Genomic DNA, 57,671 nt, shown 5'->3' with positions numbered 1-57,671 from the left:
GACGACTTCAGCCAGAACGGCCTGCACCCGCAAGTGCGCCCGTCAGAGCTGCCGTTCGAGGTCGAAGGCCAGCACCTGGTACTGATCGACGACGTACTGATGAGCGGCCGCACCATTCGCGCCGCGCTCAACGAACTGTTCGATTACGGGCGCCCGGCCAGCGTGACCCTGGTCTGCCTGCTTGACCTGGACGCCGGCGAACTGCCGATCCGCCCTAACGTGCTGGGTGCAACCCTGTCACTGGCCGCCCATGAACGGGTAAAATTGACCGGCCCCGCACCGCTCGCACTTGAGCGCCAGGACCTCGCCACCGCTTCCGCCCTTTAAGAGTCCACTCGCGATGACGCCAATCGACGCCAAGCGCCCGCTGCAGCTCAATGATCAGGGCCAGCTGCGCCACTTCCTCTCGCTCGACGGTTTGCCCCGCGAACTGCTCACCGAGATCCTCGACACCGCCGACTCGTTCCTCGAAGTCGGCGCACGGGCCGTCAAGAAAGTCCCGTTGCTGCGCGGCAAGACCGTGTGCAACGTGTTCTTCGAAAACTCGACCCGCACCCGCACCACCTTCGAACTGGCCGCCCAGCGCCTGTCGGCCGACGTTATCAGCCTGAATGTGTCGACCTCCTCGACCAGCAAGGGCGAAACCCTGTTCGACACCTTGCGCAACCTCGAAGCCATGGCCGCCGACATGTTCGTCGTGCGCCACTCCGACTCGGGTGCCGCGCACTTCATCGCCGAGCATGTATGCCCGGATGTCGCGGTGATCAACGGCGGTGACGGCCGCCATGCGCACCCTACCCAAGGCATGCTCGACATGCTGACCATCCGCCGCCACAAAGGCAGCTTCGAGAACCTGTCCGTGGCGATCGTTGGCGATATCCTGCACTCGCGTGTGGCACGCTCCGACATGCTCGCGCTCAAGGCGCTGGGCTGCCCGGACATCCGCGTGATCGGCCCGAAAACCCTGATCCCGATCGGTATCGAGCAATACGGCGTGAAGGTCTACACCGACCTCACCGAAGGCCTGAAGGACGTCGATGTGGTGATCATGCTGCGCCTGCAGCGTGAACGCATGGCCGGCGGCCTGCTGCCCAGCGAGGGTGAGTTCTACCGCCTGTTCGGCCTGACCACCGCGCGCCTTGCCGGCGCCAAGCCGGACGCCATCGTCATGCACCCTGGACCGATCAACCGCGGCGTGGAGATCGAGTCGGCGGTGGCTGACGGCAAACATTCGGTGATCCTCAACCAGGTCACCTACGGCATCGCCGTGCGCATGGCGGTGCTGTCCATGGCCATGAGCGGGCAGAACACGCAACGTCAACTCGACCAGGAGAACGCCCAGTGACCCTCAGCATTCTTGGCGCCCGGGTCATCGACCCCAAGAGTGGCCTGGACCAAGTCACCGACCTGCACCTGGACGGTGGCCGCATTGCCGCCATCGGCGCGGCCCCGGCCGGCTTCAGCGCCAGCCGTACAATCCAGGCAAATGGCCTGATCGCCGCACCCGGCCTGGTCGACCTCGGCGTATCGCTGCGCGAGCCGGGTTACAGCCGCAAGGGCACCATTGCCAGTGAAACCCGTGCCGCCGTGGCCGGTGGCGTCACCAGCCTGTGCTGCCCACCGCAGACCAAGCCGGTGCTCGATACCTCGGCAGTGGCCGAGCTGATCCTCGACCGCGCCCGCGAAGCCGGCAACAGCAAGGTCTACCCCATCGGCGCCCTGACCAAGGGCCTGGAAGGCGAGCAACTGGCCGAACTGGTCGCCCTGCGTGACACCGGTTGCGTAGCCTTCGGCAACGGCCTGAAAGAAATCCCCAACAACCGTACCCTGGCCCGTGCCCTGGAATACGCTGCCACCTTCGACCTGACCGTGGTCTTCCACTCCCAGGACCGCGACCTGGCCCTGGGCGGCCTGGCCCATGAAGGCGCGATGGCCAGTTTCCTCGGCCTGCCCGGCATCCCGGAAACCGCCGAGACCGTGGCCCTGGCGCGCAATCTGCTGCTTGTAGAACAGGCCGGCGTACGTGCGCACTTCACACAGATCACCAGCGCCCGTGGCGCGCGGCTGATCGCCCAAGCCCAACAACTCGGCCTGCCGGTGACCGCCGATGTGGCGTTGTACCAGCTGATCCTCACCGACGAGTCGCTGCGGGAGTTCTCAAGCCTCTACCACGTGCAGCCGCCACTGCGTAGCGCCGCCGACCGCGATGGCTTGCGCGAAGCAGTCAGATCAGGTGTGATCCAGGCGATCTCCAGCCATCACCAGCCGCACGAGCGCGATGCCAAGCTGGCCCCGTTCGGTGCCACCGAGCCAGGTATCAGCAGCGTCGAGCTGCTGCTGCCATTGGCCATGACGCTGGTCGATGATGGCCTGCTCGACCTGCAGACCCTGCTCGCCCGCCTGACCAGCGGCCCGGCCGCTGCCATGCGCCTGCCGGCGGGTGAACTGAAGTTGGGTGGTGCGGCAGACCTGGTGCTGTTCGATGCCACGGCCTCGACGGTTGCCGGCGAACAGTGGTACTCGCGCGGCGACAACTGCCCGTTCATCGGCCACTGCCTGCCCGGCGCGGTGCGTTACACCGTGGTCGACGGGCACGTCTGCCACGAGGGCTGAGTAAGCAAACCGCTCGCTGTAGGAGCGGCCTTATGTCGCGAAAGGGGTGCGAAGCAGCCCCGGGAATTTCCGAATAGTGCCGGGATCTTGGGGCCGCTTTGCGGCCCTTTCGCGACACAAGGCCGCTCCTACAGCAACCGCGCCCCGCACAGGCTGATAGCAACCATTCATCCCCCTCGGTTGAAATCCTTCCCCCCACCCCCATATGAGTCAGCATCAGGCAATTTTGCCCCGCTGCGTGGAGACTCTCCCCTTGACCACCATCGTTTCTGTCCGCCGTCACGGCAAAGTCGTCATGGGCGGCGACGGCCAGGTATCTCTCGGCAACACCGTCATGAAAGGCAACGCCAAAAAGGTGCGGCGCCTTTACAACGGTGAGGTCATCGCCGGTTTCGCAGGCGCCACCGCCGACGCGTTCACCCTGTTCGAGCGCTTCGAAGCCCAACTGCAGAAACACTCCGGGCATTTGGTACGTGCCGCCGTTGAGCTGGCCAAAGAATGGCGTACCGACCGTTCCCTGAGCCGCCTGGAGGCCATGCTGGCCGTGGCCAACAAGGACGCATCGCTGATCATCACCGGCAACGGTGACGTGGTCGAGCCAGAGGACGGCCTGATCGCCATGGGCTCCGGCGGCGCCTACGCCCAGGCCGCGGCACGCGCCCTGTTGAACAAGACTGATCTTTCGGCCCGCGAAATCGCCGAAACCGCCCTGAACATCGCCGGTGACATTTGCGTGTTCACCAACCACAACCTGACCATCGAGGAGCAGGACCTGGCCGAGTGATCAGCTGTTCTGGCGCCCCGTCCCGGTGATGGGGCTTTTCCACGCTGATTCACTCCGCTCGAGGACCATTTTCATCATGTCCATGACCCCCCGCGAGATTGTCCACGAACTCAACCGCCACATCATCGGCCAGGACGACGCCAAGCGCGCCGTGGCCATCGCCCTGCGCAACCGCTGGCGGCGGATGCAGCTGCCAGCCGAGCTGCGTGCCGAGGTGACCCCGAAGAACATCCTGATGATCGGCCCCACCGGCGTCGGCAAGACCGAAATTGCCCGCCGCCTGGCCAAGCTGGCAAACGCACCATTCCTCAAGGTCGAGGCAACCAAGTTCACCGAGGTGGGCTACGTTGGCCGCGATGTCGAGTCGATCATCCGCGACCTGGCCGACGCCGCCATGAAGATGCTGCGTGAGCAAGAGATCATCCGCGTGCGCCACCGCGCCGAAGATGCCGCCGAAGACCGTATTCTCGACGCACTGCTGCCGCAAGCCCGGGTCACCAGCTTCAGCGAGGAAGCCGCGCAGACCAGCAGCGACTCCAATACTCGCCAGCTGTTCCGCAAGCGCCTGCGTGAAGGCCAGCTGGACGACAAGGAAATCGAAATCGAGGTGGCCGATGCCGTCGGCGTCGAAATCGCCGCGCCGCCAGGCATGGAAGAGATGACCAACCAGCTGCAGAGCCTGTTCGCCAACATGGGCAAGGGCAAGCGCAAGGCGCGCAAGCTCAAGGTCAAGGAAGCGTTGAAGATGGTTCGCGACGAAGAAGCGAGCCGCCTGGTCAACGATGATGACTTGAAGGCAAAGGCCCTGGAAGCGGTCGAGCAACACGGCATCGTGTTCATCGACGAAATCGACAAGGTGGCCAAGCGTGGCAACGTCGGCGGCGCTGATGTGTCCCGTGAAGGCGTGCAGCGCGACCTGCTGCCGCTGATCGAAGGCTGCACCGTCAACACCAAGCTGGGCATGGTCAAGACCGACCACATCCTGTTCATCGCCTCCGGCGCGTTCCACCTGAGCAAACCGAGCGACCTGGTCCCTGAGCTGCAAGGCCGCCTGCCGATTCGCGTGGAACTCAAGGCGCTGACCCCGGAAGACTTCGAGCGAATCCTGCAGGAGCCGCACGCTTCGCTGACCGAACAGTACCGAGAGCTGCTCAAGACCGAAGGGCTGAACATCGAGTTTAAAGCCGACGGTATCAAGCGCCTGGCCGAGATCGCCTACCAGGTCAACGAGAAGACCGAAAACATCGGTGCCCGCCGCCTGCACACCCTGCTCGAGCGCCTGCTCGAAGAGGTGTCGTTCAGTGCCGGCGACCTGGCCAGCGCACATGATGAAGCGCCGATCCAGATCGACGCAGCTTACGTGAACGGCCATCTGGGTGAGCTGGCGCAGAACGAAGACCTGTCGCGCTACATTCTGTAAGCGGCAAGCTGCAAGCTGCAAGCGACAAGCTGTTTGGCGTCGCTTGCAGCACTGCGTTCACATGATCGCTCCATGGTGGCTCCAATATCACTTCTTGCAGCTTGAAGCTTGAAGCTTGAAGCTTGAAGCTTGAAGCTTGTCGCTCAGAAGAGATTTAGACCATGGCCCGCATGCCCACCGCCATCAACCTGCATAAAGCCTCCAAGACCCTCAGCCTTACCTATGGCCCCGACGAGGTCTACCACCTGCCCGCAGAATTTCTGCGCGTGCACTCCCCCTCCGCCGAGGTCCAGGGCCACGGCAACCCCATCCTGCAATTCGGCAAAATCAATGTCGGCCTCAGCGGCCTTGAGCCCGCTGGCCAATATGCACTGAAACTGACCTTCGACGACGGCCATGACAGCGGTTTGTTCACCTGGGAATACCTGGAGCAGCTGTGCCTGCGGCAGGAACAACTCTGGGCCGAGTACCTCGATGAGTTGCACAAGGCCGGCAAATCCCGCGATCCTGCCGAAACAGTGGTCAAACTGATGCTCTAGCTCAAGCCTTCCACGCTTTAGAGCGCATTTTCTAATCTCATCTGCTTGAATGCCCTACAGACAGCTCATTCAAGGGCTGTCTTGCGCATTACATGAAAGTCGGGTAACCAATGGAGCTGGCAAGTTCCCTGCATTGCTTTGAAGGCAGTCAGGGCATGGCTGGTATGTAGAGGTCGCGAGCGAAAGCAGGCTGTCTTCACACGCAGATTCCCCCGCAGCTCATCGCCGATTGCATCCGGCCCGCAGCACCGCTGTTCCTTATCACTGGTCACCCGAGTAGCAGTACCGGGCTGTCGACTGTGCATTTGCCACAGCAAACCGGTACTCGTCTCAGGACAACGGAGCGTCGTAGATGAGTAACAAGAACAACGATGAGTTGCAGCGGCAAGCCTCGGACAACACCCTGGGCCTGAACCCGGTCATCGGCATCCGCCGCAAGGACCTGCTGAGCTCTGCGCGTACCGTGCTGCGCCAGGCCATGCGCCAGCCGCTGCACAGCGCCAAACACGTGGCACATTTCGGCCTGGAGCTGAAAAACGTGCTGCTGGGCAAGTCCAGCCTCGCCCCCGAGGGCGACGACCGTCGCTTCCAGGACCCGGCCTGGAGCAAGAACCCGCTGTACCGCCGCTACCTGCAAACCTATCTGGCCTGGCGCAAGGAGCTGCAGGACTGGATCGGCAACAGCGACCTGTCGCCCCAGGACATCAGCCGCGGGCAATTCGTCATCAACCTGATGACCGAAGCCATGGCGCCGACCAATACCCTATCCAACCCGGCGGCGGTCAAACGCTTCTTCGAAACTGGCGGCAAGAGCCTGCTCGACGGCCTGTCCAACCTGGCCAAGGACATGGTCAACAACGGCGGCATGCCCAGCCAGGTCAATATGGACGCCTTCGAAGTGGGCAAGAACCTCGGCACCAGCGAAGGCGCCGTGGTGTACCGCAACGACGTGCTGGAGCTGATCCAGTACAGCCCAATAACCGAGCAGGTACACACCCGCCCGTTGCTCGTGGTGCCGCCACAGATCAACAAGTTCTACGTCTTCGACCTAAGCCCGGAAAAAAGCCTGGCGCGCTTCTGCCTGCGCTCGCATCAGCAGACCTTCATCATCAGCTGGCGCAACCCGACCAAAGCCCAGCGTGAGTGGGGCCTGTCGACTTACATCGACGCGCTCAAGGAAGCGGTCGACGCGGTCCTGGCGATTACCGGCAGCAAGGACCTGAACATGCTCGGTGCCTGCTCTGGCGGCATCACCTGCACCGCACTGGTTGGCCACTACGCCGCGCTGGGCGAGAAGAAGGTGAATGCCCTGACCCTGCTGGTCAGCGTGCTGGACACCACCCTGGATACCCAGGTCGCATTGTTCGTTGACGAGCAGACCCTCGAGTCGGCCAAGCGTCACTCCTACCAGGCAGGCGTGCTCGAAGGCAGCGACATGGCCAAAGTGTTCGCCTGGATGCGCCCCAACGACCTGATCTGGAACTACTGGGTCAACAACTACCTGCTCGGCAACGAGCCGCCGGTGTTCGACATCCTGTTCTGGAATAACGACACCACGCGCCTGCCGGCGGCCTTCCACGGCGACCTGATCGAGATGTTCAAGAACAATCCGTTGACCCGCGCCGATGCACTGGAAGTGTGCGGGACCGCCATCGACCTGAAAAAGGTCAAGTGCGACATCTTCAGTGTAGCCGGCACCGCAGACCATATTACCCCGTGGCAATCGTGCTACCGCTCGGCGCACCTGTTTGGCGGCAAGATCGAGTTTGTCCTGTCCAACAGCGGCCACATCCAGAGCATCCTCAACCCGCCCGGTAACCCAAAAGCGCGTTTCCTGACCGGTGCAGACCGCCCCGGCGACGCGTTGGCCTGGCAAGAGAACGCAGACAAGCATGCCGACTCCTGGTGGCTGTATTGGCAGACATGGCTGAGCGAGCGCGCCGGCGACCTGAAAAAGGCGCCGGCCCGTTTGGGCAACCGTGCCTATGCCGCAGGTGAAGCCGCACCGGGAACTTACGTTCACGAACGTTGAGTTGTAACGCCGTACCTGCCCAAGGGCAGGCCACGGCGCTTCATTCACCACAGAGTCATGCGCATGTCGTCACACTACATATTCCGGACCGTCGAGCTGGACGACCAGTCCATCCGCACTGCCGTGCGCCCAGGCAAGCCGCACCTGACGCCGCTGTTGATTTTCAATGGCATCGGCGCCAACCTGGAGCTGGTGTTCCCGTTCATCGAAGCGCTGGACCCGGACCTCGAAGTCATTGCCTTCGACGTGCCAGGCGTGGGTGGCTCCTCCACCCCCCGCCACCCCTATCGCTTCCCCGGCCTGGCCAAGCTGACCGCACGCATGCTCGACTACCTGGACTACGGCCAGGTCAACGTGATCGGGGTGTCCTGGGGCGGCGCCCTGGCCCAGCAGTTCGCCCATGACTACCCTGAGCGCTGCAAGAAGCTGGTACTGGCCGCCACCGCCGCCGGTGCATTCATGGTACCGGGCAAGCCACAGGTGTTGTGGAACATGGCCAGCCCCCGGCGTTACATCCAGCCCTCACATGTGATCCGTATCGCTCCGCTGATCTATGGCGGCGCCTTTCGCCGCGACCCTGACCTTGCCATGCACCATGCCTCCAAGGTGCGCTCCGGCGGCAAGCTGGGCTACTACTGGCAGTTGTTCGCCGGGCTGGGCTGGACCAGCATCCACTGGCTGCACAAGATCCAGCAGCCCACCCTGGTACTGGCCGGCGACGACGATCCGCTGATCCCACTGATCAACATGCGCTTGCTGGCCTGGCGAATTCCCAATGCCCAGCTACATATTATCGACGACGGTCATTTGTTCCTGATCACCCGGGCTGAGGCCGTCGCCCCTATCATCATGAAGTTCCTCGAGCAAGAACGTCAGCGCGCGGTCATGCACCCCCGCCCGGCCTCCGGCGGCTAGGGTGCTGTTTGCTGTTGTTCTGTCCCGACCGTGGCCTGACGAAGGAGTGCTGCCATGAAAGACAAACCGGCCAAAGGAACGACAACGCTCCCCGCCATGAGCATGAACGCACAGAACGCGATCGTCGGCCTGCGCGGCCGCGATCTGATTTCCACGCTGCGCAATGTTGGCCGCCATGGTTTGCTCAACCCGTTGCATACCGCACGCCACCTGCTCGCCCTGAGCGGCCAGCTGGGTCGCGTGATGCTCGGCGACACGCCCTACTCGCCAAGCCCGCGGGATGCGCGCTTCAGCGATCCTACATGGAGCCAGAACCCGTTTTACCGCCGTGGCCTGCAGGCCTATCTGGCCTGGCAGAAGCAGACCCGCCTGTGGATAGATGAAAGCCACCTGGACGACGATGACCGGGCCCGTGCGCATTTCCTGTTCAACCAGATCAACGACGCCCTGGCACCGAGCAACTCGTTGCTCAATCCGTTGGCGGTCAAGGAACTGCTCAATACCGGCGGGCAGAGCCTGGTGCGCGGCGTGGCACACCTGCTCGATGACCTGCGCCACAACGACGGCCTGCCGCGCCAGGTGGATGAGCGGGCCTTCGAAGTGGGCGGCAACTTGGCAGCAACTCCGGGCGCGGTGGTGTTTCGCAACGAGATGCTGGAGTTGATCCAGTACAAGCCGATGAGTGAAAAACAGCACGCTCGGCCTGTGCTGGTAGTGCCACCCCAGATCAACAAGTTCTATATCTTCGACATGCAGGCGAACAACAGCTTCGTCCAGTACATGCTCAAGAACGGTTTGCAAGTGTTCATGGTCAGCTGGCGCAACCCCGACCCACGCCACCGCGAATGGGGCCTGTCCAGCTACGTGGAGGCGCTTGAAGAGGCACTCAACGCCTGCCGCAGCATCAGCGGCAACCGCGACCCCAACCTGATGGGGGCCTGCGCCGGCGGCCTGACCATGGCCGCGCTGCAGGGCCACCTGCAAGCCAAGCACCAACTGCGCCGGGTGCGCAGCGCCACCTACCTGGTCAGCTTGCTCGACAGCAAGTTCGACAGCCCCGCCAGCCTGTTCGCCGACGAGCAGACCATCGAAGCGGCCAAGCGCCGCTCTTATCAGCGCGGGGTACTGGATGGCAGCGAAGTGGCGCGTATCTTCGCCTGGATGCGGCCCAATGACCTGATCTGGAACTACTGGGTCAACAATTACCTGCTGGGCAAAACGCCCCCTGCTTTCGACATCCTCTACTGGAACGCCGACAGTACGCGCCTACCGGCTGCCCTGCATGGCGAACTGCTGGACTTCTTCAAGCTCAACCCGCTCACCCACCCCGCCGGGCTGGAAGTCTGCGGCACGCCCATCGACCTCAAGCAGGTCAACCTCGACAGCTTTACCGTGGCCGGCAGCAATGACCACATCACTCCATGGGATGCCGTGTACCGTTCGGCCCTGCTGTTGGGCGGCGAGCGACGGTTCGTGCTGGCCAACAGCGGGCACATCCAGAGCATCATCAACCCGCCCGGAAACCCCAAGGCCTACTACCTGGACAACCCCAGGCTATCGAGCGACCCGCGGGCCTGGTTCCACGATGCCAAGCGCAACGACGGCAGCTGGTGGCCCCTGTGGCTGGAGTGGATAACGCCACGTTCCGGTCCGCTCAAGGCGCCGAGGGTGGAGCTGGGCAACGCAACCTACCCACCGCTGGGCCCCGCGCCAGGCACCTATGTCCTGACCCGATGAGCACAACGACTGGATGAAGACCCGCGACCGTATTCTCGAATGCGCCCTGCAGCTGTTCAACCAGCAGGGCGAGCCCAACGTTTCGACCCTTGAGATTGCCAACGAGCTGGGCATCAGCCCTGGCAACCTGTATTACCACTTCCACGGCAAGGAGCCTTTGATAATCGGCCTGTTCGAGCGCTTCGAAGAAGCGCTTATGCCGCTGCTGGACCCGCCGCTGGAAGTGCGCCTGGATGCCGAGGACTACTGGCTGTTTCTGCACCTGATTGTCGAACGCATGGCCCAGTACCGCTTCCTGTTCCAGGATCTGTCGAACCTGACCGGTCGCCTGCCCAAGCTGGCGCGGGGCATGCGCAGCCTGATCAATGCGCTCAAGCGCACACTGGCGGCATTGCTGGCCAGCCTCAAGGGCCAGGGCCAGGTAGTCAGTGAGACGCAGGCACTGGGGCAACTGGTGGAACAGATCACCCTGACGCTCATGTTTTCGCTGGATTACCAGCGCGTACTGGGCCGCGAAGGGGATGTAGGGATCGTGGTGTATCAGGTGATGATGCTGGTGGCGCCGCATCTGCAGGCGCCTGCGCGGGAGGCGGCGGAGCAGTTGGCGGTGCGGTATCTGGAGGGGTAGATAGCTTACAAGGTGCTGCAGCTGGCCCCATCGCCGGCAAGCCGGCTCCCATACCTACCCTGCTGACATTGAAACCAGCGGGGTACCTGTGGGAGCCGGCTTGCCGGCGATGAGGGCAACCCGGTGTCAGGCTTCAGCGCTCACCGGTGCCGACGGCGTGCTGCTTGCCGGTGCCGCGCTTGGCGACGGCGCTGCGGTAGCGGCCGGTGTGGCGCTGGCCGCTGGGGCTGCCGGTTTGCCGGCGGAGGGTTTGGCCGGCGCTTTTTTCACGGCGGGCTTCTTCGCTGCAGCGGGTTTGGCTGCAGGCTTGGCGGCAACGGGCTTGGCTGCAGGTTTCGCTGCTGGCTTGGCAGCAGCAGTCTTGGCCGCAGGTTTCGCTGCCGCGGTTTTCGCCGCAGGCTTCGCTGCTGCCTTGGCCAGCGGTTTGGCCGCAGTCTTGCTGGCTGCCGGCTTGGCTGCAGCAGCGCGCGACGAGACCGGCGTGACCGATGCGCCGGTCAGCTTCTCGATCTGCTTGGTCAGGCTATCGACCTGCTGGTGCAGGGCCTTGATCTCGTTCCGGCTTGGCACGCCAAGGCGTGAGATAGCGCTGTTCAGGCGTTTGTCGAAGGCTTCTTCGAGCTCGCTCCACTTGCCCAGTGCGCGATCTTTCACGCCGGAAACACGCGAAGTGGTCGAGGCCTTGGCGTTATCGGCGACATCCTCGGCGGTTTTCTTCGCCTGCTTCTCGGCCTTCTCGCCATCTTTCACCAGCGAGTCGAACAGCTTCGGGCCGTCCTGGTCGATCTTCGAATAGATACCCAGCCCTGCCAGCCAGATCTTGCGGGAGTACTTCTCGATCCCGCCGACCCAGGAGCTGCCGTCTTTGTCGGAATTCTTCTTGCCAGCCATCCTGCTCTCCTTATGGTTTGTGCGCGACGCGCTCGAGCAGCTCATGCAGCTGTTCAAGCTTGATGGACAACGCCTCAACGTCATGTTTAGACGGAATGCCGAGGCGATTCAAGGCGCGACCGACCCGTGCGTCGAAAGCCTTCTCGATCTTGTCGAGCTGAACTTCGACCTTGCCACGTACGCGGCTGACTTCCTCGGCCGCTTCGTCGATCTGGGTGTTGGCGGCATCGAGTTCTTTATCGATGCGCTTCTTGCCACGTTTCTCGACCCCTTCACCGGCTTTTACCAGCTCCTGAAAGTAATCCGAACCCTCCTGGCCAACACGGGCGTAAGCGCCGATGCCAGCCAGCCAGATCTTGCGCGCGTAGCCGCGCACCTCGCCCAGCGTGCTTTGGGCGTCATCCTTTTTCTTCACATTCACTTTGGCCATGCTCTGTACCTCATGCTCATGAGTGGAGGGAGAAACCGCCCATGGAGGTTGGGCTTGAGCATAAGGTAATGAGTGAAATTAGAATCTTCACCCTAAGAGGAGCTGCAAGCTTCAAGCCTAAAGCTGTCGGCAGTGTCGGCGCGATCACGCTTTTTCTTGCAGCTTGCAGCCTGGAGCTTTCAGACCAGAGCCTTGTCCAGCGCCCGCTCGATCTCACTCTTGATGGTGCCGCTCATCATCGACAGCATCATGCCCAGCTTCAATTCGACCCGGATGCTGTCCTCGCCAATGTGCACGCTGCCGTTGGCGCCGCTGCGGGCGACGTCCACACGGTCACCGTTCCAGGTGGCCTTGAGGTCGTACTCTTGGCTCAGTTTGTCCACCAGCGCTTGGGCCTTGGCACGGGCGGCCTCGCGACCGAGGGTGTGTTTGCGTTCGACGCTGATCTGGGTCATACGGGTGTTCCTGGATATGAAGACATAATCGGCATTATGCCCGCCCCTGCCGCACGGTACACCCTGCCAAGACAAATGCGCCCGTTCGCCCTAGAATGGCGATAATTTTTTCCGGTGAAGCGATATGAACGACCAGCGCAAAGGCGAACACGCCGAACCCACCACCCATTTCGGTTACCAGGATGTGCCCGAGAGCCAGAAGGCGAAGAAAGTCGCCGAAGTGTTTCACTCGGTGGCTGCCAAGTACGACCTGATGAACGATGTACTTTCCGGCGGCATGCACCGCCTATGGAAGCGCTTCACCATCGAGCTGTCAGGTGTGCGTAGCGGCAATCGGGTGCTGGACATCGCCGGCGGCACGGGTGATCTGGCAGCCAAGTTTTCGCGCCTGGTCGGCCCTACCGGCCAAGTGGTGCTCGCCGACATCAACGACTCGATGCTCAAGGTCGGCCGCGACCGCCTGCTCGACCGCGGTGTTGCCGGCAACATCGAGTTTGTCCAGGCCGATGCCGAGAAACTGCCATTCCCGGACAACCACTTCGACTGCGTTACCATCGCCTTCGGCCTGCGCAACGTCACCCACAAGGACGAAGCCATCCGCTCGATGCTGCGCGTGCTCAAGCCGGGCGGGCGTCTGTTGATCCTGGAGTTCTCCAAACCGACCAACAAGCTGATGTCCAAGGCCTACGACGCCTACTCGTTCGCCTTCATGCCGCTGGCTGGCAAGCTGATCACCAATGACTCCGAGAGCTACCGTTACCTCGCCGAGTCGATTCGCATGCACCCCGACCAGGAAACCCTAAAGGCCATGATGGTTGATGCCGGCTTCGACCGGGTCACCTACCACAACATGACCAGCGGCATTGTCGCCGTGCACCGGGGAATCAAGCCCTGATGCTGCTGGCAGGGCTGCTCGCCAGCGTCGAACATGGCCTGAACCGCATCCTGCGCATGGACAGCACGGCATTGCCGCGGCTGGGCGCGCTGGAAGGCAAGGTCATCGAAATCGATTGTCGCCAGCCGGCCCTGCAAGTGTTCATCCTGCCCGATGAAGAGGGCCTGATGCTTGCCGCCCACTGGCAAGGCGAGGTCGACTGCAGCCTGCGCGCGCCAGCCGGTAGCCTGCTGCAACTTGCCGTGGCCAAGGACAAGACGGCCGTGCTGCATAGCCCTCAGGTCGAGCTGCATGGCGACAGTGCGGTGCTGCTCGACCTGTTCGGCATACTGCAGGACCTGGAACTGGACTGGGAGCACGAACTGCAACGCTGGCTCGGCCCGGTCGCCACCTCGCTGCTCGCCGGCCACGTGCGCCTGCGTGCACGCTGGACCCGCCAAGGCCTGGCACGGTTCAGCCAGAACCTGTCCGAGTACCTGGCCGAAGAGTCGCGCACCCTGGTAGGCAAGCGCGAAGCCGAAGCCGCCTTCAGCGAACTAGACGCCCTGAAGGTCGATACAGAACGCCTCGAGGCGCGCCTGCAGCGCCTCTTCCGATCCCTTGATACCAGCGATAACGCATGAAGCTGCTCGCCGTCCGTCGTCTCTTTCGCATCCAGCGCGTGGTGATCCGCTACCGCCTCGATGACCTGCTCTTCGACCTGCCGCTGCCGTGGTGGCTGCGCAGCTTGCGCCTGCTGATGCCGTGGCGCTGGTTACCTCGCACACCCTCCGAACTCAGCCGGGGTGCCCGCCTGCGCCTGGCGCTACAGGACCTGGGGCCGATCTTCATCAAATTCGGCCAGTTGCTGTCCACCCGTCGCGACCTGCTGCCCACCGACATCGCCGACGAGCTGATGCTGCTGCAGGACCGCGTCCCCCCGTTCGACCCGAAACAGGCCGTGGCGCTGATCGAAAGCCAGCTTGGCGCCAAAGTGGGTGAAGTGTTCAGCCGCTTCGACGTCGAGCCACTGGCCTCGGCCTCGGTGGCCCAGGTGCATGCCGCGCGCCTGAAGACCGGCGAGGAAGTGGTGGTCAAGGTCGTGCGCCCGGGCCTCAAACCGGTGATCGCCCAGGACCTTGCCTGGCTGTTCCTGATCGCAAAAGGCGCCGAGCGGGCTTCGGCCGATGCCCGTCGCCTGCACCCGGTGGAAATCGTCGGCGACTACGAAAAAACCATCTACGACGAGCTCGACCTGCTCCGCGAAGCGGCCAACGCCAGCCAGCTGCGACGCAACTTCGAAGGCTCGGAGCTGATGTACGTGCCCCAGGTCTACTGGGACCTGTGCCGCCCCAAGGTGCTGGTAATGGAGCGCATCTACGGCGTGCCGGTGACCGACATGGCCACCTTGGCCGACCAGCGCACCGACATGAAACTGCTGGCCGAACGCGGTGTGGAGGTGTTTTTCACTCAGGTGTTCCGCCACAGTTTCTTCCATGCCGACATGCACCCCGGCAATATCTTCGTCAGCACAGTCAAGCCGTGGAGCCCTCAGTACATCGCCATCGACTGCGGCATCGTCGGCAGCCTCACCGCCGAAGACCAGGACTACCTGGCGCGCAACCTGATCGCCTTCTTCAAGCGCGACTATCGCCGAGTCGCCGAGCTGCACATCGACTCGGGGTGGGTACCGGCGCACACCAAGGTGAATGAATTCGAAGCGGCCATCCGTACCGTGTGCGAACCGATCTTCGAAAAACCGCTCAAGGACATTTCCTTCGGCCAAGTGCTGATGCGCCTGTTCCAGACAGCTCGGCGCTTCAACATGGAAGTCCAGCCGCAGTTGGTGCTGCTGCAGAAAACTCTGCTCAACATCGAGGGCCTGGGCCGCCAGCTGTACCCTGACCTTGACCTGTGGAGCACCGCCAAACCGTTCCTGGAACGCTGGATGCGCGAGCGCTACAGCCCCAAGGCCATGTTCGGCAACCTGTACAGCCAGGCCGAACAGCTGCCGCACCTGGCCGGCATGACCCGCGACCTGCTCGAACGTCTTTCCCAGCCGCACCTGCACGACCCACAGCTGCCAGAGCGGCGCCGCCAAGGCGACCGCTGGGCGCTGCGCCTGCTCGGTGCAGGCCTGCTGGGTGGCGGTGCGGTGCTCGCCGCAAGCGCCGCCGAGGCCGCCAGCCTGGCCGCCCCGGCTGCATGGCCGGCGTGGCTGATGCTGGCCGCAGGCCTGTACCTGATCGTGCGCCAATAGCCAGCCGCGCTGCTGGCTGGCACACTAGCGCAAAGGGCCCGGTACAGGAGCGGGCCCGGTTTTGGAGTCGACGATGAAAGAGTGGCTGGACGAGATCAAGTGGAACAGCGACGGCCTGGTACCGGCGATCGCCCAGGACCACAAGACCGGACGCGTGCTGATGATGGCCTGGATGAACCGCGAATCGCTGGCCCTCACTGCCGCCGAGCAACGCGCCATCTACTGGTCGCGCTCACGTGGCAAGCTGTGGCGCAAGGGCGAAGAATCGGGGCATGTGCAGAAGCTGCACGAAATGCGCCTGGACTGTGATGCCGACGTGATCATCCTGATGGTCGAGCAACTGGGCCATATCGCCTGCCATACCGGCCGTGAAAGCTGCTTCTACCGCGTCTTCGAAGACGGCCAGTGGAAAACCGTCGATCCGGTGTTGAAAGACCCGGATGCCATCTACAACGCAGGACACTGACATGAGCGACACCCTCAACCGTCTGGCCGAAGTGCTCGAAGAACGCAAACAAGCGGCCCCCGACAGCTCCTACGTGGCCAGCCTGTACCACAAGGGCCTGAACAAGATCCTCGAAAAGCTGGGCGAAGAGTCCGTCGAGACCATCATTGCTGCCAAGGACGCCGCGGTCAGCAAGGATTACAGTGATGTCATCTATGAAACCGCCGACCTGTGGTTTCATAGCCTGGTCATGCTCAGTGCACTGGGCCAGCATCCACAAGCCGTGCTCGATGAACTGGAGCGCCGCTTCGGCCTTTCCGGGCACGATGAAAAGGCCGCTCGCGAGCCCTCGGCCTGACCAAATTGCATTCTAGGAGAGCACCATGGGTATTTTTGACTGGAAACACTGGATCGTCCTGCTGGTCGTCGTCGTCCTGGTGTTCGGCACCAAGAAGCTGAAGAACTTCGGCAGTGACCTTGGCGAATCGATCAAGGGCTTCCGCAAAGCCATGAACGAAGAAGAAAGCAAACCCGCCGAGCAGACCCCACCGCCTGCCCAGCCGGTACCGCCCGTACAGAACACAGCACAACAGCCACAGGGCCACACCATCGAGGGCCAGGCCCAGCCGGTCCAAGAGCCGCAGCGGAAAGACTGAACCATGTTCGGCATGAGTTTCAGCGAGTTACTGCTCGTCGGCCTGGTCGCGCTGCTGGTGCTCGGCCCTGAGCGTCTGCCCGGTGCCGCGCGCACTGCAGGGCTGTGGATCGGCCGGCTCAAGCGCAGCTTCAATTCCATCAAGATGGAAGTCGAGCGCGAAATCGGTGCCGATGACATCCGCCGCCAATTGCATAACGAGCACATCCTGCAAATGGAACAGGAAGCCAAGCGCATCCTCAACCCGCTGACGCCGCCTGCCCCGACACCCGCTGCAGTGGCCACCGAGCAGCCCGCTGCCACGCCGACATCGGTAGCGCCGGCCCCTGCAGCTGAGCAGCCCGAACAGCCTCAACCGCCGCGAGCCCCATGAGCGAAAAACCGCAAGACGACCAGCCCATGCCGCTGGTCTCGCACCTGACCGAACTGCGCACCCGCCTGCTGCGCTGCGTGGCCGCCATCTTCCTTATTTTTGCCGGGCTGTTCTCCTTCGCCCAGCAGATCTACACCTTGGTCTCGGCCCCACTGCGCGAGCACTTGCCGGCAAACGCCACGATGATTGCCACCGACGTGGCCTCGCCGTTCCTCACGCCGTTCAAGCTGACCATGATCGTTTCGCTGTTCCTGGCGATCCCGTTCATCCTGCAGCAGATCTGGGGTTTTATCGCGCCTGGCCTGTATCGCCACGAAAAGCGCATCGCCATTCCGTTGCTGGTGTCGAGCATCTTCCTGTTCTATGCCGGCATGGCCTTCGCCTACTTCCTGGTGTTCCCGCTGATCTTCGGCTTCTTCGCCAGCGCCACGCCGGAAGGTGTGTCGATGATGACCGACATTTCCAGTTATCTGGACTTCGTCATGACATTGTTCTTCGCCTTCGGTGTTGCCTTCGAGATCCCGGTAGCGGTGGTGCTGCTGGTGTGGATCGGCGTAGTCGACGTGCAATACCTGAAGAAAATCCGTCCCTACGTGATCATCGGCTGCTTCGTGGTCGGCATGATCCTGACCCCGCCCGACATCTTCTCGCAGACCTTGCTCGCCGTGCCCATGTGGCTGCTGTTCGAGATCGGCGTGCTGTGTGGCAGCCTGATCCGCAAGCGCAGCCACGCCGAAGATGACACGGCAAACGACCCCAACGACCAGCCACCAGCGACCCAGCCGTGAATCTGTTGCTTCTTGAAGAGGCCGACTTCGTGTCGGCCGACCGCGTCGTCCTTGCCGATCGGCGCTTCACCCATATGCAGGAGATTCACCGCGTGGTGGTGGGCGACAGCCTGCGCGTGGGCCGCATCAATGGCCTGATGGGCACCGCCACCGTGGTACGCCTGGCACAGCACGAAGCCGAGCTTGAAGTCGGCTTCGACCAGCCTCCGCCGGCCAAGCTGCCGCTGACCCTCGTGCTTGCCGTGCCGCGGCCGAAAATGCTGCGCCGGCTGTTCCAGACCGTCGCCACGCTGGGCGTACAGCGGTTGATCCTGGTCAACAGCTACAAGGTCGAGAAAAGCTTCTGGCAGACGCCGTTCCTCAACCCCGAGTGCATCCGCGACAACCTGATACTGGGCCTGGAACAGGCTCGCGACACGGTGCTGCCCGAGGTGGTCATCGAAAAGCGCTTCAAACCGTTCGTCGAAGACCGCCTGCCCGCCATCGTCGACGGCACCCTGGGCCTGGTTGGCCACCCCGGCCCCTACCCCGCGTGCCCGCGCGCCGTCGAAGGCCCGGTAACACTGGCCATTGGCCCCGAGGGTGGCTGGATCCCCTACGAAGTCGAACTGCTGGGCAAAGCAGGGCTCGCGCCAGTTCAGTTGGGTGACCGCATCCTGCGTGTGGAAACCGCCGTAACAGCCTTGCTCTCAAGGATTTTCTGACAGGCGGGTCAGGTTTTTCCCATCAAGTTTCCCCGGCGCAGGCCGATGCCTAGGCAACACAACAATAATCTGTGCTGCCAAGTTTACCGGGGAGTCGAACATGTTCCGATGGGTTACCGAAACGCTGGGAAATGTGAGCGTCAATCGCAAACTGGGGCTGGGCTTTGGCCTGGTACTGCTACTGACCCTGGCCATCACCTTCACAGGCTGGCAAGGTATGGACAGCATCATCGACCGTGGTGACAAGCTGGGCAATATTTCGGTCATCAGTCAGGGCACCCAGGAACTGCGCATCGCGCGCCAGCATTACCAGCGCGATCGCAACGAAGCGGCGATCGGCGAACTGGAAAAAGCCCTCGCTGGCCTCGACCGCCAGATCAGCATCATGCTCGGCCAGATCGAGCAACCCGTCGATCATCAGCGCCTGCAGCAACAGCAGGAGGCCGTGCGCAAATATCAGCAAGCTTTCGCTGACCTCAAGCAGGCCGGGCAACGACGCGAAGCCAGCCGAAGCGTACTGGGTGACAGTGCCGACAAGGCAGCCGAGCTTACCAGCAGGGTCCAGGAGCGCCTGCTGCAAGCCGGCGATATCACGCCCTACCAGAGCACGGTAGAGGTAAGTGCCTTGATACAGCAAGCACGCTTCCAGGTGCGCGGCTACACCTACAGTGGTGATGCGAACTACCAGCAGACTGCGCTCAACGCCATCGACCAGGCCATGACCAACCTCAAGGCGCTACCGGCCAAGCTGCCCGCCGAATATGCCGCCAGCCTCGATGACTCGATGTCGGCCCTCGCCGCTTACCGCGATGCGGTCAACCAGTTCGGTAGCGCGCAATCGGCCAGCGATCAGGCCCTGCAAGTGATGACTGATCAAGGCACCGTGCTGATGGATAACAGCCAGAAGATGACGGTTTCACAGACAGAAGTCCGCGATGCAGGCTCGCGCAAGGCGAAGGCCCTGCTTGCCTCAGCCACGGCACTGGCGTTGGTGCTGGGCCTGCTCGCGGCCTGGGCCATCACTCGGCAGATCATCGTCCCGCTGCGCCAGACACTGGCCGCCGCCGAGCGCGTGGCCAACGGCGACCTGCGCCAGGACCTTGTGACAACCCGCCGCGACGAGTTGGGGCAGTTGCAAGCCAGCATGCAGCGCATGACCCAGGGCCTGCGCGAACTGATCGGTGGTATCGGTGACGGTGTCACGCAGATCGCCAGCGCCGCCGAAGAGCTTTCGGCGGTAACCGAACAGACCAGCGCCGGGGTCAACAATCAAAAGGTCGAAACCGACCAGGTTGCTACCGCCATGAACGAAATGGCTGCCACCGTGCATGAAGTGGCACGTAACGCTGAGCAAGCCTCTGAAGCGGCGCTCATGGCCGACCAACAGGCGCGTGAAGGTGATCGGGTTGTCAGCGAAGCCGTGGCACAAATCGAGCGCCTTGCCGGTGAAGTGGTCAACTCCAGCGAGGCGATGAACCAGCTCAAGGCCGAAAGCGACAAGATCGGCAGCGTGCTGGATGTGATCAAGTCGGTGGCCCAGCAGACCAACCTGCTGGCTCTCAATGCCGCTATCGAAGCGGCGCGGGCCGGTGAGGCCGGCCGTGGCTTCGCCGTAGTCGCCGACGAAGTGCGCAGCCTGGCGCAGCGTACCCAACAGTCCACCGAAGAGATCGAAGAGCTGATCGCCGGTTTGCAAAGCGGAACGCAGCGGGTGGCCAGCGTGATGGACGCCAGCCGCCAGCTCACCGACAGCAGCGTCGAGCTGACCCGCCGCGCGGGCACTTCACTGGAGACCATCACCCGAACCGTGTCGTCGATCCAGGCGATGAACCAGCAGATTGCCACGGCCGCCGAACAGCAGAGTGCTACCGCCGAGGAGATCAATCGCAGCGTGATCAATGTGCGGGATATCTCCGACCAGACTTCAGCGGCGAGTGAGGAGACGGCCAGCTCCAGTGTCGAGCTTGCGCGGCTGGGCACGCACCTGCAGGACCTGGTAAGGCGCTTCAGGCTGTAATCCCGTACTGGCCCCATCGCCGGCGAGCCAGCGGTGGGGCCAGTGTGGATTCCCACACGCGCTGCTGAAATTTCCTACCCAATTCTCAGGTCAAGTCCTACAAGCCTTCCGCCGATGGGCAGGGGTGTCATGCCAGCAAAACGCCGGCATGGCTCCCCTACTCAACTGGATGGAGACTTGCCATGTTCGGCTACCTCAACCGCAGGATTGGCAACATCAGCGTCGGCGCCAAGCTCGCTCTGGGTTTTGCCGTGGTACTGCTGCTCACCGTGGCCACTGCCGCCAGCGGCTGGCGCGCCCTGGACGATGCCATTACGCGCTCGGAGCAGCTCAGCGAAATTGGCCGGATCAATGATCTGGTCAAGGACCTGCGCGCCGAGCGCATCACCTACAGGGTGCTGGCCGATGATGCCAGCAAAGCGCAGATCACCCGCATCCTGCAACAACTCGACGCCATGCTGACCACGCTGCAGCAACGCAGCAGTGTCGATGAGTCGCGCCAGATGCTGGGCCAGAAGCTGCAACTGCTGCAGCGCCTGCACGAAAATTTCGCCACCTTGCAGCGCACCGTTGAAAGCCGACGTGGATTGCGCGAGGCCATGCAGGCGCAGGAGCAAAAGCTCAACGGCGTCATCGACGAACTGGAAACCCAGGCCCTGCTGAAGATGCCCGCCGACAGCCAGCAAAGCGGCCTGCTGGGCCTGATGGACAGCCTCACCCGGCATGTGGACGGCGCCAACCAGCAAAGCCTGGTGCCGGCGTACACCTTTGTGCCGCTGGAGGACTTCGCCAAGGTTGGCCAGGCAGCGCTGGACGCTGCCGACAAAAGCCTGGGGCAGCTGATCCAGGCCCTTGCCCCCTTGGGCCTTTCGCGTGCAGTGATGGAGCAACCCGGCGTGGAACTGGGGAAATACCGCGCCAGCCTCGAGCAGTACCGACGCGCCGCCCTGAGTGTCGAGCAGTTGCAGAACGACATGGAGCAGATGGGCAACGAACTGCGTGCTGTGAGCCTGGAGTTGAGTAAAAGGAAGGTCGAGCAGCGCGACAGCGAAGCACTGGCCGCCCGCTCGCTGTTGACCAGCGTTGCGGTGCTGGCCTTGCTGGTGGGCGTAGCGGCCGGCTGGCTGATCACCTTGCAGATCACCCAGCCGCTACGCCAGACCCTGGCGGTAGCAGCACGCATCGCCCGGGGTGACCTGAGCCAGGTGGAGCCTGTGGATCGTCGTGACGAAATGGGCCAGTTGCAGGCCAGCATGCAGGAAATGACCCTGAGCCTGCGCGAGCTGATCGGCGGTATCGATCAAGGCGTCGGCCATCTGTCACAGGCCGCCACGCAACTGGCAGCCAGCAGCGAGGACACCAAGCTGCGCATCAGCCAGCAACGCGACGAAACCGATCAGGTCGCCACTGCCATGAACCAGATGAGCGCCACGGTCCAGGAAGTAGCGCAGAACGCCGAACAAGCTTCATTGGCGGCAACCAACGCCGACCAGCAGGCCCAGCAGGGCGATCAGGTGGTGACCGAGGCCATAGGCCGTATCGAGCAACTGGCCAGGCAAATGGACGATTGCCTGGCGGCAATGCAGCATTTGGCGGGCGAAAGCCAGCGAATCGGCAGCATTCTCGATGTGATCAAATCGGTCTCCGAGCAAACCAACCTGTTGGCGTTAAACGCCGCCATCGAAGCCGCCAGAGCTGGTGAGGCCGGGCGTGGCTTTGCCGTGGTGGCTGACGAAGTTCGCGGCTTGGCCCAACGCACGCAGCAGTCCACGGAGGAGATCGAGCAATTGATCGAAAGCTTGCACAGCGGCACCGACGAGGTGACCAGCCTGCTCGACAACAGCAAACGCCTGACCGAGCAAAGTGTCGAGCTGAGCCGCAAGGCCGGGGATGCCTTGAGCCAGATCACCGATACGGTGTCGAGCATCCAGGGCATGAACCAGCAGATTGCCACGGCGAGCGAGGAACAGAGTGTGGTGGCCGAACAGATAAACCGCAGTGTAATCAGCGTGCGCGATGCGTCGGACCAGACCAGTGCGGCCAGTGAACAAACGGCAGCTTCAAGCGGCGAGCTGGAGCACCTGGGGCAGCAGCTGCGAGGGATGGTCGGGCGTTTCAGCCTCTGAAAGCTTCAAGCTTCAAGCTTCAAGCTTCAAGCTTCAAGCTTCAAGCCACAAGCTAAAGCCGAACGCCATGGACCGTCCATCACCGCTCGGCTTGTAGCTTGTAGCTTGCTGCTGCTTTCAGAGCACCTGGCGCAGGAACGCTTGCGCCCGTGGATCCTTCGGCGAGGCAAAGAACGCCGCAGGCGCCGAATCTTCCAGCAACTTGCCGTGATCGAAGAACAGCACGCGGTCGGCCACTTCGCGGGCAAAGCCCATTTCATGGGTCACGCAGACCATGGTCATGCCTTCCTGGGCCAAGGTCTTCATCACGTCCAATACTTCACCGACCATTTCCGGGTCGAGCGCCGAGGTCGGCTCGTCGAACAGCATCACCTTAGGCTCCATTGCCAGCGCACGGGCAATCGCCACCCGTTGTTGCTGACCACCGGAAAGCCGCGACGGGTACTCATTGGCCTTCTCCGAGATACCTACCTTTTCCAGCAACGCCCGCGCCTTGGCCTCACGCTCGGCCTTACCACGCTTGCGCACGACCTTTTGCGCCAGGCACAGGTTCTCCAGCACCGTCATGTGCGGGAACAGGTTGAAATGCTGGAACACCATGCCGACTTCGCGGCGGTAGGCATTGATGTCGGTTTTCGGGTCTTCCAACCGCAGCCCGTTGATGGCCACATGGCCCTCGTCGAAATGCTCCAGGCCGTTGAGGCAGCGCAGGAACGTAGACTTGCCGGACCCCGACGGGCCAAGCACCACGACCACTTCACCCTTGGCTACCTGGGTGGTGACGTTGTCCACCGCACGCACTACCTGGCCTCGGGTGTCGAACACTTTCAAAAGGTCACGGACTTCAATCACTTTGCGCAAGCCTCCGCTCGAGCCGGCTGGCCAAATGCGACAGCGGCAGGTTGATCAGCAGGTACAGGCCTGCCACGCAGAACCAGATCTCGAATGTCGAGAACGACGTGGTGATGGCCTCACGGCCGCTCTTGGTCAGTTCGGTGATGGCGATCACCGAGACCAGCGAGGTGTCCTTGACCAGGCTGATGAACTGCCCGGCCAGCGGAGGCAGTACGCGCTTGAAGGCCTGCGGCAGGATCACGTGGCGCATCGACTGGCTGGCGTTAAGGCCGAGCGAGCGGGCTGCCTCATTCTGCCCCTTGGCGATCGACTGCACGCCGGCACGCACGATCTCGGCCACGTAAGCACCGGTGAACAGCGCCAGCGCCGCCACCCCGGCGAACTCACGGGACAGGTTGAGCACGGTACCGATGAAGAAGTAGAAGATGAAAATCTGCACCAGCAGCGGAGTGCCGCGCACCAGTTCGACATAGACGGTTGAAAGGTCGCGCAGGGTCGGGTTGTTCGACAACCGGCACAACCCGGCAAACAGGCCGATCACCAGGCCCAACGCGCCGGACACCACCGAGATCCACAAGGTGGTCCACAGGCCCCAGGCCAGTGGGCCAGCAGCCCAGTGACGGGTGACGCCGACCTGATCACCTTCGGCCACATCGTCACCGCGGCTCAGTTGCAGGCTGTCCTTGGCCACATCGAGCACCTGCTCACCGCCGTTCTCATCCTTGAGCGTAACGCGGGCGTTATCGCCAGAGACGACGATGTCCTGCACCGTGCCGTAATCGCTGGCACGCTGCACGTCCTCGGCCTTGTAGGCAAAGTATTGTGGTACGCGGTTCCAGCGCCACTCGTAGGAAATCATCGAGGTAGCCAGGTACAGGCTGATCGCCAGGCCCACCAGAACCAGCGCCGTCAGCGCATGCCAGGGCCATTGGGCTTTCTTGTGTTTGATCACGGGGTTACTCCAGAAAGCGGCAAGCCGCAAGCTACAAGCTGCAAGGAAAACCAGACCGCGTATGGGCCCACCTCCCTTAGCAGCTTGCAGCTTGCGGCTTGAAGCTACTTCTTATTCCATTTCCTTCAGCCAGTCCTTGTTCTTGAACCACTTGTCGTGGATACGATCGTAGGTCCCGTCGTGCTTGATCTGGTGCAGGAAGTTGTTGATGAAGTTGATGCTGTCGTAATCGCCCTTCTTCAAGCCGAAAGCCAGCGGCTCGTAGGTGAAGGGTTCTTCGAGGAACAGCAGCTTGCCGGCACCGGCCTTATCGACCGCCACCACGTTGTACGGCGCATCGTAAACAAAGGCATCAGCCTTGCCGTTGACCACGTCCATCACCGCTTCCTGCTCGTTGTCGTAGCCGTGGTAAGTGGCCTTGGCGATCAGCTTTTTGGCGACCATTTCGCCGGTGGTACCGAGCTTGGAGGTGATGCGGTACTTCTCGTTGTTCAGGTCTTTGTACGACTTGATCTCGCCCGCCAGATCTTTGCGGATCAGCAGGGTCTGGCCAACCACGATGAAGGGTTCGCTGAAATTCAGGCGCAGGTTGCGTTCCTGGGTTAGGGTCATGCCGCTGCCGATCATGTCGAACTTGTCGGTCAGCAGTGCCGGGATGATGCCGTCATAGGCGGTGGAGACGGTCTCCAGCTTGACGCCCATGGATTTGGCCATGGCTTTGAGGATATCGACTTCGAAGCCGATGATCTCGCCGCGCTTGTTGGTCATCTGGAACGGCATGTAGGTCGGGTCCATGCCCACCCGCAAAGTACCGCGTTTGACCGCGTCGTCGATGGCACCGGCCTGGGCCGAGGCCACCGCGACCAGCGCCGTGACGCCGACCAGCAGTCGCGAAAGGTATTTCTTCATCATCACCAAGTCCCCTAGCAAGAAAAGTAGCGAATCTTATTGTTGGCACGGCCGTACCGGCCGGCGTGGCTTATCGGAGAGGGATGCTAACGCATGGCGGCCCTGGGACCTAGAGCCGGGGGGGACTTTGTTGGCCAAAATCCGAGGGGATGAGAAAGATTGGAAAACCCTGTCGCCGGCAAGCCGGCGAAAGGGCCGCATAGCGGCCCCAGAGTCGGTCAGGCGCCAACCAGGCTAGGTTGTGCCTCGTTCGCCGGGTGCAACGGCAACAACGGCGAATGTGGGTCGTTGTTGATCGATGCACGCCACACGTCGATCCAGGCGGCATTGTGCTCGGCCCATACCTGCGCATGCAGGCGCGCCAAGGCGACCGGGTCGCTCAGCAAGGCAAGGCGAGTACCCAGGTCCAGCCCCTTGGGCCCGACCTCGATCGCTTTGGCAAGGCGCTCGGCGCGCATCGCCTCGATCGGTGCTGCCTGGCCATGACGGGCAGTGGCCATGGCACAGGCCAGGGCGTTCTGCCGAGGGTCAACCACAGCGCGGACAAAGCCGTCGTGCAGGGCGTGCCAGCGGTTCTCGTGGGTGTACTGGTCGGTGGCGAGCAGCTCCTGGGGTGTTGCGTACTCCTCAGGGATCAGGAACAGCTTCTCGTCCTTGGCTGCCAAGCCCAGGCGTGTACGGCTGGATATCACCGAAACCGGGATCGACAGCACCAGCGAACCAACGATCGGCGCCAGCCACCACAGGAAGCTCGGGTTCAGCCACGCCACCAGCGCCGCCCAGGCAATACCCAACAGGGTTTGCGGGCCATGGCGACGTACCGCCTCGCTCCACGGGGTGGAGTCGTCGTCGCGCTGCGGCGAGTTCCAGGTCGCAGCCCAGCCGAGGAATGCGGCCAGCACGAACCGGGTGTGGAAGATCATCCGCACTGGCGCCAGCAGCATGGAGAACAGCATCTCCATCAGCATCGACAGGGTGACCTTGATCCGCCCGCCAAACTCGACCGCGCCCTTGGCCCAGATCAGGATGATACTGAGCAGCTTGGGCAGGAACAGCAGCACGATGGTGGTGGAGAACAGCGCCACAGCCTTCTCCGGGTGCCACTGCGGCCACAGCGGGTAGAGCTGGTACGGCTCGATGAAGTATTGCGGCTCCATCAGCGTGTTGGTTGCCAGCAGCGCGGTCGACAGCACCAGGAAGAAGAACCACAGCGGCGCCGACAGGTAAGACATCACGCCCGTGAGGAACACCGCACGGTGCACCGGGTGCATGCCCTTGACCAGGAACAGGCGGAAGTTCATCAGGTTGCCGTGGCACCAGCGGCGGTCGCGCTTGAGCTCGTCGAGCAGGTTCGGCGGCAGCTCTTCATAGCTGCCCGGCAGGTCATAGGCAATCCACACGCCCCAGCCGGCACGGCGCATCAGCGCCGCTTCGACGAAGTCGTGGGAAAGGATCGCGCCAGCGAAGGCGCCCTTGCCCGGCAACGGCGCCAAGGCGCAGTGCTCGATGAAAGGCTTCATGCGGATGATCGCGTTGTGCCCCCAGTAGTGCGACTCGCCCAGTTGCCAGAAGTGCAGGCCGGCGGTGAACAGCGGGCCGTACACGCGGGTGGCGAACTGCTGCATGCGTGCATACAGCGTGTCCATACCCGACGCTTTGGGCGCAGTCTGGATGATGCCTGCGTCCGGGTTGGCCTCCATCAGGCGTACCAGGCTGCTCAGGCACTCGCCACTCATGACGCTGTCGGCGTCGAGCACGACCATGTACTTGTATTCGCCACCCCAGCGACGGCAGAAGTCGTCGAGGTTGCCGCTCTTGCGCTTCACGCGACGGCGGCGGCGGCGGTAGAAGATGCGGCCGAAGCCTTTGGTCTCACGGCACACGTCCAGCCAGGCCTGTTGCTCGGCCACGGCAATGTCAGTGTCGTTGGTATCGCTGAGCACGAAGAAATCGAAACGGTCGAGGTTGCCGCTGGCTGCGACCGACTCGAATGTCGCCCGCAGCCCTGCGAACACGCGCGGCACGTCTTCGTTGCAAATAGGCATCACCAGCGCGGTACGTGCTTCAGGGGCGATCGGCTCGCTACCGGCACTGCTGCCGGAGATACGGTATTTGTCACGGCCGGTGAGCAGCTCGAGGAAGCCCATCAGCGCGGTCCAGAAACCCGCCGACACCCAGCAGAAAAGGATGCCGAAGAGTATCAGGATGGACGTCTGCAACGCATACGGCCATACCTGCACCACGGTGTCCCATAGCGGCTGATTGACCACTTCGTCGAGGTCGACGAACGACCAGCCCTGGTAAGGCAGGATACCTTTCATGTACCAGCCGGCGACGAGCGTCTGGCCGATCATGAGGGTCAGCAGGATATAGCGGCGGATCGAGCCGACCGTGCGCCAGCGCGCCGGAGGCAGCTCGCGCTTGGGCGGCTGCGGCGCGTTGGTACGGCCGGTCATGCGCCGCCACATGCGGATCAGCACATTGGTGCGCCATGGCTCGGGCACGACCCGGGTACGCTTGATCGGCGGTGCGATCTTCAGGCAAAGCCGGCCGCTGCCGTCGACGCCGAGCATCTCGGCATCTTCCAGTTCGGCCGCGCTACCTACAGTCAGGCGCGGGCCCACCGAGGCCTGCACGGCCTCGGTGGTGGTGGCGGTCGCATTGCCCGCCAGACGTTGGTGCAACTCACTGAACGAGGTGCAACTGGCGAGTTCCGCGCGCTGCTCATCGCTCAGTGGGAGGTGGGCCAGGTACTCGCCAAGCGATTCCGGCCTTGCGCTTGAGTTACTCATCGGCAGGCAACTGATAGCTCCAGGTCTCGGTCAGCACTTTTTCGGTGGTGGCCGGGGTCCCGTTGGTGGATGCCGCATCGGCGGCAGGTTGTTCGGCATTGGCAGATTGCTCGGCCTTGGCGGCTTTTTCAGCCTTGCCATGCTTGGCAGCGGTCTTGTCGTGCTTGGCTTCTTCGGCAGGCTTGGCCGCTTCGACCGGCACGTCGCGAACAAGTGCGGCACGCATCTCGGTAGCCTTGTTGGCCTCCTTGATCTTCATCCGCAGGGTCAGGCGCCAGCCCTTGGTCTCTGGGTTATAGCGCAGATTGTTCTCGACCACCTCTGCGTTGTCGCCGACGCTGATCTGGCTGCGTACTGCGGCGTCTTCCGGCAGGGCGGCCAAGGCCGGGCCGGCGAAGTCGACCAGGAACGCTACGCTACCGTCTGGTTGACGGATCAGGTTGGACTGCTTGACGTCACCGGTGGAACGCATGGTCTGGGTAACCGAACCCAGCTCCTGGGCCTGGAAACGCGACTCGTCGATGGTCCAGTGCATGCGGTAGTCGTACTCGAACGGTTTGCCCGGCTCCGGCAGGGTTTCCGGGCTCCAGAAGGCAACGATATTGTCGTTGGTTTCGTCGGCAGTCGGGATCTCGACCAGATCGACGGTGCCTTTGCCCCAGTCGCCCTTAGGCTCGATCCAGGCGCTCGGACGCTTCTGGTAGTTGTCGTCGAGGTCTTCGTAATCCTTGAAATCGCGATGACGCTGCATCAGGCCGAAACCGCGCGGGTTCTCGACGCTGAAGTTGCTCACCGACAGGTGTTTGGGGTTGTTCAGCGGGCGCCACAGCCACTCGCCGTTACCGGCGTGTATCGACAGGCCTTCGGAGTCATGCAGGGCCGGGCGATAGTTCATGACCTTGGAGGGCTGGTTAGGGCCGAACAGGTACATGCTGGTAAGCGGCGCGATGCCCAGACGGCTGACGTGATCACGCAGGAACACGCGGGACTGCACATCGACCACGGTATCGTTGCCGGGGCGCAGTATCAGCTTGTAGGCACCGGTTGAGCGCGGCGAATCCAGCAAGGCGTAGATCACCAGGTGCTTGTCGGCCGGCTTGGGTTTCTCGACCCAGAATTCGGTGAACCGCGGGAACTCTTCGCCCGACGGCAGCGCAGTGTCGATGGCCAGGCCACGGGCCGACAGGCCGTACACATGCCCTTTGCCGACCACACGGAAATAACTGGCCCCAAGCAGGGTCATGATTTCATCCTGCTTGTCGGCCTTGTTGATCGGGTAAAGCACGCGGAAACCGGCGTAGCCCAGGTTTTTGGTGGTTTCCGGATCGTGGGGCACGTCGCCGAACTCGAAACGGCTCGGGTCGTACTTGATTTCCTCGACGGTGGTGGCGGTGACTTCGTTGATTTTCACCGGCGTGTCGAAGTGCATGCCCTGGTGGTAGAAGGACAGCTTGAACGGCGTCTTGTCCTTGGCCCACTCGGCCTTTTCCTGCAGGAAGCGAATCTTCTGGTAGTCGGCGAACTTCATGTCGCGGAAGACTGCCGGCAGATTGCTTTTCGGTGCTTCGTACTTCTGGCCGGCGAGATCCTTTGCCTTGGCTGCAACATCGTCAAGATTGAATGCCCACAGCTGGCCCGCGCTCATCAGGCCGACCAGTGCGGCACTGGCCATCAGGGCCTTGCGCAGCCGATTGCCGGGGATTCTAGATGCTTTATGGGGACTAACAATCACGAGCAACCCTCGCCGAAAACAGATCATGAAACCAACGGCCAGCGACAAATGCCGGGTTGGCGAGCACTGTTCGGACCCCGTGAGGGCGTAATGATTCCCCAAACGGTTCCAGACAATGCTCGAGTCAGAGTAAAACGAACCTGCGAACGCAGGCCCTAACAGCGCGCGATTATCCAGCAGGATGCGTTACAACGCATCAGGCTGGATCAACTATTTATCGTACAAAACACCTTGTTTCGCGCAACCAAGGCCGTTTTTTCCTTCATATTTGTAACAGAAAAGTCACAGGGCCATCATTGACCAGGTGCACCTGCATGTCAGCACCGAACCGGCCGCTTGCCACATCTGCATGCTGGCCCTGGGCTTGCTGCAAAAGATAGTCGAACAATTCGGCACCGAGCGCTGGCGGCGCAGCCGTCGAAAAGCTCGGACGCATGCCGCTGCGGGTGTCCGCAGCCAAGGTGAACTGGGACACCAGCAGCAATCCACCGCCCACATCCTTGAGGGATAGGTTCATCTTGCCCTGCTCATCGCTGAAAACGCGGTAGTTGAGCAACTTGTGCAACAGCTTATCGGCCTGTTCACGGGTATCTTCAGGCTCTACCGCCACCAGCACCAACAAGCCTTGGTCGATGGCGCCGACAATTTCACCCGCCACCTCTACCCGCGCGCCGCGCACACGCTGCAGCAGCCCCTTCATGCTTCTTCCAGCGGCAAATCGAGCAGGCGACGGGCCATCTGATCGGCTGCCCGTACCAGCGCATCGGTGATCCCCGGCTCGGACGCCGCATGGCCCGCGTCGCGGATCACCTTCAGCTCACTGTTGGGCCATGCCTGGTGCAACGCCCAGGCGTTATCCAGCGGGCAGATCACATCATAGCGGCCATGCACGATCACGGCCGGCAGGTGGGCGATCTTGGGCATGTCGCGGATCAATTGGTCGGGTGCAAGGAACGCGTTGTTCATGAAGTAGTGGCATTCGATGCGGGCGATGGACAAGGCCCGCTGCGGCTCGGAGAAGCGGTCGATCACCAGCGGATTGGGGCGCAGGGTGGCAGTGCGGCCCTCCCAGGTGGACCAGGCCTTGGCGGCATGCATCTGGGCGATCTGATCGTTGCCGGTCAGGCGCTTGTGGAATGCCTTGACCAGGTCATTACGCTCATCCGGCGGAATCGGCGCGATGTAGTCCTGCCAGTAATCGGGGAACAGGCGGCTGGCGCCCTCCTGATAGAACCACTCGATCTCTTGCGGGCGGCACAGGAAGATGCCGCGCAGGATCAGGCCGTGAACCCGCTCGGGGTGGGTCTGGGCATAGGCCAGGGCCAGGGTAGAGCCCCAGGAGCCGCCGAACAGCACCCACTTGTCGATGCCCAGGTGCTCGCGAATGCGCTCCAGATCCTCGACCAGGTGCCAGGTGGTGTTGTTCTCCAGGCTTGCGTGCGGGGTGGAACGGCCACAACCGCGCTGATCGAACGTGATGATGCGGTACAGGTTGGGGTCGAAATAGCAACGGCTCTGGGCATCGCAACCCGCGCCCGGGCCACCGTGGATGAACACCACCGGCAGACCTTCAGGCGAGCCGCTTTCATCGACATACAGCACATGCGGCGCTTCCACGGCCAGATCGTGCCGGGCGTAGGGTTTGATCTGCGGGTAGAGGGTCTGCATTGCGCACTCCGTGTGAGGATTTAGTCTGCCGTTGGGCATCATAAACCTGAATTGCGCTTTGAGCATGTGTCAGAAGACATCTCCCCCCCGCACAAGCCTGCCATGCCTCTGCCGCTGCGCTGACACCACGCCAGATTTATCTACCCCACCGAGGCTTGGCCACTCTCCATAGTCCTTTGCCCCGTTTCCCGCAATGGACCTCAGCATGCCTAGCCCGACCGGCAAGACCCTCACCTCGCCAGGTACCCCGTACGCCACCATCGAACAAAAAATCCCTGCCTGGCTGAAAACAGCTTCCCCCGACACCCTGCACCCAATGCGCAACTGGAAGCAGGCCCCCACCTGGCTGGCCACGGCCATCCTGCAAATGCCGGACATCGCCAAAGCCTGGCGTGACGAGCATGCGCGCCACCGCGACCACGCGGCACAGGTGCGCAGGCTGTTTGAAGCGCTTCCCGACCTGCAATCCTGGGCCAGACAGCAACTGACAGACGCAATCACCGAGCGGTTTGGCCTGACTGTCGATGTGGATAACTGCTACTTGGTGGATGCACGCCTTATCGACATGGCCAATGCCATCGACAGCCGTCAGGCCATCGACCGCGCCACCCGCTCCCTGCTGCACTGCGCCCTGCAGAACTTCGATGCTGCAGCCGCCGTCGAGGGTGGGATGGATGCCGATGGCGGGCCACTGAAGAAATCCGTCATTCTCGATCACCGACGTTTCATGGGTACGGTGCCCATCACCAACACCCTGGACATCGCCGCGGAGGGGTTTGCAGACTTGTGCCGTGAGCTGGACCTGGGCCGCAAATACCACGACAGGCTTCACGCCATCTACTATCCCGAAGCCACAGCACAGCTGAGCGCCGATGAAGCTGCGCTGAACGTGTATCAAGCTTTGGGCCGCGCCGAAGTATCGGCATTCAGGCAATCCCTACATTTCGCCCGGCTCAAGGGCGACATCAGCGAGGTCCTGTACACCACCGCCCTTGTCACCCCCCTCGACAAGCTGCCGGCTGAACCTGAAAGACCGGCGATCGCTTTCAGCCTGCTCACACTTTGGGAAACCGAACTCACCGGCATCGCGCTCATCACCTTGCGAACATCGGCTCAAGAAACCGTGGCGCTGTACATACCAGATGACAGCGAGACACCGCTGAAGGAATTCGCCTCCCTGGAAGCCCTGAAGGCCGATCTGAGCAGTCGGCTAAGGGCGAACATCGCTTACCTGGACAGGCATGTTGCCGACCGCGACAAAGCCTCGGTGATCGCCCGCCTCAAGGACCGCCTGACCCCCATCGGCTGGAGCATCCGCGGCCTGCATGAGCGGGTGCCGGATCCGCATGCAACGCTGTACCCGGTCGCACAGCCTTTCCGTCATGCATTTCAGGGTGTCATGGCCTTCCAGAAAGCCGAGCGCCACGAAAAGGATGTGCTTTTCCACGCTGTACCCACAGAGATCGTCGACCGACGTGCCGCCCACGCCCACCGACAGTTGATTGCCGGGCGAGTGCTGACGGGCTTGAACATCGCAGGCTTTTTCGTTCCGGGCCTGGGCGAGGCCATGATGGCTGTATGTCTGACACAGCTGGCCTGTGAGGTCTATGAAGGAATCGAAGCGTGGAAAAACGACGAACGCGATGCGGCCTACGGGTATCTGGTCGATGTTGTCGAGAACGTGGCGCTCATGGTGGCGCTCTCTGCCGCAGCCAAGGCTTTGAAGAACGAAGGGCAAGACGCTGCAGGCGCACCGGCAGAGGAACACGAGGTGGAGCGTATTCCCGTGGAAACGCCCTCCTTTATCGAAGAGCTGGAAAATGTCGAATTGCCTAATGGCGAGGCTCGCCTATGGAAGCCCGACCTGACGCCGTACCGCAGCCCCCAGATGCTGCCCGCAAACCTGGAACCCGATGAACATGGCCTGCTTCACTATCAAGGCAAGCGCTGGCTTGTCTTGCAGGGGAACCAGTACATCGTCAGGCCAGCCGCGGCAACTGACGAGTACCGCCTCGTGCACCCGTCCAGGCCTGTGGCACATGAGCCAGCGCTTCGCCATAACGGCGCCGGCGCCTGGCTGTTGCCGCTGGAGCACCCTCTGCAATGGTCAAGAACGACCCTGGTGCAACGCATGGGCCTTGCGAGCCGGCAATTCTCAGAAGAAACAGCCTTGCAGATACTGCGTGTCTGCGACGTACATGAAGACGTTCTGCGCCATGCCCTGACAGAGAACCTGAGGCTGCCTGGCCTGCTTGAGGACACTCTGGCCCGCTTCAGGCTGGACCAGGCCGTCCGTCGGTTGCCTGACAGGCACCAATGGCCCGCTGAACTCGAACGTGTCTACGCGCGCATGCCAGCGAGCCAGGCTACCGGCGCGGCAGTCATTCAGCGGGTCTATCCGAACTTGCCCGCAGCAATCACCGAAGAGTTGTTGCGCAACGCCGCCAGCGACGAACTTGCGGCACTGAGCGCCGGCAAGCTGCCTGTGCGCCTGACTGAAGAGATACGCATCTTCCAACAACAGGTACGCCTCGCCAGGGCCTACGAAGGGCTATTCCTGAGCAGCGTTCGTAGCGGCGACACTGATCGGCTGATCATGCACTCACTCGAACTGCTGCCTGGCTGGCCAAGTGAGACCAGGCTCGAGCTTCGCCAGCACCGTTTCTGGCCTGCTCATCGTGAAAACGTGGGGCCAACGGATGCGCGGTATGTCAGGGTAATTACCAGCGCTGAAGCAGGGTATATCGTCCATGCCGAGACAGGGGCGCAAAACCCGGTCACCGTACATGGCGATCTGTGTACGGCTATATATTCAGCGCTGCCCCAGGCGATGACCCGAATGGGCATTGTAAACGGGGCTGAATTGCGTCTGCAGTTGCAGGAAGGCCCACTGTTGCCACGTGCCTCACTCAGGCAGGTGCTGGGCATGCAACCTGTGCGGCCGGGTTACCGCTCCCCCATGCGGCTCGCTGACGGGCGCATTGGGTATCCGTTGAGCGGCGGTCTGCCGGCGGCACCAGGTATCAGCCGCCATATCTTGCTCGATGCCGTCAACGCAACAGGGCTCACCGAACATACACCCAGGTCGGCGGATCAGATTCTGATGATCATCGCCCGCAATGGCCGCAACCCGCAGCAAGTGTTTGGACGGCTGCAGCAACTGGTGGATCAACGCATGGAGATGCAAAGCCGGCTGGACGACTGGAACGAGGGCATGTCGCCAGAGTCCGATCGGGCAGCGCAGCGATACAACGCCCTGCGGCAAGCCATCATGCAGCACTGGTACGACACGGCATTGATCGATGGTGACAGCCACACCAGTGAGTTGAGCCTGGAGCACGTGCCTCTGGCCGATATCCCCATGACCCTGCCGGGGTTCTTCACCTCAAATATTCGCAGGTTGCGGCTTTACGACCTGCCATCAGGCACCCTCGCCGGTTGGGCGCAGAACGAACGCTTGCTGCAACGTCTGCTCAGGCAGGTACCGCAACTCGAATCTCTGGAGATCAGCCGGGCCTACGACCCCACCGCTACACCGTCCTCTTTCATTTTCAGCATCCCTACGATCACCGAGCACTTGCTTGGGCTGCGAGCGCTGAGCTTCATCAACCAGAACGTCGCACTCACCTCCAATGACTTGAGCCAACTGGCCCAGATGCCTCAGCTCAGGTATCTGGACCTGAGCGGTAATCGCTTCGCCCAGCGCGACAGCCCCAGTTTCCATGAACTTTCTCTGGACTACCTCGGCCTGAACACCATGCAACTGCATCAATGGCCTATCGGGCTGGGCAGCGACGCACTGGAGCGAATTGCTCACCTTTCGCTGCGTAACAACAATCTCCGGTCGCTCCCCTCGTTCCTGTTTACCGAAGCAGAAGCTATCCAACGTCCATCGAGTCTTTCGCTGGAGGGCAACGACATCAACGAAAGCCATCTGCAGCGCCTGCTACTGAGCGAGAGCCGGATGACTGTTCAGGTCAATGTGGATCATCCCCCTGAACTGACCCAACGACTTGAGCGAATCCAGAATGAGCGGCAGCAACTGCGCGAGGCGATCGAAGGCTGGGCGCAAGCCTCAAGCTCCAATGCTCCTCTGACCCAAGCGGTGCTTGAGGACAGGCAACGCATCGAAGTGGCGATCACCGAGTTCTGGTCCAGGCAGGAGCAGGGTTTGCAATACCTTCGGCTGCAACTTGAAGATGTGGCACTGGAGCACTTCCCGCGGCGGCTGCCGAGCTTCTTCGGCGAACGCGTGACCGCCTTGACGCTGACACGCGTCAGCGGCTCAACCGCTCAGCTCAACGAATTGCTGGGGCGCTTCCCCAATATCTCCCGGCTAACCCTCGAAGCGCACGTAGCGCCAATGCCATCGCTGCCATCGGCCTTGGTACGGTTGCAGCGGCTCGCGCATCTGGAATTTCGAAACATGGGCCTGGAAATCGACCAGGCCATGATCGAAGCCTTCGGGCGTTTACCGCAACTTTCGTCGCTGGATCTGTCGGGTAACCAGATCGGTGCCATTACCCAGATACCAGCAAACCTCTCATCGAACCTGACATCACTGAGCCTGACCAACATGAACCTGCACGCCTGGCCAGCCTGGTGCGATGCCCTGCTGCCATTGGAGTTGCTGGATTTGAGCTCCAACCATATCTCGGAGCTGCCCAACCATATTCTGGAAAACATCCACAACCCGATGCCGATCTCCTCGATCTCGATGTTCGACAACCCTCTGTCAGAAGATACGATCCAACGGGTGCGCACGTTTTCCGACAGCCAGCACAGCCTCTCCTTCGCCCTCGACATCCCCGACAACCTTGTCCTGCCCGAATCTTCTGATGAGGGTTCACTACTCGATCATCCTCACTTCCCAGTGCCCTACGCCGGCGACGACTCACCAAGACTGGAGGATTGGGCGCTTGGCAACGAAGCGCAGAACGAAGCCCTGCGAGACTGCTGGCAAAGGCTGCAGACGCTCGAAAGTGGTCATAACCTGTTGGCCCTCGCTGGCCGCTTGCGCAATGCGGCGCCCTACCTCGACCCTACCTCGCAAGCCGCATTCTGCGAGCGCGTGCGCATGATGCTGGTGATTGCGGCAACCCATGAGCATGAGCTGCCAACCATGAGCAGCATCGCCGCGGCAGCCCTGCCCGACCCGGTCACCGGCTCGCAGACCTGCCACGATGGCGCGCTTCAGGAGTTCAACAATATCGAGCTTTACCTGATGTCGAACCGCATCCTCACTGACGCGGGCGACTCCTTGCCGGCCTTTTATCGGCGCCTGCTTCAACTGTACCGGATCGGTCAGCTGGAACTGCTGGCCAACAGCCGGACAGGTCAGGGTGACCGGGTCTCGGTACGCCTGGCTTACCGCCGGGAGCTGGCCCGCGAGCTGGACCTGCCGATTGCCGACAGTATGCGTTTTCGCGGCGCGGCCATGCTGGCGCCGGGTGAAATTTCCAGTGTTCTGGAACGCATCCGGGAAAAGGAAAACAGTGATGCGTTCATCCAGTACATGCTGGCGAACGATGACTGGACCCGCCGATTGCGCGCTGAATACCCCGGCCAGTTTGCCGAGATAGAACAACGCTTTGGCGAGCACGTGCTCGAACTGGCTGCGCTCGACCTGCCGCTGACGGAGGAGCTGGTATTGCAGCAGAACCTGCAAAACGACAAAGACCACCAAGAGCTGGAGCTGCTTCAGGAACTGACCCGTATGCAGGGTCGGCACGAATGATCACACCCTGAAACGAACTGCGAAGGCCTTCCCAACCGGCCAGGCCTTCGCCAGTCACTGTGCATAGTGCTCCCGCCCCCACGCCAACATGGCCGTCAAAAGCTGGTGCAGGACGACTTGCGTCGATTGCGCCAAATCTTCGCGATATTCGAACGGTATGCTCTCTTCCATGTAGGTACTTTGCGCCAGCTCCAGTTGCACGGCATGGACATGTCCGCCAGGGTCGCCATAATGCCGGGTGATGTGCCCCCCCTTGAAGCGGCCATTGAGCACATGGCTATAGCCTTGCGCTTGTGCACATGCGCTTTGCAACCGTTCGACCAGTGCCGGAGCACAACTGGCACCATTGAAGGTGCCCAGATTGAAGTCTGGCAACCTGCCTTCGAACAGGTGGGGGATGAAAGAGCGGATCGAGTGGGCATCCCATAGGAGTGCATAGCCGAACTCGCTGCGCAAGCGTGCCAGCTCGTGCTCGATAAGCTGGTGATACGGCCGCCAGATTCGCTCGAGATAAACCTTACGCTCATCGGCAGAAGGCTCGCAGCCTTCCTTGAACAGCGGCTGCCCTTCGAACAACACCGACGGATACAGGCCCGTGGTAGCTCCTGCATACAACGGCTTGTCGTCATCCGGACGGTTGAGGTCGATGACGAAGCGCGAATACTCTGCCGCCACCACACTGGCCCCCAGCTCACGGGCGAAATCGTACAGGCGCGGGATATGCCAGTCGGTGTCGGGCAGGCTTCGCGCTTGGTCGACCAAACCGTCGCGCACGGCAGGGGTCAACTTGAGCCCCGCGTGGGGCATGCTGATCAGCAGGGGCAAACGGCCCTGGTGGAAACTCAGTACCTTGTCCATCTCGCCTCGCTCAGTGGGATATTTCATGGCCTTTGCGCACCACGCGCTTGGGCAGGTCGCCGCCCAGCCAGTAGGCCAGGTCGGCGGGGCGCTCGATCTGCCAAGCGACAAAGTCCGCCACCTTGCCGACTTCCAGCGAACCATGGGTGTCGCCCATGCCCAGTGCCGTGGCGGCATGGATGGTAACTCCAGCCAGGGCTTCTTCCGGCGTCATGCGAAACAGCGTGCACCCCATGTTCAGCATCAGCCGCAGCGACAGACCTGGTGATGTGCCGGGGTTGAGGTCGCTGGCAAGAGCAATCCTCACGCCGTGGCGGCGCAAGGCTTCCATTGGAGGCAGTTGGGTTTCACGCAGGAAGTAGAACGCGCCCGGCAGCAGCACTGCGACAGTGCCTGCCTCGCCCATGGCCATTGCATCTTCCTCGGTCATGAATTCCAGGTGGTCGGCCGACAGCGCCTGGTAGCGCGCTGCCAGGCTGGAGCCGTGCAGCGATGAGAGCTGCTCGGCGTGCAGCTTGACCGGAAGGCCCAGCTCGCGCGCCCTGACGAACACCTGCTCGACCTGCGCCGGGGAAAACGCCAGGTGCTCGCAGAAGGCGTCCACGGCGTCCACCAGCCCCTCGGCGGCCAGCGCGGGCAGCATCTGGTTGCAGATGTGCGCAATGTAGTCGTCGGCGCGACCGGCGTATTCCGGCGGCAGTGCATGGGCAGCCAGGCAAGTGGCGCGCACGGCAAGGGGCAATTCATCGGCCAGGCGCCGGGCCACACGCAGCATCTTGCGCTCGTTGGCCAGGTCCAGGCCGTAGCCGGACTTGATTTCGATTGTGGTTACACCATCGCGCATCAGCGCCTGTACCCGCTGGCGGGCACTGGCGAACAGCTCATCCTCGCTGGCCGCGCGGGTGGCCCGCACGGTACTGGCGATGCCCCCGCCTTGCGCAGCGATTTCGGCATAACTCACACCCTGCAGGCGCTGCTCGAACTCGCCACTGCGGTTGCCACCGAACACGGCGTGGGTGTGGCAGTCGATCAGGCCGGGGGTGACCCAGGCATTGCCCAGGTCAACCGTACGTTGCGCCTCGACCGGCCGCATTTCGCTACGTGGGCCGAGCCACTCGATCACGCCGCCGCTGGTAACGATCGCTGCGTCCTCGATGATCGAGTAACGGCCGTCCACCATGGTTGCCACATGGCAGTGCTGCCAGAGGGTTCTCATATGCAATCTCCTGAACTAGCGATGCAGCTCGGCCGCTGCCTGGGCCACCTCGCCCTGCCCTGCCCGCGGTTTGCACCACAACAGGTAGGACGCAACCAGAAACACCACCCAGATCACGCCGACAAGCAACGCTGCCTGTGTATCGGGGAAGTAACCGAGCACGCCAAAGATGAACACCATGAACGCAATGGCCATGGCCGGGCCGTAGGGCCAGAACGGTACCGGGAACTTGAGCCGGGCCGCTTCCTCGCGGCTCATGCTGCGGCGCATGGCAACCTGGGTAACCAGGATCATCAACCACACCCACACGGTGGCAAACGTGGCGATGGAGGCGATCAGCAGAAACACGTTCTCGGGGATCAGGTAGTTGAGCACCACGCCAATCAACAGCGCAGCCCCCATCACCACTACCGTCATCCACGGCACTCCGTGCCTGGACAGCTGGCTGAAGGCGCGCGGCGCATGGCCTTGCTGGGCGAGGCCGTACATCATGCGGCCAGCACCGAAGATGTCACTGTTGATGGCAGAAACCGCAGCGGAAATCACCACGACGTTGAGCACTGCCGCCGCCGACCCGATCCCCAGGTTGCTGAATATCTGCACGAACGGGCTACCTTCGCTGCCGATCTGCGGCCACGGGTAAAGGCACATCAGCACAAACAGGGTCAGCACGTAGAACAGCAGGATACGCAACGGCACGGCATTGATGGCCTTGGGGATGACCCGTTGCGGGTCCTTGGCCTCACCCGCAGTGACGCCGATGATTTCGATGCCGCCGAAGGCGAACATGACCACCGCGAAGGAGGCGATCAAGCCGCCGACGCCATTGGGCATGAAGCCGCCGTGCTCGACCAGGTTGCTCAAACCAACCGCATGCCCGGTGCCAACCTGGCTGAAGCCGAAGGCCATGATACCGAGGCCGGCGAGGATCATCGCGACGATGGCACCGACCTTGAGCAGCGACAGCCAGAACTCCATCTCGCCGAACACCTTGACGTTGCACAGGTTCAGGCCGCCTATCAGGAAGACGATGCCTAGCACCCAGATCCAGCGGGCCACTTCAGGAAACCAGAAACCCATGTAGATGCCAAAGGCCGTGACGTCGGCGATGGCGACGATGACCATCTCGAATGCGTAAGTCCAGCCAAGGATAAAACCGGCCATTGGGCCGAGGTAGGTCGTGGCGTAATGGCCGAAGGAGCCGGCGACGGGGTTGTGCACGGCCATCTCGCCGAGGGCGCGCATGACCATGAACACGGCTGCGCCGCCAATCAGGTAAGCCAGCAGTACGGCCGGCCCGGCCATCTGGATGGCAGAGGCGGAACCATAGAAAAGCCCGGTACCGATTGCGGAACCGAGCGCCATGAAACGGATATGTCGGGCCGATAGCCCACGCTTGAGACCTTGAGCTTGTTGCATGTCACGTCCTGATCTTGTTTTTGTGGTCGTGAGATCGAATGGGCCGCATGGCGGCCCCAAGGGCATCACAGGCTCGGCAGAACCCCAGCCGGCAGCAGGCCGGTCAGGCTGCCCTTGGCCAAAAGCTCGACGGCCTTTTCGATATCCGGCGCAAAGAAGCGGTCACGGTCGTAGTGCGGCACCTCGCTGCGCAGCGCCTGGCGCGCCTGCTCCAGTTTGACCGAGGTCTTCAGCCCCTTGCGCAGGTCCAACCCCTGGCAGGCGCCCAACCATTCGATGGCCAGCACGCCGCGGGTGTTCTCGGCCATTTCCCACAAACGCTTGCCTGCAGCCGGGGCCATCGACACGTGGTCTTCCTGGTTGGCCGAGGTAGGCAGGCTGTCGACGCTGTGGGGGTGCGACAGGGCCTTGTTCTCGCTGGCCAAGGCTGCAGCCGTGACCTGGGCGATCATGAAGCCGGAGTTGACCCCACCGTTTTCCACCAGGAACGGCGGCAGCTGGGACATGTGTTTGTCCATCATCAGTGAAATTCGGCGCTCGCTCAGCGAGCCGATTTCGGCGATGGCCAGGGCCAGATTGTCAGCGGCCATGGCTACAGGCTCTGCGTGGAAGTTGCCACCCGAGATCACATCGCCCTCGGCAGCGAACACCAACGGGTTGTCCGACACCGCGTTAGCCTCGATACCGAGGACCTCGGCGGCCTGGCGCAACTGAGTCAGGCAGGCACCCATGACCTGCGGCTGACAGCGCAGCGAGTACGGGTCCTGAACCTTGTCGCAGTTCTTGTGCGATTGCGAGATTTCGCTGGAGTCACCCAGCAGGTCACGGAAACAGGCCGCAGTATCGATCTGGCCCCGCTGCCCGCGCACGGCATGCACCCGTGCATCGAACGGCGAACGCGAGCCCAGTGCTGCTTCGACAGTCAGGCCACCGCAGGTAATGGCGGCGGCGTAAAGGTCTTCGGCGTAGAACAGACCGCGCAAGGCGTAGGCCGAAGACGCCTGGGTGCCATTGAGCAGGGCCAGGCCCTCTTTGGCGGCCAGGGTCAGCGGCTCCAGGCCAGCGACGGCCAAGGCCTCAGTAGCCGAGAGCCACTGGCCCTTGTAACGTGCCTTGCCTTCACCGAGCAGCACCAGCGACATGTGCGCCAGCGGTGCCAGGTCGCCGGAGGCGCCGACCGAGCCTTTGAGCGGTATATGCGGATAGACCTCAGCGTTGACCAGGGCGATCAGCGCATCGATCACCTTGCGCCGGATGCCGGAGAAACCTCGGCTGAGGCTGTTGATCTTGAGCACCATGATCAGCCGCACCAGGGCGTCGTCCAGCGGCGCTCCGATACCGGCGGCGTGGGACAGCACCAGCGAGCGCTGCAGGTTTTCCAGGTCATGGCTGGCAATACGGGTGGAAGCCAGCAGGCCGAAGCCGGTGTTGATACCGTAGGCGGTGCGGTCTTCGGCAAGGATCTGTTCGACGCAGGCAACGCTGTCGTTGATCGGCTGATCGGCGCTGGCGTCCAGGCGCAGGCGCACGGGTGCGGCGTGGATTGCGCGCAGCTGGGCCAGGGTCAGGGTGCCAGGCTTGAGGGTCAGTTCGGTCACTTCGCTACTCCATTCTGCCGGGGCCCGCAGGCCCCTTCTTGTTGTTCAGTATTGGTCAAAGTGCAGTGATCAGCCTGTGATCATTGGCAGGTCGAGGCCTTGTTCCTTGGCGCAGTCCACGGCGATGTCGTAGCCGGCGTCGGCGTGGCGCATGACACCGGTGCCCGGGTCGTTGGTCAGCACGCGGGCGATGCGTGCGGCGGCTTCATCGGTACCATCGCAGACGATGACCATGCCCGAGTGCTGCGAGAAGCCCATGCCTACCCCCCCACCGTGATGCAGCGAAACCCAGGTAGCGCCGCTGGCAGTGTTGAGCAAGGCGTTGAGCAACGGCCAGTCGGAGACAGCGTCAGAACCGTCACGCATCGATTCGGTTTCACGGTTGGGGCTCGATACGGAGCCTGAGTCCAGGTGGTCACGGCCAATGACTATTGGCGCCGACAGCTCGCCGCTGCGTACCATTTCGTTGAAGGCCAGGCCCAGCTTGGCGCGAAGGCCCAGGCCAACCCAGCAGATGCGCGCAGGCAAGCCCTGGAAGCTGATGCGCTCGCGAGCCATGTCCAGCCACCGGTGCAGGTGGGCGTCGTCGGGGATCAGTTCCTTGACCTTGGCATCGGTCTTGTAGATATCCTCGGCTTCGCCGGACAGCGCAGCCCAGCGGAACGGCCCCACGCCGCGGCAGAACAGCGGGCGGATATAAGCCGGCACGAAGCCCGGGAAATCGAAAGCGTTGGCCACGCCTTCTTCCTTGGCCATCTGGCGAATGTTGTTGCCGTAGTCGAAAGTCGGAATGCCCTGTTTCTGGAAGTCGAGCATGGCTTGTACGTGCACGGCCATGGACTGCTTGGCGGCCTTGACCACGGCAGCCGGCTCGGTCTGCGCGCGGTCACGGTACTGCTCCCAGGTCCAGCCGACCGGCAGGTAGCCGTTGAGCGGGTCGTGGGCGCTGGTCTGGTCGGTGACCATGTCCGGGCGCACGCCACGCTTGACCAGCTCCGGCAGGACTTCAGCGGCGTTGCCGTGCAGGGCAATGGAGATGGCCTTGCCTTCGGCGGTGTACTTGGCGATGCGTGCCAGGGCGTCGTCGAGGTCTTTGGCCTGCTCGTCGACGTAGCGGGTTTCGAGGCGGAAATCGATACGGCTCTGCTGGCATTCGATGTTCAGCGAGCAGGCGCCGGCCAAGGTCGCGGCCAGGGGCTGGGCGCCGCCCATGCCGCCAAGGCCTGCAGTCAGTACCCACTTGCCTTTGAGGCTGCCACCGTAGTGCTGGCGGCCGGCCTCGACGAAGGTTTCATAGGTGCCTTGGACGATGCCCTGGCTGCCGATGTAGATCCAGCTGCCGGCGGTCATCTGGCCGTACATGGCCAGGCCCTTGGCGTCCAGTTCGTTGAAGTGTTCCCAGTTGGCCCAGTGCGGCACCAGGTTGGAGTTGGCGATCAGAACGCGTGGAGCGTTGCTGTGGGTTTTGAATACCCCGACCGGTTTGCCAGACTGCACCAGCAGGGTTTCGTCATCTTCCAGGCGGGTCAGAGTCTCGACGATCTTGTCGTAGCAGGCCCAGTTGCGGGCGGCGCGACCGATGCCACCGTAAACCACCAGTTCCTTGGGGTTTTCCGCGACCTGCGGGTCGAGGTTGTTCATCAGCATGCGCAGTGGCGCTTCGGTCAGCCAGCTTTTGGCGGTCAGCTTGTTGCCACGTGGGGCACGGATTTCAACGTCACGGTATTTATTGTTGTCGGTCACGGGAAGGGTCCTCTGCGGTCGTCCGCGGGCAGGTGTGTCGTGTTGGATATACAAACACACCTTTACTTGTATGTACAAGCATGGACAACCAAATTATTGGGACCGCTTCTGAACAGCCTGGAGGAAACCGGGGCCGCTGCGCGGCCCTTTCGCGACACAAGGCCGCTCCTACACAGATCGCGTTTGCCCAGACGGGCGCGGTGTCCGGTAGAGGCGGCCTTGTGTCGCGAAAGGGCTGCACAGCAGCCTCAGCCAGCTCAGGTTGGAATCAGCTCGATCAGGCAGAACCGCCCCTGAACCTGCAGCTCCAGCAGCGCGTCGTTCCCCTCGAGCCGCAGGCAGTCATACAACCCCAGCCGCTCCAAATCATGCCCGGCCAACTGCACCTCAACCTGGTTACTGCCCGAAAACAGCAGCACAGTCGACGCCGAACTGAAAAACCGGCTGGTACCATCGAACCACTGCAAGCGCGCGCGATAGCGCTGCGGCGAGTAGATCAGGTTGAAATCACGGATCTTCCCACCCAGCAGCTTGCAACTGACCTGGCTCTGGCCAGCGAAAGCGAAGGCGTCGAACGGTAGCAGCGGCCGGCTGGCCTGCCCGTCAACCAGCAGGCGCATGCCATCACCCTGCAAGACGGTGATGATCCGCTGGTAGCCGGTAAACACCGAGAAACCACCAGACGCTTCGATATCCGCAATCGACAGCCGCCAGCCGAACCCCTCCAGGCCCTCGCCACTGTCGCGGGTGATTTCCTCGGTGAAGCCACCCCCGTTCTTCCATGGCATGCGCGGGTAGTCCTGTGCACGCAACAACTGCAACGGGTTCATTTGCTGAAACGTCCTTCCAGGCGATGACGGGAACCGGGGTGGATCAACCGCGCGGCCGTCACTGGCTGGCGACCAGACCAGGTACGGCGGCGAATCAGCAGGCAAGGCTCGCCCCGTTCGATTTGCAGCAGCTGGCACTCGTGCGGCTCAGCCAGGATCGCCTCGACCACGTGCTCACCCTCGGTCAACGGTGCAACCTGGGACAAGTAGGCGTAAGGCGTCTGTCGAGTGAAATCCTGCTTGAGGTAATCGGGCGCGATCGCCGCGTTGACGTAGCGGTCCTCGATTTGGACCGGGATACCGTTTTCGTAATGCACGATCAGCGAATGGAACACCCGCTGGCCTTCGCGCATGTCCAGTGCCAGAGCGCGCTCGGAGCCGGCCGCTTCTTCGGCAAGGGTGATCACCTGGCAACTATGCTGGTGGCCACGCGCAGCGATCTCGTCGGCGATGTTGTTGACTTCGAACAACGCCGAGCGGCTCTTGGGTTCGGCCACGAACGTCCCTACTCCCTGCATGCGTACCAGCAGGCCTTCGGCAGTGAGCTCACGCAGGGCGCGGTTGATGGTCATGCGGCTGAATCCCAGCTGGCTGACCAGTTCGCTCTCCGAAGGGACCCGGTGATGGGGCGGCCAGCTGCCGTTGTCGATCTGCTGGATGATCATCTGCTTGACCCGCGCGTACAGCGGCGCCGGGCCCTCGCCCATCTGGGCAACCAGCGCGGAGACAGGAGGTGTCGGCACGGCGTTGGATCCTTGTGCGATTGAATGAGCGGTAGCTTGCCGCAGTTTACCCGGCAGGCAAACAACTGTATATGTATATACAAGCAAACCATGACAGGATTTCACAGATGTCCGCCTACTTCGCCGAATGCGCCCTGCTGCCCGATGGTTGGGCCAGCGATGTCCGAATCGAGGTCGCCAGCGATGGCACAATGACCCATATCGAGTCCGGCGCTTCGGCCAACGGCGCCGAACGGCTGGCCGGGCCGCTTCTGCCCGGCATGCCCAACCTGCATTCACACGCCTTCCAACGCGCAATGGCCGGCCTGGCAGAAGTAGCGGGCAACCCCAACGACAGTTTCTGGACCTGGCGCGAACTGATGTATCGCCTGGTCGGCAAGGTCACCCCGGAACAACTGCAGGTCATCGCCCGTCAGCTGTACATCGAGATGCTCAAGGCCGGTTACACCTCGGTGGCCGAGTTCCACTATGTGCACCATGATCAGGCGGGCAAGGCCTATGCCGACCCAGCCGAGCTGTCCCGCCGCATCAGCGCTGCGGCGGCCAGCAGCGGTATCGGCCTGACCCTGCTGCCGGTGCTGTACAGCCATGCCGGCTTCGGTGGCCAGCCACCCAGCGAGGGGCAGCGGCGCTTCATCAATTCCACCGAGCAGTACCTGCAATTGCACGCGCAACTCGCTGCGACAATCGCTGCACAACCCGCGCAGCAGCTGGGCTTGTGCTTCCACTCGCTGCGGGCGGTTACACCGGCGCAGATTGCCCAGGTATTGGCAGCGGGCAATCAGCAATGTCCGATCCATATTCATATCGCTGAGCAACAGAAGGAAGTCGACGACTGCCTGGCCTGGAGCGGCCTGCGCCCGTTGCAGTGGCTGTATGAGCATGTGCAGGTCGATGCCCGCTGGTGCCTGGTGCATGCCACCCACGCGCAGGCTGACGAAGTGGCGGCCATGGCCCGCAGTGGCGCCGTGGCCGGGTTGTGCCTGACCACCGAAGCCAACCTGGGTGACGGAATTTTCCCGGCAGTGGACTACCTGAGCCAGGGTGGCCGGATGGGTATCGGCTCTGACAGCCATGTATCACTGAGCGTGGTCGAAGAGCTGCGGTGGCTCGAATATGGCCAGCGCCTTCGTGACCAGCGGCGCAACCGGCTTTATCGCGAGGATCAGCCTATGGTTGGCCGCACCCTGTATGAAGCGGCACTGATGGGTGGGGCTCAGGCATTGGGACAACCCGTGGGTGAGCTGGCCGTGGGCAAACGTGCCGACTGGCTGGTGCTCGATGGGCAAGACCCGTATATCGCCACTGCCGGCGAAGATGCAATTCTCAACCGCTGGCTGTTTGCCGGGAGCGACCGCCAGGTGCGCGATGTGATGGTCAACGGGCACTGGGTGGTGCGCCAGGGGCGGCACGGGCTACAAGAGGAGAGCGCTCGTGAGTATGTCGAGGTGTTGCGACAGCTGCTGGGCTGACGACAAGAGGGCCGCAAAGCGGCCCTTAAGGCCTCAATGCATCTGCACGATCTGCTTGTCCGCCATGCGCCAGATCAAACGGCTGGTGTCATAACCCTGCTGCCGGGCCTTGGCCAACAGGCTCTCGCGCTCCCATGCTGGCAGGCTCGGCGTACGCGACAGTATCCACAGGTACTTGCGGTCAGGGCTGCCGACAATCGCCGTGCGGTAGCGGTCGTCCACGTAAAGGATCCAGTACTCCCCCTTGGTCAGGCCCGGTACCAGGCGGGTGAACCAGTTATCGAACTCAACCCACAACCTGTCGGTATGCCCCGGCTGCTGGATGTTGGCATGCCCCTCGGCGCGCAGCCACTCGTCACCCATCGTGCGGCAGCGGTTCAGCACCCCGTACGAACCATCAGGCTTGAGGTTGTAATGCGCTTCGGACTGGGCGCACTCGCTCTGGTACGGCATCGGCAAACGCGCCAGCTCGTACCATTTGCCCTGGTAGCGCTTGAGGTCGACATTGCCGGCGGTCTTGGGTGCCAACGGATCGTTGGCCGAAGTGGCGCAGCCACCCAACAGCATCACCAGGCACAACCCCAGCAGCAGGTGCAGACGCGTCATTTGAGGCCCTGCCCTGAATACATCAGTACTTTATCGGCCGCGTACTGCACGCTGATGAAGCTCTTCTCGTCCCCCCAGGTACAGCTGCTCATGCCCAATGCGCCGGAGCACTCGGTGGGCGTGCCGAGCAGTTGCTCGACCTCGGCCTTGTTCATGCCGGCCTTGAGCTTGGAATAGTTTTCCTGATTGATCTTGCTGCACGCAGTCAGGATGACGCACAGGGACAACAGGGCGAGGGAACGCAACGACATGAAGGAACACTCCTGAAAGGTGGGTGCAGGCGAGAGGCCTGCAGGGACCTTCGACGGGAAAAACGGTCCCTGGTTCCCTGACAGGCCTTTTTCGTTCTACACCATTGGTCGGCAGGCGCTGCGCAAACGATTAATGTTTTGCCGTGCCGAGTCGACACAGCGGGCACGCTGTGACGCGTGATCGCAGCCCTCCTCCGCCTTGCCTTGTGCAGACCACAAAAAATGACCAAGAATCTCAAGTTCAGCCACAAGATCCTGCTGGCCGCCGCCCTGGTGGTGGCCGTCGCCTTTACCTGTTTCGTGCTGTTCAACGACTACCGCCAGCGCCAGTCCCTGCGCAGCGATACACAGACCAACCTGCAGGACCTCGGCCGCCTCACCGCAGGCAACATCCGCACCTGGCTCGACAGCCGCAAGCAGTTGCTGGCCTCGCTGGCCCAGCAGATTGCCGCCGATGGGCCGGGCAAGGCCAGCCTCGACAGAAGCCTGGCACTGCCGGTATACGCCAGCAATTTCCAGCTCACCTATTTCGGCGGCCAGGACGGCAGCATGCAGTCGGTGCCGGTCGGCAACCGCGCCGCCGACTATGATCCTCGTGCCCGCGGCTGGTACAAGGCAGCCAGCGCAGGCAGCGAGACCATCGTCACCGAACCGTACATTTCGGCTTCTGCCGGCAAACTGGTCATCACCCTGGCAACCCCCGTGCAGCAAGGGGGCCGGCTGATTGGCGTCAGCGGCGTGGACACCGACCTGCAAACCATCAGCAATCTGATCAACACGCTCGACTTCGATGGCCACGGCCACGCCTTCATCGTCAACGGCGAAGGCAAGATCCTGATCCACCCCAAGGCCGACCTGGCACTCAAAACCTTGGCGGATGTCTACCCAGGCGACACACCGCACATCAGCAGCGGCCTCAAGGAAGTCGAGCTGGATGGGCGCAAGCAGTTCATCAGTTTCACCCACGTCGACGGCGTGCCTTCAGCGGACTGGTACGTGGCCCTCGTGGTCGACCAGGACGCCGCCTTCGCCATGCTCAGCGAGCTGCGTACCTCGGCCATCGTCGCGACGCTGATCGCGATACTGGTCATCATCGCCCTGCTCGGCCTGCTGATCCGCGTGTTGATGGAGCCCTTGCACCTGATGGGTCGCGCCATGCATGACATTGCCGAAGGCGAAGGTGACCTGACCCGGCGCTTGGCCATCCACGCGCAGGACGAGTTCGGCAGCCTTGGCCAGTCGTTCAACCGTTTCGTCGAGCGTATTCACGAGTCGATACGCGAAGTGGCCTCGGCCACTGGCCAGGTCAACGCGGTGGCCACGCAGGTGGTGAGCGCCTCGAATGCCTCGATCCACAATGCCGACCAGCAGTCCAGCCGAACCAACAGCGTGGCCGCGGCCATCAACCAGCTGGGTGCCGCAGCCCAGGAGATCGCCCAGAACGCAGCGCTGGCTTCGCAACATTCCAGCGAGGCACGCGGCCTGGCCGAAGACGGTCAACAAGTGGTCGGGCGCACCATCGACGTGATGAACCAGCTGTCGGCGCGCATCAGCGATTCATGCGGCAACATCGAAACGCTCAATGCCCACACCGCCAACATCGGGCAGATTCTCGATGTGATCAGCGGCATTTCCCAACAGACCAACCTACTGGCTCTGAATGCCGCGATCGAGGCGGCCCGTGCCGGTGAAGCCGGCCGTGGTTTTGCCGTGGTCGCCGACGAGGTCCGCAACCTGGCGCACCGCACCCAAGAGTCGGCGCAGCAGGTTCAGCGCCTGATCGAAGAGTTGCAGGCCGGTGCCCAGATGGCCGTCAGCACCATGAACCAGAGCCGTGAGCACAGCGACCAGAGCGTCGGGATTGCCAACCAGGCCGGAGAGCGCCTGGGCAGTGTGACCCAGCGCATAGGCGAAATCGATGGCATGAACCAGTCAGTGGCTACCGCTACCGAGGAGCAGACAGCGGTGGTCGAGTCGATCAATGTCGACATCACCGAGATCAATACGCTGAATCAGGAAGGAGTGCAGAACCTGCAGAGCACCTTGCGTGCCTGCACCGACCTTGAACACCAGGTCGAGCGGTTGAAGCATCTGGTAGGGAGTTTCAGGATCTGAAACGAATGGGGCCGCTTTGCGGCCCCATGCATCACTCAAAACCTGGAGCCAGGCTCCAGCAAAAAGTCCATCTCTTCACTGGTGCTCGGCCGCTCCAGCAACAGATTGCGATGCGGGAAGCGCCCGAACCGGGCAATCACCCGCTGGTGCTGCTCGGCATAGTCGAGGAACCCTTCGAACAACCGACGGTTGGCCTCGGGCTGCTCATCCAGCAGCACCTGGTACCGCTCGACACACAGGTTCTGCCAGTCCAGCACCTCGGCATGCTCCAGCACCAGCAGCACGAATACCCGCTGGATCGGCAGCAGCTGGTAATCCCAGCCCTTCTGCAGCCCCTGCATGGCCACCACCTGGGCACGCCGGTCGCCCTCGAAAGCGCGCGGCGTGTCGCGGTAGATCATGCGCGGCAGCTGGTCCAGCAGTATCAACAGGCCGAGCCAGCCCTGAGGGCTTTGCTGCCACTCCTCGAGCCCACCCGCCAGGGCATGCTCGACGAGCTCGCCAAACAGCGCCTGGGCTTCGGCATCGTGATGCTTGCCGAACCACAGCGTGCTCTTCTCGTCAGCCACGGCCTGGGGACTGGTGCCCCAACCGAACCACCACTCCAGCAACGGCTGCCAAGGTGCGAGCATGATTTACTCCTTGTGATAGGCGGTGACGCGCTCGACCTCTTCCTTCGAGCCGAGAATCACCGATACACGCTGGTGCAGGCTCTCTGGCTTGATGTCGAGGATGCGTTCGTAACCGTTGGTGGAGGCGCCGCCAGCCTGCTCGATGATGAACGACATCGGGTTGGCTTCGTACATCAGGCGCAGCTTGCCCGGCTTGCTCGGCTCGCGGGCGTCGCGCGGGTACATGAACAGACCGCCACGGGTCAGGATACGGTGCACGTCGGCCACCATCGAGGCGATCCAGCGCATGTTGTAGTTCTTCTTCAGCGGCCCGGTTTCACCGGCCAGCAGCTCGCCCACGTAGCGCTGAACCGGGGCTTCCCAGTGGCGCTGGTTGGACATGTTGATGGCGAACTCGGCGGTGGTTGCCGGGACCTGGATGTTTTCGTGGGTCAGGACGAAGCTGCCCAGCTCACGGTCCAGGGTGAAGCCCTTGACGCCGTTGCCCAGGGTCAGGATCAGCATGGTCTGCGGGCCATAAATGGCATAACCGGCGGCGACCTGCTCAGTACCTGGCTGCAGGAAAGCGTTTTCGTTCAGGGTTTCGTTCTGGCTCAGGTATTCGTTAGGGCAACGCAGTACCGAGAAGATGGTGCCGACCGAAACGTTGACGTCGATGTTGGACGAGCCGTCCAGCGGGTCGAAGACCAGCAGATAGGCACCTTTGGGGTATCGGCCCGGGATCTGGTAGGCGTTGTCCATTTCCTCGGACGCCATGCCGGCCAGGTGGCCGCCCCACTCGTTGGCCTCAAGCAGGATATCGTTGGAAATGACGTCGAGCTTCTTCTGCACTTCGCCCTGCACGTTTTCAGTGCCCATGCTGCCCAGCACGCCGCCGAGGGCGCCCTTGGACACGTGATGGCTGATTTCCTTGCACGCACGCGCCACCACTTCGATCAGGAAGCGCAGATCGGCAGGGGTATTGTTGCTGCGGGTCTGCTCAATCAGATAGCGACTCAAGGTAACGCGGGACATGTATGGCTCCGAAAGGATGGGGGAGAAAAACCCCCGCAGTTTACAGGGAGAGTTCAATGCTAGCGAGTAAAGAGACACGCCTGGGCAGTCAGACGGCACAACAGGTCGGTAGTTCAGCGTTCGCCAGGCCGATGGTCAGTTGGGGCCGCTGTGCGGCCCCAAGCCTCAATCCAGCACCTTCCAGATCTCGGTCGCATACTCGCGAATGGTCCGGTCCGAAGAGAACCACCCCATCCGCGCGGTGTTGAGCACCGCCATCCGCCACCACGCCTGTGGCGTATGCCACAACTCCTCCACCCGCCGCTGGGCATCCCAGTAGGCATCGAAGTCGGCACAGACCAGGAAGCGGTCGTAAGCCACCAGCCCGTCGATCAGCCCGGCATAGCGCGACGGATCATCGGGGGAGAACACGCCACTGCGGATCGCCTGTAGCACATCATTCAAGCGGTGGGAGGCGGCTATCGCGGCCACGGCACCAAAATCACCGTCACGCTTGCGCGCCTCTACCTGCTGCGCGGTCAAGCCGAAAATGAACATGTTGTCAGCACCCACCTGTTCGCACATCTCGACGTTGGCGCCATCGAGGGTACCAATGGTGAGTGCACCATTGAGCCCGAACTTCATGTTGCTGGTGCCCGACGCTTCGTAGCCGGCCGTGGAAATCTGTTCCGACAGGTCCGCCGCCGGGATGATGCTCTCGGCCAGGCTGACGTTGTAGTTGGGCAGGAACACCACCTTGAGCAGGCCCCGCACGGTAGGGTCGTTGTTGACCACCCGGGCGATGTCATTGGCCAGCTTGATGATCAGCTTGGCCTGGTGGTAGCTGGCTGCGGCCTTGCCAGCAAAGATCTTCACCCGCGGCACCCAGTTGGTGCCCGGGTCGTTACGGATGGCCTGGTACAACGCCACGGTGTGCAACAGGTTGAGCAGCTGGCGCTTGTACTCGTGGATGCGCTTGACCTGCACATCGAACAGCGCCTCAGGGTTGACCGTGACACCCACCCGGTCCTGGATGATGCCGGCCAACGCGCGCTTGCTGTGCAGGCGCTGCGCGGCGAACTGCTTGAGGAAGCCGCCCTTGTCGGCGAACGGCACCAGATTGGCCAGGCGCCCTTGCGGGTCGTCAAGCAATTCTGGCCCCAGGGCCTCCACCAGCATCGCCGTCAACTGCGGGTTGGACTGGTACAGCCAGCGGCGGAAGGTAATGCCATTGGTCTTGTTGTTGATTCGCTGGGGGTAGAGCTTGTGCAACTCGGCGAACACCGTGCTTTTCATCAGCCTGCTGTGCAGCGCGGATACACCGTTGACGCTGTGCGAGCCGAGGAAGGCAAGGTTGCCCATGCGCACCCGGCGGCCGTTGTCTTCCTCGATCAGCGACACCGCCCGCAGCACGTCGAAGTCATGCAGGCCTTTCGCGCGCAGGGCATCGATATGGTAGGCATTGATCAGGTAGATGATCTGCATGTGCCGCGGCAGCATGCGCTCCATCAAGGCCACCGGCCACGTCTCCAGCGCCTCTGGCAGCAGGGTGTGGTTTGTGTAGGCCAAGGTGCCGACGGTCAGCTCCCAGGCTTTTTCCCACGGGATTTCATGCTGGTCGACCAACAGCCGCATCAATTCGGCCACGGCAATCGACGGGTGCGTGTCGTTGAGCTGGATGGCCGCAGCATCCGGCAGGTTGAGCAAGTCCTTGTGCATGTTCAGGTGGCGTCGCAGCAGGTCCTGCAGCGACGCCGATACGAAGAAGTATTCCTGGCGCAGGCGCAATTCCTGCCCCGCTTCTGTGCTGTCGGCCGGGTACAGCACACGCGAGATGCTCTCGGCGCGAGCCACTTCGGCCACCGCGCCAAGGTGGTCACCGGCATTGAAGCGTTCCAGGTGCAGCTCTTCCAGCGCCCGTGCGCGCCACAGGCGCAAGGTGTTGACACTGGAGCCGCGCCAGCCGACCACCGGCGTGTCGTAGGCGACCGCCCGTACCGTCTCGCCCGGCCACCACACTTGACGTTGCTGACCATGGGTATCTTGCACCGTTTCGACGCTGCCGCCGAAACTGATCGGGTAGATCACCTCGGCGCGCTCGAACTCCCAAGGGTTGCCGAAATCCAGCCAGTTTTCGGTCTGTTCCTGCTGCCATCCGTCGACCATGGCCTGGCGGAACAGCCCGTGCTCATAGCGGATGCCGTAGCCGTGGGCGGCGATGCCCAGCGTCGACATACTCTCCATGAAACAGGCAGCCAGGCGGCCCAGGCCACCGTTGCCCAATGCGGCGTCCGGCTCCAGCAACCGGATGCGCTCAAGGTCCACGTCCAGCCCCTCCAGCGCATCACGGGCTATGTCCAGCAGGCCAAGGTTGCTCAGGCTGTCGTAGAGCAGCCGCCCGATGAGAAATTCCAGAGAGAGGTAATAGACCCGTTTCTGGCTGCGTCGATAGGCCTGACGGGTGTGATCCATCCAGTGATCGACCATGTGATCACGGGCAGCCAGGGCAATGGCCTCGAACCAGTCGTGGTCAAAGGCGTGCTCCGGGTCTTTGCCGACCGCGTAGGTCAGCTTGTCCAGTACAGCGGCGCGAAAGTCGGCCACCTCGGCGTCACGTGCTTTGGGTTCCTGGGACATGCGGCATCCTCGGGCAAATTGGCAAAAGCGGCGGGAGAGTGTTGAGACTAGACCCTTCGACAGGGACTGACAGCCTCTGTTCGCAGTTTTCATGCCGGCTTGGCCAATCCGGCAAAAGGTTGTTCACAAATTGAACAACTCCGGTATGATCGCGCGCCCCAAGACCGTGATCCGCCACCTATAACGATGAAAACGACCCTGATTGCCGCAGCCGAAGTCGACCGCCTGGAAACCTGGCAGCGCTATGCCAGCCACATGTGCGGAGGTTGCCATTCGACCTGCTGCACCCTGCCTGTGGAAGTGAAGATCAAAGACCTGATCCGCATCGGCGTAGTGGACGAGTTCGAAAAGGACGAACCCCCGAAGAATGTGGCCAAACGCCTGCAGAAGGAAGGCATCATCGAACGCTTCAACCAGAAGTCGGGGATCTTCACCCTGACCCGGATGAGCAACGATGATTGCATGTATCTGGACCGCAAGAGCCGGTTGTGCACCATTTATGACAAGCGCCCGGATACTTGCCGGAACCATCCGAAGGTAGGCCCGCGGCCGGGGTATTGCGCTTACAAGCCCAAGGCGACCACGCGCTGATCATTGGCCTCGCCAAAACAGTTGCGCAAGGACCTGTGGAAGCCGGCTTGCCAGCGATGAGGCCGATAAAACCGATACAAAAAGCCCAGACAAAAAAACGCCCCCGGCCTTTCGACCGGGGGCGTTTTCATTCAGCCTGAGCTAACTCAGTTCTTGGCTTTCTTGGCAGCGCGGGTACGCTCGCCTTCGTCCAGGATCTTCTTGCGCAGACGGATCGACTTCGGCGTGACTTCGCACAGCTCGTCGTCCTGGATGAATTCCAGGGCCTGTTCGAGGGTGTGACGAACCGGCGGAACCAGGGCGATGACTTCGTCTTTGCCCGAAGCACGCATGTTGTCGAGCTTCTTGCCCTTGGTCGGGTTCACGCCCAGGTCGTTGTCACGGCTGTTCAGGCCGATGATCTGACCGTTGTAGATCTCCTGACCGTGCTCGACGAACAGCTTGCCGCGCGCCTGCAGGGTTTCCAGGGAGTAGGTCAGTGCCTTGCCGGTCTCGACCGAAACCAGTACACCGTTGAGGCGGCCGGACATCTGGCCCGACTTCATGGTGTCATAGCGATCGAAGATCGAGGTCAGGATGCCTGCACCGTTGGTCAGGGTCAGGAACTGGTTACGGAAGCCGATCAGACCACGGGCTGGAATGTTGTACTCCAGGCGAACACGGCCCTTGCCATCCGGAACCATGTTGGTCAGGTCGCCTTTACGCAGGCCCATTTCTTCCATGACCTTGCCCTGGGATTCTTCAGGGATGTCGATGGTGACGTTCTCGAACGGTTCCTGCTTGACGCCACCGACTTCGCGGATGATCACTTCAGGGCGGCCTACGGCCATCTCGAAGCCTTCGCGGCGCATGGTTTCAATCAGTACCGACAGGTGCAGCTCACCACGGCCCGATACCTTGAACTTGTCAGGGGAATCGGTTTCCTGAACGCGCAGAGCAACGTTGTACAGCAGCTCCTTGTCCAGACGGTCCTTGATGTTACGGCTGGTGACGAACTTGCCTTCCTTGCCGCAGAACGGCGAGTCGTTGACCTGGAAGGTCATCGAAACGGTTGGCTCGTCAACGGTCAGCGGCTTCATCGCTTCGACGGCAGTCGGGTCGCACAGGGTGTCGGAGATGAACAGCTCGTCGAAGCCGCTGATGCAGACGATATCGCCAGCCTGGGCTTCTTCGACGTCCACACGGTGCAGGCCGTGGTGGCCCATCAGCTTGAGGATACGGCCGTTACGCTTCTTGCCGTTGGTGTCGATGGCGACAACCGGGGTGTTCGGCTTGACGCGGCCGCGGGCGATACGGCCAACGCCGATAACACCCAGGAAGCTGTTGTAGTCCAGTGCCGAGATCTGCATCTGGAACGGGCCTTCACGGTCAACGTCCGGCGCAGGTACGTTGTCGACGATCGACTGGTACAGCGGGGTCATGTCTTCGGCCATGGCGGTGTGGTCCAGACCGGCGATGCCGTTCAGGGCCGAGGCGTAGACCACTTTGAAGTCCAGCTGCTCGTCGGTAGCACCGAGGTTGTCGAACAGGTCGAAGATCTGGTCCAGAACCCAGTCAGGACGCGCGCCCGGACGGTCGACCTTGTTGATCACGACGATCGGCTTCAGGCCGGCTTCGAAGGCCTTCTTGGTCACGAAGCGGGTTTGCGGCATAGGGCCGTCCTGGGCGTCGACCAGCAGCAGCACGGAGTCGACCATGGACATTACACGCTCAACCTCGCCACCGAAGTCGGCGTGGCCGGGGGTGTCGACGATGTTGATGTGGTAGCCGTTCCAGTTGATGGCGGTGTTTTTCGCCAGAATGGTAATGCCACGCTCTTTTTCCTGGTCGTTGGAGTCCATTACGCGCTCGTCGTTGAGCTCGTTACGCTCCAGGGTGCCGGACTGACGCAGGAGTTTGTCGACCAGGGTGGTTTTACCATGGTCAACGTGGGCGATGATGGCGATGTTACGCAGATTTTCGATCACAACTGTATCTCGATCAGAGGATTCGGTTGCCGCCAGTCTAGGCGGCCAATATGAAGGTAAAAGGCTCAGCGGGCCCGGCGGTCGGGAGGGCGATGGCGGATGCTGCCGCCATACAGCCCTGGGGTCTTATGCCGGACGATAAACACGCACATTGGCATGTCCCTCACTGAGCAGGTGGTGTGCGTGCAATCGGCTCATCACACCTTTGTCGCAATACAGCAAGTACTGGCGGGTTTCATCCAGCTGCTTGAACTTGCTGTTGATCGCGTAGAACGGCATCACCTGAACTTCGATACCCTCGAGCACCAAAGGCTCGTCTTCCTGGGCGTCAGGGTGACGGATGTCGATCACGATCTGGCCTGGCAGCGCTTCGCTTACTTCCTCGATTTCCACGTCCTTGCCCAGCTCGTCGATCACATGATCGATCGAGATGAACTTGGCACGTTCGAGGGCGCGCTCCAGCACGGCCATGTCGAACTGCTTCTCTTCATGCTCCATGCGGTGACGTTTGGCATGGGTGGTCGGGTTAACCGAGATCACGCCACAATATTCAGGCATGTGCTTGGCGAAGTCGGCGGTGCCGATTTCGGTCGCCTGGTCGATGATGTCCTGCTTGTGGCTGGCCAGCAATGGGCGCAGCACCAGCTTGTCGGTGGCCGAGTCGATGAT

49 protein-coding genes and 4 pseudogenes (2 of these 53 cut by a window edge) are annotated in these 57,671 nt (G+C 62.2%); 29 read left to right on the top strand and 24 right to left on the bottom strand.

Annotated features, from left to right (window positions below; all coding sequences use genetic code 11):
• The 10 genes from pyrR to JET17_RS02290 all read left to right on the top strand — a co-directional run.
• On the top strand, positions 1-327 hold the 3' portion of the coding sequence (gene pyrR, locus JET17_RS02335) for a bifunctional pyr operon transcriptional regulator/uracil phosphoribosyltransferase PyrR (RefSeq protein ID WP_012312409.1). Its footprint begins 192 nt before the window's first position; the window shows 327 of its 519 coding nt (coding positions 193-519); its start codon lies off the left edge, out of view; its stop codon occupies positions 325-327.
• A gap of 13 nt (positions 328-340) precedes the next feature.
• Entirely contained in the window at positions 341-1,345 is a 1,005-nt protein-coding gene (locus JET17_RS02330) for an aspartate carbamoyltransferase catalytic subunit (protein WP_012312408.1), read from the top strand.
• Complete coding sequence (locus tag JET17_RS02325; protein ID WP_012312407.1) at positions 1,342-2,613, top strand: dihydroorotase; 1,272 nt, start codon at positions 1,342-1,344, stop codon at positions 2,611-2,613. Before JET17_RS02330 ends, JET17_RS02325 begins: the two co-directional genes overlap by 4 nt.
• Positions 2,614-2,866: 253 nt before the next feature.
• On the top strand, positions 2,867-3,397 hold the full coding sequence (gene hslV, locus JET17_RS02320) for an ATP-dependent protease subunit HslV (protein ID WP_012312406.1): 531 nt from the start codon (positions 2,867-2,869) through the stop codon (positions 3,395-3,397).
• Between the two features lie 76 nt (positions 3,398-3,473).
• Positions 3,474-4,817 (top strand): ATP-dependent protease ATPase subunit HslU, encoded by a 1,344-nt coding sequence (hslU, locus tag JET17_RS02315; protein WP_012312405.1) that lies wholly within the window; start codon positions 3,474-3,476, stop codon positions 4,815-4,817.
• A 161-nt stretch (positions 4,818-4,978) separates the two neighbouring features.
• Entirely contained in the window at positions 4,979-5,356 is a 378-nt protein-coding gene (locus tag JET17_RS02310) for a gamma-butyrobetaine hydroxylase-like domain-containing protein (protein WP_012312404.1), read from the top strand.
• A gap of 352 nt (positions 5,357-5,708) precedes the next feature.
• Positions 5,709-7,388 (top strand): class II poly(R)-hydroxyalkanoic acid synthase, encoded by a 1,680-nt coding sequence (gene phaC, locus JET17_RS02305; RefSeq protein WP_012312403.1) that lies wholly within the window; start codon positions 5,709-5,711, stop codon positions 7,386-7,388.
• Positions 7,389-7,451: 63 nt separating this feature from the next.
• A complete protein-coding gene (phaZ, locus tag JET17_RS02300; protein ID WP_042111097.1) occupies positions 7,452-8,303 on the top strand; it encodes a poly(3-hydroxyalkanoate) depolymerase in 852 nt (283 codons plus the stop codon).
• A gap of 54 nt (positions 8,304-8,357) precedes the next feature.
• Entirely contained in the window at positions 8,358-10,040 is a 1,683-nt protein-coding gene (gene phaC / locus JET17_RS02295) for a class II poly(R)-hydroxyalkanoic acid synthase (protein WP_012312401.1), read from the top strand.
• A gap of 13 nt (positions 10,041-10,053) precedes the next feature.
• Positions 10,054-10,668: a TetR/AcrR family transcriptional regulator gene (locus tag JET17_RS02290; RefSeq protein ID WP_012312400.1), complete on the top strand. Its 615-nt coding sequence runs from the start codon at positions 10,054-10,056 to the stop codon at positions 10,666-10,668.
• A 126-nt stretch (positions 10,669-10,794) separates the two neighbouring features.
• Here the strand turns inward: JET17_RS02290 and JET17_RS02285 are convergent, their stop codons facing one another.
• The 3 genes from JET17_RS02285 to JET17_RS02275 form a co-directional block, all read right to left on the bottom strand.
• The gene (locus JET17_RS02285; RefSeq protein WP_012312399.1) at positions 10,795-11,559 is read right to left on the bottom strand and encodes a phasin family protein; all 765 of its coding nucleotides are present in this window, start codon (positions 11,557-11,559) and stop codon (positions 10,795-10,797) included.
• Between the two features lie 10 nt (positions 11,560-11,569).
• Complete coding sequence (locus JET17_RS02280) at positions 11,570-11,989, bottom strand: phasin family protein (RefSeq protein WP_012312398.1); 420 nt, start codon at positions 11,987-11,989, stop codon at positions 11,570-11,572.
• 179 nt (positions 11,990-12,168) lie between these two features.
• Positions 12,169-12,444: a polyhydroxyalkanoic acid system family protein gene (locus JET17_RS02275; protein ID WP_012312397.1), complete on the bottom strand. Its 276-nt coding sequence runs from the start codon at positions 12,442-12,444 to the stop codon at positions 12,169-12,171.
• 124 nt (positions 12,445-12,568) lie between these two features.
• Here JET17_RS02275 and ubiE point away from each other — a divergent pair, with 124 nt between their 5' ends.
• From ubiE to JET17_RS27655, 13 genes and pseudogenes are all read left to right on the top strand, one after another.
• Positions 12,569-13,339 carry a bifunctional demethylmenaquinone methyltransferase/2-methoxy-6-polyprenyl-1,4-benzoquinol methylase UbiE gene (ubiE, locus tag JET17_RS02270; RefSeq protein WP_012312396.1) on the top strand — a complete coding sequence of 257 codons (771 nt, stop codon included), beginning with the start codon at positions 12,569-12,571 and terminating at the stop codon, positions 13,337-13,339.
• Positions 13,339-13,962 carry a ubiquinone biosynthesis accessory factor UbiJ gene (locus JET17_RS02265; RefSeq protein WP_012312395.1) on the top strand — a complete coding sequence of 208 codons (624 nt, stop codon included), beginning with the start codon at positions 13,339-13,341 and terminating at the stop codon, positions 13,960-13,962. Before ubiE ends, JET17_RS02265 begins: the two co-directional genes overlap by 1 nt.
• Positions 13,959-15,578 carry a ubiquinone biosynthesis regulatory protein kinase UbiB gene (ubiB, locus tag JET17_RS02260; RefSeq protein WP_012312394.1) on the top strand — a complete coding sequence of 540 codons (1,620 nt, stop codon included), beginning with the start codon at positions 13,959-13,961 and terminating at the stop codon, positions 15,576-15,578. Before JET17_RS02265 ends, ubiB begins: the two co-directional genes overlap by 4 nt.
• A 73-nt stretch (positions 15,579-15,651) precedes the next feature.
• Entirely contained in the window at positions 15,652-16,044 is a 393-nt protein-coding gene (gene hisI, locus JET17_RS02255; RefSeq protein WP_012312393.1) for a phosphoribosyl-AMP cyclohydrolase, read from the top strand.
• Between the two features lies 1 nt (position 16,045).
• Complete coding sequence (locus JET17_RS02250; protein ID WP_012312392.1) at positions 16,046-16,381, top strand: phosphoribosyl-ATP diphosphatase; 336 nt, start codon at positions 16,046-16,048, stop codon at positions 16,379-16,381.
• Between the two features lie 25 nt (positions 16,382-16,406).
• Complete coding sequence (locus JET17_RS02245; protein ID WP_012312391.1) at positions 16,407-16,679, top strand: twin-arginine translocase TatA/TatE family subunit; 273 nt, start codon at positions 16,407-16,409, stop codon at positions 16,677-16,679.
• Positions 16,680-16,682: 3 nt separating this feature from the next.
• Complete coding sequence (tatB, locus tag JET17_RS02240) at positions 16,683-17,051, top strand: Sec-independent protein translocase protein TatB (RefSeq protein ID WP_012312390.1); 369 nt, start codon at positions 16,683-16,685, stop codon at positions 17,049-17,051.
• The gene (tatC, locus tag JET17_RS02235; RefSeq protein ID WP_012312389.1) at positions 17,048-17,839 is read left to right on the top strand and encodes a twin-arginine translocase subunit TatC; all 792 of its coding nucleotides are present in this window, start codon (positions 17,048-17,050) and stop codon (positions 17,837-17,839) included. Before tatB ends, tatC begins: the two co-directional genes overlap by 4 nt.
• Positions 17,836-18,543: a 16S rRNA (uracil(1498)-N(3))-methyltransferase gene (locus tag JET17_RS02230; protein WP_012312388.1), complete on the top strand. Its 708-nt coding sequence runs from the start codon at positions 17,836-17,838 to the stop codon at positions 18,541-18,543. Before tatC ends, JET17_RS02230 begins: the two co-directional genes overlap by 4 nt.
• A gap of 100 nt (positions 18,544-18,643) precedes the next feature.
• A pseudogene (locus tag JET17_RS27670) lies at positions 18,644-19,705 on the top strand (methyl-accepting chemotaxis protein); the annotation flags it as partial.
• On the top strand, positions 19,688-20,560 hold the full coding sequence (locus JET17_RS27665; RefSeq protein WP_420094566.1) for a methyl-accepting chemotaxis protein: 873 nt from the start codon (positions 19,688-19,690) through the stop codon (positions 20,558-20,560). The pseudogene JET17_RS27670 and the gene JET17_RS27665, both read left to right, overlap by 18 nt.
• 182 nt (positions 20,561-20,742) lie before the next feature.
• A pseudogene (locus tag JET17_RS27660) lies at positions 20,743-21,987 on the top strand (methyl-accepting chemotaxis protein); the annotation flags it as partial.
• Complete coding sequence (locus JET17_RS27655) at positions 21,973-22,686, top strand: methyl-accepting chemotaxis protein (RefSeq protein ID WP_420094565.1); 714 nt, start codon at positions 21,973-21,975, stop codon at positions 22,684-22,686. The pseudogene JET17_RS27660 and the gene JET17_RS27655, both read left to right, overlap by 15 nt.
• Before the next feature lie 117 nt (positions 22,687-22,803).
• Here JET17_RS27655 and JET17_RS02215 read toward each other — a convergent pair whose 3' ends face one another.
• The 7 genes from JET17_RS02215 to pip form a co-directional block, all read right to left on the bottom strand.
• Complete coding sequence (locus JET17_RS02215) at positions 22,804-23,538, bottom strand: amino acid ABC transporter ATP-binding protein (protein ID WP_012312385.1); 735 nt, start codon at positions 23,536-23,538, stop codon at positions 22,804-22,806.
• Positions 23,531-24,493, bottom strand: a complete 963-nt coding sequence (locus tag JET17_RS02210) for an amino acid ABC transporter permease (RefSeq protein ID WP_012312384.1) — start codon at positions 24,491-24,493, stop codon at positions 23,531-23,533. The genes JET17_RS02215 and JET17_RS02210 overlap by 8 nt, the downstream gene beginning before the upstream one ends.
• A 111-nt stretch (positions 24,494-24,604) precedes the next feature.
• Entirely contained in the window at positions 24,605-25,402 is a 798-nt protein-coding gene (locus tag JET17_RS02205; protein ID WP_039603680.1) for a transporter substrate-binding domain-containing protein, read from the bottom strand.
• 218 nt (positions 25,403-25,620) lie between these two features.
• Positions 25,621-28,194 (bottom strand): glucans biosynthesis glucosyltransferase MdoH, encoded by a 2,574-nt coding sequence (mdoH, locus tag JET17_RS02200; protein ID WP_012312382.1) that lies wholly within the window; start codon positions 28,192-28,194, stop codon positions 25,621-25,623.
• Positions 28,187-29,866: a glucan biosynthesis protein G gene (locus tag JET17_RS02195; RefSeq protein WP_042111094.1), complete on the bottom strand. Its 1,680-nt coding sequence runs from the start codon at positions 29,864-29,866 to the stop codon at positions 28,187-28,189. The genes mdoH and JET17_RS02195 overlap by 8 nt, the downstream gene beginning before the upstream one ends.
• Positions 29,867-30,188: 322 nt before the next feature.
• Positions 30,189-30,626, bottom strand: a complete 438-nt coding sequence (gene dtd, locus JET17_RS02190; protein ID WP_012312380.1) for a D-aminoacyl-tRNA deacylase — start codon at positions 30,624-30,626, stop codon at positions 30,189-30,191.
• A complete protein-coding gene (gene pip, locus JET17_RS02185) occupies positions 30,623-31,594 on the bottom strand; it encodes a prolyl aminopeptidase (RefSeq protein WP_012312379.1) in 972 nt (323 codons plus the stop codon). Before pip ends, dtd begins: the two co-directional genes overlap by 4 nt.
• 193 nt (positions 31,595-31,787) lie before the next feature.
• Here pip and JET17_RS27650 point away from each other — a divergent pair.
• Positions 31,788-32,831: pseudogene (locus JET17_RS27650) on the top strand (dermonecrotic toxin domain-containing protein); the annotation flags it as partial.
• Between the two features lie 3,126 nt (positions 32,832-35,957).
• On the top strand, positions 35,958-37,331 hold the full coding sequence (locus JET17_RS27645) for an NEL-type E3 ubiquitin ligase domain-containing protein (RefSeq protein ID WP_420094564.1): 1,374 nt from the start codon (positions 35,958-35,960) through the stop codon (positions 37,329-37,331).
• Positions 37,332-37,385: 54 nt separating this feature from the next.
• On the opposite strand, the gene hutG is transcribed toward JET17_RS27645, so the two are convergent.
• The 7 genes from hutG to hutC form a co-directional block, all read right to left on the bottom strand.
• Positions 37,386-38,189, bottom strand: a complete 804-nt coding sequence (gene hutG, locus JET17_RS02175; protein ID WP_012312377.1) for an N-formylglutamate deformylase — start codon at positions 38,187-38,189, stop codon at positions 37,386-37,388.
• Positions 38,190-38,199: 10 nt separating this feature from the next.
• Positions 38,200-39,405 (bottom strand): imidazolonepropionase, encoded by a 1,206-nt coding sequence (hutI, locus tag JET17_RS02170; protein WP_012312376.1) that lies wholly within the window; start codon positions 39,403-39,405, stop codon positions 38,200-38,202.
• A gap of 15 nt (positions 39,406-39,420) precedes the next feature.
• Complete coding sequence (locus JET17_RS02165) at positions 39,421-40,824, bottom strand: amino acid permease (protein WP_012312375.1); 1,404 nt, start codon at positions 40,822-40,824, stop codon at positions 39,421-39,423.
• A gap of 65 nt (positions 40,825-40,889) precedes the next feature.
• Positions 40,890-42,422, bottom strand: a complete 1,533-nt coding sequence (gene hutH / locus JET17_RS02160) for a histidine ammonia-lyase (protein ID WP_012312374.1) — start codon at positions 42,420-42,422, stop codon at positions 40,890-40,892.
• Between the two features lie 69 nt (positions 42,423-42,491).
• Positions 42,492-44,165, bottom strand: coding sequence for a urocanate hydratase (hutU, locus tag JET17_RS02155; protein ID WP_012312373.1), 1,674 nt, complete (start codon positions 44,163-44,165; stop codon positions 42,492-42,494).
• A gap of 257 nt (positions 44,166-44,422) precedes the next feature.
• The gene (locus JET17_RS02150; RefSeq protein WP_012312372.1) at positions 44,423-44,995 is read right to left on the bottom strand and encodes a HutD family protein; all 573 of its coding nucleotides are present in this window, start codon (positions 44,993-44,995) and stop codon (positions 44,423-44,425) included.
• Positions 44,992-45,702: a histidine utilization repressor gene (gene hutC, locus JET17_RS02145; protein ID WP_174141112.1), complete on the bottom strand. Its 711-nt coding sequence runs from the start codon at positions 45,700-45,702 to the stop codon at positions 44,992-44,994. Before hutC ends, JET17_RS02150 begins: the two co-directional genes overlap by 4 nt.
• Positions 45,703-45,845: 143 nt before the next feature.
• Between hutC and JET17_RS02140 the strand changes: the two genes are divergently transcribed.
• Positions 45,846-47,210: a formimidoylglutamate deiminase gene (locus JET17_RS02140; protein ID WP_012312370.1), complete on the top strand. Its 1,365-nt coding sequence runs from the start codon at positions 45,846-45,848 to the stop codon at positions 47,208-47,210.
• A gap of 33 nt (positions 47,211-47,243) precedes the next feature.
• Here the strand turns inward: JET17_RS02140 and JET17_RS02135 are convergent, their stop codons facing one another.
• Together JET17_RS02135 and bamE are read right to left on the bottom strand one after the other, a co-directional pair.
• A complete protein-coding gene (locus tag JET17_RS02135) occupies positions 47,244-47,816 on the bottom strand; it encodes a lipocalin family protein (RefSeq protein WP_012312369.1) in 573 nt (190 codons plus the stop codon).
• On the bottom strand, positions 47,813-48,067 hold the full coding sequence (gene bamE, locus JET17_RS02130; RefSeq protein ID WP_012312368.1) for an outer membrane protein assembly factor BamE domain-containing protein: 255 nt from the start codon (positions 48,065-48,067) through the stop codon (positions 47,813-47,815). The genes JET17_RS02135 and bamE overlap by 4 nt, the downstream gene beginning before the upstream one ends.
• A gap of 222 nt (positions 48,068-48,289) precedes the next feature.
• Between bamE and JET17_RS27640 the strand changes: the two are divergent.
• Together JET17_RS27640 and JET17_RS27635 are read left to right on the top strand one after the other, a co-directional pair.
• Positions 48,290-49,327: pseudogene (locus tag JET17_RS27640) on the top strand (cache domain-containing protein); the annotation flags it as partial.
• A 24-nt stretch (positions 49,328-49,351) separates the two neighbouring features.
• Positions 49,352-50,182 (top strand): methyl-accepting chemotaxis protein, encoded by an 831-nt coding sequence (locus JET17_RS27635; RefSeq protein WP_411269038.1) that lies wholly within the window; start codon positions 49,352-49,354, stop codon positions 50,180-50,182.
• 35 nt (positions 50,183-50,217) lie between these two features.
• Here JET17_RS27635 and JET17_RS02120 read toward each other — a convergent pair whose 3' ends face one another.
• The 3 genes from JET17_RS02120 to JET17_RS02110 all read right to left on the bottom strand — a co-directional run bounded on the left by JET17_RS02120 (position 50,218) and on the right by JET17_RS02110 (position 54,444).
• Entirely contained in the window at positions 50,218-50,814 is a 597-nt protein-coding gene (locus tag JET17_RS02120; protein WP_012312366.1) for a DUF924 family protein, read from the bottom strand.
• 3 nt (positions 50,815-50,817) lie between these two features.
• Complete coding sequence (locus tag JET17_RS02115; RefSeq protein ID WP_012312365.1) at positions 50,818-51,828, bottom strand: class 1 fructose-bisphosphatase; 1,011 nt, start codon at positions 51,826-51,828, stop codon at positions 50,818-50,820.
• 165 nt (positions 51,829-51,993) lie between these two features.
• Positions 51,994-54,444 carry a glycogen/starch/alpha-glucan phosphorylase gene (locus JET17_RS02110; protein WP_012312364.1) on the bottom strand — a complete coding sequence of 817 codons (2,451 nt, stop codon included), beginning with the start codon at positions 54,442-54,444 and terminating at the stop codon, positions 51,994-51,996.
• A gap of 186 nt (positions 54,445-54,630) precedes the next feature.
• On the opposite strand from JET17_RS02110, the gene JET17_RS02105 reads away from it, so the two are divergent.
• Complete coding sequence (locus tag JET17_RS02105) at positions 54,631-55,035, top strand: YkgJ family cysteine cluster protein (RefSeq protein WP_012312363.1); 405 nt, start codon at positions 54,631-54,633, stop codon at positions 55,033-55,035.
• A gap of 146 nt (positions 55,036-55,181) precedes the next feature.
• Here the strand turns inward: JET17_RS02105 and typA are convergent, their stop codons facing one another.
• Both typA and thiI read right to left on the bottom strand, forming a co-directional pair.
• Positions 55,182-57,002 carry a translational GTPase TypA gene (gene typA, locus JET17_RS02100; protein ID WP_012312362.1) on the bottom strand — a complete coding sequence of 607 codons (1,821 nt, stop codon included), beginning with the start codon at positions 57,000-57,002 and terminating at the stop codon, positions 55,182-55,184.
• 126 nt (positions 57,003-57,128) lie between these two features.
• Positions 57,129-57,671 carry the final stretch of a tRNA uracil 4-sulfurtransferase ThiI gene (gene thiI, locus JET17_RS02095; protein WP_012312361.1) on the bottom strand. 912 nt of this gene lie beyond the right edge of the window, so 543 of the gene's 1,455 nt are visible here — the last part of the coding sequence; its start codon lies beyond the right edge, outside the window — the gene reads right to left on this strand; its stop codon occupies positions 57,129-57,131.

Source organism: Pseudomonas putida (assembly GCF_016406145.1).
GTDB classification, from domain to species: domain Bacteria; phylum Pseudomonadota; class Gammaproteobacteria; order Pseudomonadales; family Pseudomonadaceae; genus Aquipseudomonas; species Aquipseudomonas putida_E.
The sequence above is the reverse complement of the archived record's forward strand: the minus strand, read 5'-3'. Positions and strand labels throughout refer to the sequence as shown.

What these genes read in the sequence shown, in the direction of transcription:
- JET17_RS02330 (WP_012312408.1), top strand. Translation starts at nt 341, where the DNA reads ATGACGCCAATCGACGCCAAGCGCCCGCTGCAGCTCAATGATCAGGGC.
- hslU (WP_012312405.1), top strand. Translation starts at nt 3,474, where the DNA reads ATGTCCATGACCCCCCGCGAGATTGTCCACGAACTCAACCGCCACATC.
- JET17_RS02310 (WP_012312404.1), top strand. Translation starts at nt 4,979, where the DNA reads ATGGCCCGCATGCCCACCGCCATCAACCTGCATAAAGCCTCCAAGACC.
- phaC (WP_012312403.1), top strand. Translation starts at nt 5,709, where the DNA reads ATGAGTAACAAGAACAACGATGAGTTGCAGCGGCAAGCCTCGGACAAC.
- phaZ (WP_042111097.1), top strand. Translation starts at nt 7,452, where the DNA reads ATGTCGTCACACTACATATTCCGGACCGTCGAGCTGGACGACCAGTCC.
- phaC (WP_012312401.1), top strand. Translation starts at nt 8,358, where the DNA reads ATGAAAGACAAACCGGCCAAAGGAACGACAACGCTCCCCGCCATGAGC.
- JET17_RS02290 (WP_012312400.1), top strand. Translation starts at nt 10,054, where the DNA reads ATGAAGACCCGCGACCGTATTCTCGAATGCGCCCTGCAGCTGTTCAAC.
- JET17_RS02285 (WP_012312399.1), bottom strand. Translation starts at nt 11,559, where the DNA reads ATGGCTGGCAAGAAGAATTCCGACAAAGACGGCAGCTCCTGGGTCGGC.
- JET17_RS02280 (WP_012312398.1), bottom strand. Translation starts at nt 11,989, where the DNA reads ATGGCCAAAGTGAATGTGAAGAAAAAGGATGACGCCCAAAGCACGCTG.
- JET17_RS02275 (WP_012312397.1), bottom strand. Translation starts at nt 12,444, where the DNA reads ATGACCCAGATCAGCGTCGAACGCAAACACACCCTCGGTCGCGAGGCC.
- ubiE (WP_012312396.1), top strand. Translation starts at nt 12,569, where the DNA reads ATGAACGACCAGCGCAAAGGCGAACACGCCGAACCCACCACCCATTTC.
- JET17_RS02265 (WP_012312395.1), top strand. Translation starts at nt 13,339, where the DNA reads ATGCTGCTGGCAGGGCTGCTCGCCAGCGTCGAACATGGCCTGAACCGC.
- ubiB (WP_012312394.1), top strand. Translation starts at nt 13,959, where the DNA reads ATGAAGCTGCTCGCCGTCCGTCGTCTCTTTCGCATCCAGCGCGTGGTG.
- hisI (WP_012312393.1), top strand. Translation starts at nt 15,652, where the DNA reads ATGAAAGAGTGGCTGGACGAGATCAAGTGGAACAGCGACGGCCTGGTA.
- JET17_RS02250 (WP_012312392.1), top strand. Translation starts at nt 16,046, where the DNA reads ATGAGCGACACCCTCAACCGTCTGGCCGAAGTGCTCGAAGAACGCAAA.
- JET17_RS02245 (WP_012312391.1), top strand. Translation starts at nt 16,407, where the DNA reads ATGGGTATTTTTGACTGGAAACACTGGATCGTCCTGCTGGTCGTCGTC.
- tatB (WP_012312390.1), top strand. Translation starts at nt 16,683, where the DNA reads ATGTTCGGCATGAGTTTCAGCGAGTTACTGCTCGTCGGCCTGGTCGCG.
- tatC (WP_012312389.1), top strand. Translation starts at nt 17,048, where the DNA reads ATGAGCGAAAAACCGCAAGACGACCAGCCCATGCCGCTGGTCTCGCAC.
- JET17_RS27665 (WP_420094566.1), top strand. Translation starts at nt 19,688, where the DNA reads ATGCAGCGCATGACCCAGGGCCTGCGCGAACTGATCGGTGGTATCGGT.
- JET17_RS27655 (WP_420094565.1), top strand. Translation starts at nt 21,973, where the DNA reads ATGAACCAGATGAGCGCCACGGTCCAGGAAGTAGCGCAGAACGCCGAA.
- JET17_RS02205 (WP_039603680.1), bottom strand. Translation starts at nt 25,402, where the DNA reads ATGAAGAAATACCTTTCGCGACTGCTGGTCGGCGTCACGGCGCTGGTC.
- mdoH (WP_012312382.1), bottom strand. Translation starts at nt 28,194, where the DNA reads ATGAGTAACTCAAGCGCAAGGCCGGAATCGCTTGGCGAGTACCTGGCC.
- JET17_RS02195 (WP_042111094.1), bottom strand. Translation starts at nt 29,866, where the DNA reads ATGGCCAGTGCCGCACTGGTCGGCCTGATGAGCGCGGGCCAGCTGTGG.
- dtd (WP_012312380.1), bottom strand. Translation starts at nt 30,626, where the DNA reads ATGAAGGGGCTGCTGCAGCGTGTGCGCGGCGCGCGGGTAGAGGTGGCG.
- pip (WP_012312379.1), bottom strand. Translation starts at nt 31,594, where the DNA reads ATGCAGACCCTCTACCCGCAGATCAAACCCTACGCCCGGCACGATCTG.
- JET17_RS27645 (WP_420094564.1), top strand. Translation starts at nt 35,958, where the DNA reads ATGCCATCGCTGCCATCGGCCTTGGTACGGTTGCAGCGGCTCGCGCAT.
- hutG (WP_012312377.1), bottom strand. Translation starts at nt 38,189, where the DNA reads ATGGACAAGGTACTGAGTTTCCACCAGGGCCGTTTGCCCCTGCTGATC.
- hutI (WP_012312376.1), bottom strand. Translation starts at nt 39,405, where the DNA reads ATGAGAACCCTCTGGCAGCACTGCCATGTGGCAACCATGGTGGACGGC.
- JET17_RS02165 (WP_012312375.1), bottom strand. Translation starts at nt 40,824, where the DNA reads ATGCAACAAGCTCAAGGTCTCAAGCGTGGGCTATCGGCCCGACATATC.
- JET17_RS02150 (WP_012312372.1), bottom strand. Translation starts at nt 44,995, where the DNA reads ATGAACCCGTTGCAGTTGTTGCGTGCACAGGACTACCCGCGCATGCCA.
- hutC (WP_174141112.1), bottom strand. Translation starts at nt 45,702, where the DNA reads ATGGGCGAGGGCCCGGCGCCGCTGTACGCGCGGGTCAAGCAGATGATC.
- JET17_RS02140 (WP_012312370.1), top strand. Translation starts at nt 45,846, where the DNA reads ATGTCCGCCTACTTCGCCGAATGCGCCCTGCTGCCCGATGGTTGGGCC.
- JET17_RS02135 (WP_012312369.1), bottom strand. Translation starts at nt 47,816, where the DNA reads ATGACGCGTCTGCACCTGCTGCTGGGGTTGTGCCTGGTGATGCTGTTG.
- bamE (WP_012312368.1), bottom strand. Translation starts at nt 48,067, where the DNA reads ATGTCGTTGCGTTCCCTCGCCCTGTTGTCCCTGTGCGTCATCCTGACT.
- JET17_RS02120 (WP_012312366.1), bottom strand. Translation starts at nt 50,814, where the DNA reads ATGCTCGCACCTTGGCAGCCGTTGCTGGAGTGGTGGTTCGGTTGGGGC.
- JET17_RS02115 (WP_012312365.1), bottom strand. Translation starts at nt 51,828, where the DNA reads ATGTCCCGCGTTACCTTGAGTCGCTATCTGATTGAGCAGACCCGCAGC.
- JET17_RS02110 (WP_012312364.1), bottom strand. Translation starts at nt 54,444, where the DNA reads ATGTCCCAGGAACCCAAAGCACGTGACGCCGAGGTGGCCGACTTTCGC.
- JET17_RS02105 (WP_012312363.1), top strand. Translation starts at nt 54,631, where the DNA reads ATGAAAACGACCCTGATTGCCGCAGCCGAAGTCGACCGCCTGGAAACC.